This is a genomic window from Rossellomorea sp. FS2, assembly GCF_047915635.1.
Lineage (GTDB): Bacteria > Bacillota > Bacilli > Bacillales > Bacillaceae_B > Rossellomorea > Rossellomorea marisflavi_A.
Genome location: NZ_JBLRVS010000001.1, coordinates 384963 through 441453, shown reverse-complemented (window position 1 = coordinate 441453; position 56491 = coordinate 384963). Strand labels below are relative to the sequence as shown.

The window sequence follows — 56491 nt, the reverse complement described above, 5'->3', positions numbered from 1 at the left end:
CGACTTCCTGAAGTGCGTCTTTCTTCTCACGGATCAGGTCAAGATCGTTCTTCTCGATCGCTTCCTTCAGTTCCGCTTTCGCATCTTCCGCTTTTTTCACTTCTTCTTCGTCCACTTTGCCTTCAAGGTCTTTAAGCGTTTTTTCCGTTTGGAAGACGAGTTGGTCTGCTTCATTGCGAAGTTCGACTTCCTCTTTACGCTTCTTATCCGCATCGGCGTTTTCTTCTGCTTCCTTCACCATGCGTTCAACCTCTTCATCTGAAAGGCCAGTTGACGACTTGATTGTGATGTTTTGCTCTTTACCTGTGCCGAGGTCTTTCGCACTTACGTTGACGATCCCGTTCTTATCAATGTCGAATTTAACTTCGATTTGAGGAACACCGCGTGGAGCCGGCGGGATATCAGCAAGTTGGAAACGGCCAAGCGTTTTGTTATCCGCAGCCATCGGGCGTTCACCTTGAAGCACATGGATATCAACGGCTGTCTGATTGTCAGCGGCTGTTGAGAACACTTGTGATTTTGATGTAGGGATCGTTGTGTTACGATCGATGAGCTTTGTTGATACGCCACCCATTGTTTCGATACCGAGTGAAAGTGGAGTTACGTCGAGAAGGACAACGTCTTTGACGTCACCAGTAAGGACTCCACCTTGGATTGCAGCACCCATTGCCACAACTTCATCCGGGTTAACGCCTTTTGAAGGCTCTTTTCCGGTTTCTTTGCGGATCGCTTCTTGAACGGCAGGAATACGGGTTGATCCGCCAACAAGGATGATCTTGTCGATCTCGCTTGCAGATAGACCGGCATCTTTCATCGCTTGGCGAGTAGGTCCCATAGTACGCTCTACAAGGTCAGAAGAAATTTCTTCGAATTTCGCACGGGATAGAGTGACTTCAAGGTGAAGCGGTCCAGCTTCTCCGGCCGTGATGAACGGAAGGGAGATTTGGGTGGACGTGACACCAGAAAGGTCTTTTTTCGCTTTTTCAGCTGCATCTTTCAAGCGTTGAAGAGCCATTTTGTCTTTTGAAAGATCAATGCCGTTTTCTTTTTTGAATTCAGCTACAAGATAATCGATGATGACTTGGTCGAAGTCATCCCCACCAAGACGGTTGTCACCCGCAGTTGAACGGACTTCAAATACACCGTCACCGAGTTCAAGGATGGATACGTCGAACGTACCGCCACCAAGGTCATATACAAGGATCGTTTGATCTTCGTCCATTTTATCGAGTCCGTAAGCAAGAGCTGCTGCCGTCGGCTCGTTGATGATGCGTTCTACTTCAAGACCGGCGATCTTACCCGCATCCTTCGTTGCTTGACGCTCGGCATCGTTGAAGTAAGCAGGTACAGTGATGACTGCTTTATCAACGGTTTCGCCAAGATAGTCTTCAGCGTATGATTTCAAGTGTTGAAGGATCATGGCTGAGATTTCTTGAGGCGTGTAGTCTTTTCCTTCCGCTTCCACTTTGTGGGCGGTACCCATGTGGCGTTTAACGGAAATGATGGTGTTAGGGTTTGTGATCGCTTGACGCTTCGCTACTTCCCCAACTTGTTTTTCTCCATTTTTGAATGCGACAACAGAAGGTGTCGTACGGTTACCTTCAGCGTTGGCGATGACTTTCGGTTCTCCGCCTTCAAGTACGGATACGCAAGAGTTTGTTGTACCTAAGTCGATTCCGATAATTTTACTCATCGTAGAAAAACCTCCCTGTATTCATATGTAGTGTATTATTGATTGACTTTCACCATGGATGGACGGATGACGCGGTCCTTTAGCTTGTAGCCTTTTTGGAACTCTTCGACAACCACGTTGCTTCCGTATGCTTCGTCTTCAGTCTGCATGACGGCTTGATGCATATGCGGATCAAACTCTTGTCCTACAGCCTCGATCGCTTCTACACCTTCTTTTTTGAGGGCTTCGATCAGGCTTCTGTGGACCATTTCCATCCCTTGAAGGAGGGTTTTTGTTTGATCATTATCCGCTTCTATATTCAAAGCGCGTTCAAAGTTATCGAGGGCCGGCAATAATTCAGTGATCAATGCCTGCGAGCGATACTTTTCCTTCGCTTCATTCTCAGCATTTATACGGCGACGGAAGTTATCGAAATCCGCTCTGAGGCGAAGATAGCGATTCTCGGATTCGTCAAGCTTCGCCTGGAGCTCGGACAGTTCATCAGTTGTTTGCTCTTCCTGAGGTTCTTCTTCAGCGAAAACCTCTTCAACTGTTTCTTCATTGTCCACTTTCGGCTGTTCTTCATTCAATTCTTGATCATTCTTCGTTTCTTCAGACAATTCGTTCACCTCCTTAAAATAAGTGTGACTTCTACAATATAGCCACTAGCTTTTGCTTTGATACAGCTTGGTCAGCACCTTGGACATATCCGTCGAAAAGAAGTCGAGGAGGCTGATCACCCTGGAATAATCCATCCGTGTCGGACCGATGATGGCGATCGACCCCAGCTGCTCCCTCCCGATTGAGTAGGTCGCGGTGATGAGGCTGCAGTTTTCCATGGCAAGATTGTTATTCTCTTTACCGATCTTGATGCTGAGCCCGGACCCAGAAGGACGGATCAGATCGTAGATGCTTTCTTCTTGATCAATCATCTCAAGAAGGAGCCTGACTTTCTGGATATCGTTGAACTCAGGCTGATTCAGCATATTTGTCTTCCCGCCGAAGAACAGTTTATCCGTTCCCGACAGATGGAAGTCATCGAGCATCGAATGCAGGATGCTGTCATAGCTTTCGATATGCCGTTTCAGTAGGATGGCAACTTCCTTGAAGATGCGGTCGTTCAGCTCACTGAGGGGAACGCCCGTGAGGCGGTCATTCAGGATATTGACGAGCTTTTCAAGGTCACTTGCATCCATGCCCGGCGGCAGGGCCACCGTTTTATTCTCCACATGACCATTTTCGGTCACAATGATGGCGATCGCAGTTTCGCGGTTAAGCGGAATGAGCTCGATTTTACGGAGTTTGTTCTCCTTCACATCCGGCCCGAGGACGATCGTAGTATAATTGGTTAAATCGGAAAGGATCTTGGCTGATTTCTGAACCACTTTCTCCAGCTCATAAATCCTCTCGGAAAAGATCGAACGCAGTGCATTCACTTCATTCTTCTCCAGCTTTTGTGGAGATAGAAGATGATCGACATAGTACCGGTACCCTTTCTCGGAAGGGACGCGGCCTGAAGAAGTGTGGGTCTTTTCGATGAACCCGAGTTCTTCAAGGTCGGCCATTTCGTTCCGGATCGTTGCCGAACTGAAGGAGATTTCATCCTTCTTGGACAGGCTCCGGGAGCCGACCGGCTGAGCCGACATGATAAAGTCGTCGATAATGACTTGTAGAATAAGAAGTTGTCGATCTGTTAACAACATTCATCACCCCTGTTAGCACTCTTAGATACTGAGTGCTAAATCTAATAATAAATTATCAAATCATGATAGGGATGTCAATATTTTAGATCACACCAAGGAAAGATTGAAATACTTCATTCCCCAGGAAACGTCCCTGCTTCGTGAGACGGATCCGATCGCCTGCAACCTCGAGGAGTCCCTTACCCGTCATCTCCTCCAGCGCATCGGGGAAGATGCTTTCGACGGACGCACCGAATTTCTCTTCGAATCTCTTCCTGCTGACCCCTGCTGTCTTCCTTAAACCAAGGAACATCTCTTCTTCCATCATCTCGCCTTTGGTCACATCATGGGACTGGATCGTAGGTACCTCACCCATGCTCACAGGTTCCATGTATTTCTTCAATGGACCGTGGTTGGAATAGCGCACTCCGTTTATATAACCGTGTGCACCGGCTCCTAAACCAACATATTCTTCATTATCCCAATAAACAAGGTTATGAAGGCTCTCAAAGCCTTCCTTGGCAAAGTTGCTGATTTCATATTGATGGATGCCATACCGTTCCATCGTCTGGATGAGCACATCGTACATGGCGGCCTCCTGCTCCTGTGACGGCAGGGACAGCTTTCCTTTTCTCATCAGGTTGTAAAACACCGTCTTCGGTTCCACGATCAGGGAGTATGCCGAGTAATGAGGCAATCCAAGATCGAGGGCCTTCGTCAGGGTGTCCTTAAAATCTTCTTCCGTCTGCTTCGGCAGGCTGTAGATCAGATCGATGCTGATATTTTCAAAGCCGACCTTCTCAGCGGCTTTGACGGAAGTGTACACGTCTTCACTCTTATGCGTCCGCCCGATCGACTTCAGCAGGTCATCATTGAACGACTGTACACCGAAGCTCAATCGGTTTACACCATGGTCCTTCAGCACCTTCAGCTTCTCTTCCCCCAGATCTCCGGGGTTCGCTTCGAACGTGAACTCCCCTCCTGAGAACGGGAGATGTTCATTGATCTTTTCGCATAGATATGCAAGCTGGCGTGCATCCAGGGATGTCGGGGTACCCCCGCCGACGAAGATCGTATCGAGCTGTCCTTCCTGCCTGCGCAGTTTCATTTCTTCTCCGAGCCGCATCAAATACTCATCGACCGGCTGGCCTTCAAGGAACACCTTATTAAAATCACAGTAGTGACAGATATGTTCGCAGAAAGGGATGTGGATATAGGCTGATTTGGCCATTGATATCCCTCCTATTTCAACTCATAGAGAAAGGGGGCAAGCGCCGAATCATCCGACGCTTTCCCCCTTCCCCCTGTATGTGTGCGCCCCCATCCGTTGGGGGTGGTCATTATTTTGAATCCGTGTCGTCCATTTTAAGGACGGCCATGAATGCTTCCTGAGGCACCTCGACGGAACCGACGGACTTCATTCGCTTTTTACCTTCTTTTTGTTTCTCGAGAAGCTTACGCTTACGGGAGATGTCCCCGCCGTAACATTTAGCCAGTACGTTCTTGCGGATGGCCTTGATGGTTGAACGGGCAACGATTTTTTGTCCGATCGCCGCTTGGATCGGCACTTCGAACTGCTGTCTCGGGATCAGCTGCTTGAGCTTTTCCACGATGAGCTTCCCGCGTTCGTAGGCGAAATCCCTGTGGACGATGAAACTGAGGGCATCGACGTTCTCTCCATTCAGGAGGATGTCCATCTTCACAAGCTTCGATTCTTTGTAGCCGATAAGCTCATAATCGAAGGAAGCATACCCTTTCGTATTGGACTTCAATTGATCGAAGAAGTCATAGACGATTTCCGCCAGGGGAATTTCGTAGACGATGTTCACGCGCGTATCGTCCATGTACTGCATGTCGATGAAGTTTCCGCGCTTATTCTGGCATAGCTCCATGACGGCGCCCACGTAATCATTCGGCACCATGATGGTTGCCTTAACATATGGCTCCTGTACATGATCGACCTTCTGAGGGTCCGGCATCATGGATGGATTATCGACGCTGAGGGTCTCTCCGTCGGTCAGCTCTACGTGATAGATAACGCTCGGTGCCGTCGTGATCAGGTCGATCTTGAATTCCCTCTCGATCCGTTCCTGGATGATCTCCATATGAAGGAGTCCAAGGAAACCACAACGGAAACCGAAACCGAGTGCCTGGGAGGTTTCAGGTTCATACTGAAGGGCCGAGTCGTTCAATTCAAGCTTTTCAAGGGCTTCACGAAGATCATTGTATCGATTGGAATCGATCGGGTACAGACCGCAGTAAACCATCGGATTCATGCGGCGGTAACCTGGAAGTGCTTCTTCAGCCGGGTTGTTTGCAAGGGTGATGGTGTCCCCTACACGGGTATCCCCTACATTCTTGATGGAAGCTGTCAGGAAACCAACATCCCCGACGGTAAGCTCCTTGAGTCCAGTCGGTTTCGGTGTGAAAACGCCGACCTCGGTGACTTCGAATTCTTTCCCGGTCGCCATCATACGGACTTTGTCTCCGACTTTGACGGTCCCTTCCATCACACGGATGTATGCGACAACGCCTCTGTATGCATCATAGAGGGAATCGAAGATCAGTGCTTTCAGTGGCGCATCGGGATCACCCTGTGGAGCAGGTACTTTCTCCACGATCTGCTCGAGGATATCCTCGATTCCGATTCCCGCCTTGGCAGAAGCAAGGACCGCATCCGATGCATCCAAACCGATGACATCTTCCACTTCCTGTCTGACCCTTTCAGGATCTGCCGCAGGAAGGTCGATCTTATTGATGACCGGCAGGATTTCAAGATCATTGTCCAAAGCAAGGTACACGTTGGCAAGGGTCTGTGCTTCGATCCCCTGTGCTGCGTCCACTACGAGTACGGCCCCTTCGCACGCTGCAAGGCTTCGGGATACTTCATATGTAAAATCGACGTGTCCCGGAGTATCGATCAAATGGAAGATATACTCCTCGCCGTCTTTCGCCGCATATTTCAACTGAACTGAATTCAGTTTGATTGTAATACCGCGCTCTCTCTCAAGGTCCATGGAATCGAGCAGCTGCTCTTTCATTTCACGGGCGGTCAGCGCTTTTGTCTTTTCAAGGATTCGGTCAGCCAGGGTCGATTTCCCATGATCGATATGCGCGATGATGGAAAAGTTCCTGATCCTGGACTGTCTGTTCAATTTTTCTTCACGATTCATTCTATGTTCAACTCCTGTAAATTCCACACATATACACTAGTTTGAATTATAGCAGTACCATCTGCAATATTCAATGTAAACTGAAGCCGCCAGGTTATATGAGTGAACTGAGGAAGTCGAGGAGCTTATTGGTGATGCCCTCCACCAGACCCGCGATGGTTTTGCCGATGGATGAAAAGAAATTATAGGCTTTCATTTCCTCCAGCTTTTCTTTCTTTTCTTTAAGCGTCTTCCCTTCGACATCTTCTCCCAAAATGGTTGCTTCAATATTCCCTTCAGGATCCTCCGAAACCTTTACCGGTGCGGAGAAGGCATCGTCATGCTGGGCGCCTTTCGTTTCCACGATCCCATCATTGGCATATTGCATTCCGATCAGCACGCCGAGGAATAAGGCCACCGCCAAAACAAGACATTTCAGTGTGAACATCTTCATGAACATCCTTCTCCTTTCATCTCTTCGTCCCACCGTTCAGGTAATCAGCGTACGCTTTTGAAAAAGCGCGGGCAGACCGTTCGATCTCATCGGTCGAATTATCCACCCCTCCGAACTCCAGGAGGAGGGAATGACCCGACAGGTCCTGGTTGAAGCGCCCGTCCGTATCCGCACCGCCTTTGAGGATGATCCCACGGGTGATACCGGGAGAAGCGGACTCTAGTTTTGATACCATTTCCCGGGCAAATTCAAGATTCTTCTCATACCCCGGCTGATCCCGGCCGATGACAAAAGCGATCCTCGCATATCGTTTGTCATGGATGGTCGCCGTCGAAACGGAAGGATCCACCGCGTCACGGTGGATATCCAGGAGCGTGACCGGCTGCCGATGACTGAGGATCACAGGGATCAGAAGCTCCCTCGACTTTTCATACGCCCTTCCATAGTGCAGATCCTGCTCAAGCAGCTGCCGGATCACATCGGTCCGGTCAAGCTCAGCATGGATGCCCTCATTTTCCAGCTCTTTTTTGATCATAACCCCGGCGTCCATGACCGTACTCCCGTCCCCATACGCTTCTTCTGAATGGGTGAAATACAAGAATACCTCCCCTTCCGTAGGATGACTGTATAGATGACCGGCCGGGATGAGCGTAAGGGTAAACAAGAGAAGGGCAGGGTTTTTTAAAAACCGTGTCAGAGAACGTCTATGATTACTTTCTACCATCATCAGGCACCTTCTTTCATGCCTCTCACTAGTATTTCTATTCATCTGATAGAGATGATAGAACGGCAATTAGTAGCATTATCGGGAAATCCCCCCGGATTTAAACCCAAATGCAAAAACCCCCTCAACGCAGGGGGCAGACGATCATCTCGTTTTGAATCCGGTATCGTCCTGGTCGACGGCCTCATGAAGTGCAGCATTCAGCCCGTTGGCGATCAGGTTGGACATGTCTTCGATGAACACATCCACTTCCTTCGGTGTAACCATGAGATTATGGCCGATCGGGGCAAGGACCTCATGAATCAGCTTCCTTTTTTCATCATCGGCGAGGGTTCCGACCACTCCCAAAAATGTCTGGCGGTGAGCTTCCTCAGGCAGATCATCTTCGGTTAGCTTGCGCCGTTCCCCAAAGCTCAGTCCGGCCGGGGCAAGGGACCGGGACGGGCGGTCTCCTTCTTTCAGCTCTTTGCCGAAATGCTTCAATAGAAAATCCACTGTATCGCTGACGATCGTCACCGCATCGAGTACGGTCGGGACACCGATGGCAAAAACGGGTACCCCGAGCGTCTCTTCATCCAACCCTTTCCTTTTGTTCCCCACGCCTGAACCTGGATGTATTCCCGTATCCGAAATCTGTATGGTGGCATTCACCCTTTCAATGGAACGTGAGGCAAGGGCATCGATGGCGATGATGAAGTCCGGTTTTGACTTTTCCACCACACCGAAGATGATATCGCTCGTCTCGATCCCTGTCAGCCCCATGACCCCGGGAACAATGGCACTCACGGAGCGATACCCTTCCTCTACGGATTCAGGCTGCAGCCTGAACAGATGCCTGGTCACGATCACATCCTCGCATACCCTTGGTCCGAGAGAGTCCGGCGTCACATTCCAGTTCCCCAGTCCTACGATCAAACAGCTGGCGTCTTTCGCGATGTTCTTATTCTCGATGAACCGCGAAAATTCCCTCGCAAAAATCTTCTCCACCCTTTGTTGGAGCTCTGTATCCTCTTCCCGGATACCATAGGCTTCAATGGTCAGATAGTTTCCCGCTTTCTTTCCGATCTTGTCTTCGCCTTCCTTTGAGATCGACACGAGGGACACTTTCACATCATCCTCTTCCTTTTCTTTGATGATGACTCCGGGAATGTCGGATTGATCCTCCCCTTGGTCGGCGAGTGCCATCTCACGTGCCTCAACGGCGAGATCAGTTCGGACTTCATAAACACTTAAATCGAGGTTTTCTTCCTTTTTCATGCGCGCATACCCCCACGTCTGGATTCTTGCTATTATATTTTCCTTAAGCACCCGGCTTCATTCACCCGTTTAAATTCATCCTGAGTATTGCATTCTGCCGGTGCGTTTGATAAAATATCACTTGTTCTTATTAGTTAGGAATATACACGAGTCAAATAGAATCTCGAACCTTTTGTAGGAGGTGACAGAAATGCCAAACATTAAATCAGCTATCAAACGCGTGAGAACAAACAACGAACGCAACGTTAAAAATGCAGCTGTGAAATCTTCAATGCGTACTGCAATCAAGAAAGCAGAAGCGGCAGCTACTAATAACGAAGATAACGCTCAAGAACTAGTGAAAGTAGCCGTGAGCCAGCTTGACAAAGCAGCTCAAAAAGGTTTGATCCACAAAAACACTGCGGATCGCCAAAAAGCTCGCCTAATGAAAAAAGCGAACTAATGAAAAAACCATTCCGTTTGATGATCGGAATGGTTTTTTTGTGTTTATATGTTCTTTTATTTTGTGAAGATGGGGATTGAGGTGGAACGTTGACCGTTCCTTTCCGCTCCAGGCGCTTGCTTTCCGCGGGGAGGAAGTCGAGCCTCCTCGGCTGCGCCTCCGGGGTCTCGAGCTTTCCTCACTTCCCGCCGGAGTCAAGCGCCTTCCGCTTCAATCCACTCTGTTATTCTCGACGGGGTTTCCCATGAAGAAAACATCCTGCTATCAATTCTTGAACGTTCATTTTCATTTTTACTGGGTCTTGATAAAGGATCGTCTAATTATTCATACTGTGCATGTCATGCATTTTCCCCTTCACAGTGCATGCAGCTTTAAGAGGAAGAGCTCGATCATGAGTTCTTTTTTGATTTTTCCGGATTTGATTTCGTAATCTCCCTGTGAGAGGAGGTCGATGATGCGGGACAGCTGTGCGTCGTCGAAGTGTTTTGCCTGTCCTGCGGCGAGCTTCACCCTGAAGGGGTGGACCTTTAGGTTGGTGGCGATTTTTTGCTGGCCGTAGCCCCTTCGTGACAGCTCCTTCACTCCATAGATCAAGCGGAACTGGCCGGCAAGGATGGCCAGGATCTTAAGGGGCTCTTCGTTCTGCTTCAGGAGGTCGTAATAGATCCTGAGTGCCTCGTCGGTACGCCTTTGGACAACCTTGTCCACGAGGGCGAAGATATTCTGCTCAAGAGAACGGGACGTAAGCTTTTCCACGACGGCGGCGTCGACGAGGTTCGTGTCGCTCGCATAGAGGGACAGCTTGTCCAGTTCCTGGGTGAGCATCATCAGATTGGTCCCGGCAAGATTGATGAGAAGCTCCACTGCTTCTTCATCGATCTGAACCCCATGCGTCGTGGCGCGTTCGCGGATCCACGATTTCAGTTCCTGTTCCGACAGCTTCTTGGCCTCTACCACTTCTCCGGCTTTTTTCAAGGCTTTCATGATCTTTTTCCGCTCATCCAGCTTTTCATAGTGAGCTGTGATGACAAGGATCGTATAGGGGGCCGGTGACTGTATGTAATCTTCCAGGCGCTTCACGTTATGCTCCACTTTCCCCTTTGATTTCTCCGAGGTGAGGAAGATGGGGTTCTGAAGGATCACGACTCTCCTCTCTCCCATGAATGGAAAGGTTTCGGCATCTTCAATCGCCACTTCCACCGGTGTTTCTTCCAGATCATAGGTCGAAAAGTTGAAGTCCATCTCTTCTTCCGTGATGGCATGGGATATGATCCTTTGCCGGGTTTCATTAATAATAAATGATTCATTTCCGTAAACTAAGTAAATCGGGGAGAATCGGGCATTCTCTATTTTCTTCCAGATATCGATAACCAAGACAGCACTCTCCAATATTTCTTTCTATCCCTCTATGGTAGAAAAGCTTTACCCATTTGGCAAGTGGAAAAGGGGACGCCCACCGTAAAGGACACCCCCTATATCTATATTAACGCGACAGCAAAAGACCTAGGAACCTTGAGCTGCAGCGGTATTTCCCTCTTGTGGATTAGTTTCACCCCATGCCTCGGTCTTATGGGTGACAACTCTTGTCAGTAAAGGAAAATGTAAAGTGAAAGTATAGATTTTTACCGGGTGATGCTCTATACTAAAATAGAAATAGGAGGGGTAAAAGTTGAATCAATTCGAAAAGAACGTACAATCGAAACGTAATGATGCAGTAGATTCAGGCGTCGGCTTTGTTGTCTCTTTTGGCTTCTTCGCTGTCATGTTCGTAATTGCAACCGTTATCAAACTTATCGGTTCATAAAAGAACAGGAAGGAGGCAGACCAAAAAGGGTCACGGTTCTTCAATTCCCGTATGTGGTACTCACCGAAGTATCCTACACATGACTTGAAGCTCCATGACGCTTTTACCGGTCTGCCTTTTTTTCATACTCCCATCCTATGGCCGGTGGGCAGAAAACGTTCCGCTTCCCCTCCAAAAATGATAGGTCACCGCCCCATCGTCCGCCGTGTTGTAGATTTTTACGCCCCTGTTCCCCAGGCGCTCCACCACATCGGGGTGCGGGTGACCGAATCGATTGTCCTTTCCGGCTGAAATGATGGCCACTTGGGCATCCACCTTTTCCAAAAATTCCTCCGACGTACTCGATGCACTGCCGTGGTGCCCCACCTTCAGGACGTCCGCTTCAACGTTGTACCGCCGGATCATCTTCCTTTCCCCGCTTTCTTCCAGATCACCGGTGAAAAGCCATTTCATCCCGCCGATATGGGCATAGATCACAAGGGAATCATCATTCCCCTCATACACCTGGTCATCGGGGGAAAGGATGGAAAAGGAGCTGTCCCCCGCCTGCCACGCGTCCCCCAACTTCGCTTCCCGTACGACACTCCCCCCTGCAGCAATCATGACATTCGCCATCACTTCCTTTTGCCCGCTCCCAGGTGAGATCCATACTTCTTTTACATCCAGTCCTTCCAGCACATCCACCGCTCCACCTACATGATCAAGATCGCCGTGGGTAAGGATCAGTTTGTCTACCGACCGGATGCCCTTGCTTTTCAAATAGGGCACTACGATATCTTTCCCCGTCGAGAATGCTTTTTTCCTCTCCTCCCACTCTTCCTGCGGGAAAATCAGATTCCCCCCTGTATCGATCAGATACGTTCCCTGATTGAAAGGAAGATCGATTAGAATCGCATCCCCTTGCCCGACATCGATGAACGTGATCTCTCCGTATGGACGGTACGTATTCCATATAAGATGCAGACTGATGAAAGAAACAAGGATCACCGTGGATTTCATCCACCTCCCTTTTTCCACGAGCAAAAAACCCGCCCATATGATGACGAAGTAACCGGCTATCAAGATCGCGTGCGGCTTGCCCAGAATGAGCGTACTGAACGGGAAGGAAGCAAGGAACACGGAGAAACGATCCGTCCACCAAAGCAGGGATTGGAATATATCCATGGCAAAGGGAAGATGGATGCCCATGACCGTTGCAGCATACAGAAGGAAAGCCATGGGGAGGATGACGAGGGAATAGAGTGGAACGTAGAGGAGATTCGTCACAAATCCAATCAAGGAAAACTCAAAGAAGTGATGGAGGATGAAAGGCAAGGATGCCACCTGGGAAACGAAGGTCACCTTAAAGGCCTGCAGAAGGGTTGAAGAGCTCGAGAGGATCCGGTTGGAAGAGAGGACGAGAGAAAAACTGACAAAGAAGGACAGCTGGAACCCGGCATGAAACAAGAGGAAGGGGTCATAAAAGACCATTATACTGAAGATGAGGCTGAGACTATCGAGAGTCTTGATCCCAAGGAAGGCTTTTTGCCCCAGGAGAATGACGATGAGCATGGACGAAGCCCTCACGACAGATGGTGCGGCACCCGTCATGACCATATAGCACAGAAGGAATACAATCACGACCCACCCTGCCCGTTCTTTCCGAAGTCCCGCCCTGAGAAGAAAGAAGAAGACTCCAGCCGAGATGAGGCCTACATGAAGACCCGAGATTGCAAGCAGATGAACGACACCGAGTGCTCTGTAGGCCTCCATTGTCTCTTCTGCTATCTCTCCCGTTTCCCCGAATAGCAAGGCCTGGGTGATGCCGACCGCTTCAGGTGGAAAGGACGAAGCGATCAACTTCAACCCCTCCGCCCGGACCTGTACAAGCTTATCGCGCCAACTGTTTGATGGGACGCACGTGCTGAAAGAATCGACTTTTAGGGTCCAATACGTCTTCTGCTGATACAGATATTCCTTGTAATCGAATAAATTTGGGTTCCCACTCCCGTTTGGTGCCTGGAGTTCCCCTGTTACGGTACAGGCCGTTCCGGGGGATATCGATGAGAAACGCTCTTTTTCTGATGGGGATGACAAGTAATAGGTGAGGGCTGCCGATTCCCCTCCGGTGTCAATGGAAGAAGAGAAGCGGTTTCCATCAATGGATGGGATGTTCGTTATGGTGATCATGAAGGTGGTTTGATCTGGAGAAAGGAGGCTGAAGCGGCTGTTCTGTTGGTAGAGGCCGTTCAAGTATGAGAGGAAGATAAGGAAGGAGCAAAGGAAGATCCGCGGGGATTTCCGTAAGATCAGGGAGAGAAACAGAAGGGAAAGAACGAAAGCACCCCAAACCCATTGAAGTGCCAGAAGCGTCCCTGCCAACACGGAGATCCCTCCGTACAGAAAGAACTCCCTATCGACCCTATTCATTGAACAGTTTCATATATTCCTGTTCATAGTGGCTGACTTTTTCTTCATCCGCCCCGCATGCCCTGAGGTCTTCAATCATCCCGGTGATCATGGCTGCTTTTTCCCGATGATGGACATCGATGCTGTTCTCATCGAATTGAACCTTTTCCACTTTGACTCCCGCCTGTTCAAACAGCTGGATTGCATAAGGATGATTCTTATAATCTTTTGCGTAATAAACCGTTGTGATGCCCGCCTGGATTATGGCTTTGCAGCATTGCAGGCAAGGAAAATGTGTCACATATATATCGGACTGTCCCGAACCGACGCCAAATTTGGCACATTGGAGAAGGGCATTCATCTCTGCGTGGATCGTACGCACACAATGATTATCAATCACATAGCAGCCTTCGTCGATACAGTGGTCTCCGCCTGCGATGGAGCCGTTATATCCTCCTGCAATGATCCTTTTATCCCTTACAATCGTCGCACCGACGGCAAGCCTTGTACAGGTGCTCCTAAGTGCCAGCAAATGACTTTGAGCCATGAAATATTGATGCCACGCAATTCGTTCCATTAATACTCCCCTTTTCTACTGAAATTCGTCTATCGCCGGCTCACCCGGCCTTGTACTAGTGTAGTCATAGAAGCGTCCAACGTCAATTCATTGAACGGTAATCAATTCTTTCAATCGCTCAAACGTCTTCTCTCCGATACCCGATATGTTCTTGATATCGTCCACAGACCTATAGGGCCCATTCTCCTCACGGTATTGAATGAAAGCAGCTGCCTTTGAAGGGCCGATTCCAGGGAGGGTCTGAATCTCTTCTGAGGTGGCAGAGTTGATGTTTACAAGTGCGGCTTCTCCTCCGCTCGTGCCCGAAGGAGAGCCCGGTGGAAGGGGACTCTCCACTTCACCTTTCTTCGGGACATAGACCATCATTTCGTCACTCACCTTCAAAGCTAGATTGACGGCATTCCGGTCGGCATCCTTCGTGAATCCGCCGGCCATCTCCACGACCCCATCGACTCTCTCATGGGGAGACAGTTCATAGAGACCGGGGCGCTCCACCTGCCCTTTGATGTCAACGAAGATCCTGTCATAAGTGGAGACCGTTTCAGCGGGTTGAGGAGCGTCGGTTTCAGGTTCTTTTGCTTCGATGGCGATGGGGGGTTCCTGTTGGGGTGGTGAAGGCTTGAAGAGAAGGAAGAGTGACAGGGCAACGGCACCTGCCAGGATGAAAAGGAGAGTCCGATATTTCTCAAAAACGTGTAGCAAGGGATCACCTCTTGTAGGGGGTATGGGTAGTTGTCTTACAGAGGGGAGATTGGAAGAATTGCTGTGGTACATGATTCATTCGACACCATCTGAGAAAATCCTTCTTTTTTCTTGGAATAAAAAAACCTGATGATGCGATGATCATCAGGCTTCCGTATTCTTTACGCACGTAAAGAAAATGCGTTCGCTTTCTTCTACAGGTGACTCATCCTTGTAATCTGCCGTGATTTCCTTCACGGTGAATCCCGCTTCTTCGAGCCACGCTTGATAGCGCTGAACCGGATACGTTCTTTGTTTATGAAGCTCTTCCACCCTCTCATAGAGGCCTGTCGCTTCCTCACGCACGAAGAATGTCAGTTCATGCTCGACGCTATGGGGATACTCACCTTTGAAGCTTTCCCAAATATACGAAACCTCTTCATCGGTCAACGTAAAGCTGGAATCCATGAAGATCTCATCCATCTTGAATAGAGAGTGGACATCAAACAGGAAAACACCATCCTGCTCAAGATGAGCATGGACGCTCTTGAAGGTATTCTTCACGCTCTCTTCGGTCTCCAGGTAGTTCAGGGAGTCACAAAAGATGGTCACTACATCATAGGACCCAAGTCCGTCAAGAGCGGCCATGTCCTGATTGAAGAGCGGAAGGGCGACGCCCCTGCGATCCGCCTTCTCCCGGGCGACCATGAGCATGTCTGAAGATAAGTCCACACCGGTGACTTCATAACCGGATTCAATGAGCTTCAAAGAAATTTCACCCGTTCCACAGGCAATATCAAGGACCCGTTTGCCACCGTTTCCATATCGTTCACCATGTGCCTGCACAAAATCCACCCATCCATCATATGGAACATCTTCCATCAGGTGATCATATATGTAGGCAAATCCTTCATAGCTCATGGGTCAGCTTTGTTCTACTTCCACCAATGAAGCATCTCCCCACAGGCGCTCAAGGTTGTAGTAGCCCCTCTCATCTTTGTGGAACACGTGGGCAACGACATCCCCAAGGTCGACAAGGATCCAGCGGGCCTGGTCGAATCCTTCCAGACGGCGTACCGTGTGGCCGTTTTCTTCAGCTGTATCCTTCAGTTCCCGGGCAATGGCCTGTACCTGTTTATCAGAGTTCCCGTGGCAGATAAGGAAGTAGTCCGCAATGAGGGAAACACCCTTCATATCAAGGACCACGATGTCTTCTGCACGTTTATCATCTGCGGCTTTGTAAGCCAATTCTACTAATGTCTGTTCCATATTAACTCCTCCTATCGAAGATCAATCCGTTATAAAATCTGAATGTATCCGGATGGATCGCCTGGTTCTTCTTCATTAAAAATGTCATGGTATTGCGCAGCGAAGCAATCAATGCTTCGTCAAGGGAGGTTTCTGCCATCTCCCTGACTTCCTCTACACCAGGGAACTGCCGGTTCGGCTCAATGTAATCGGCAAGGTAAACGACCTTATCAAGGACGGTCATCTCCCTCTTACCGGATGTATGATTCCGTATCGCCTCCAGCACTTCCTCATCATCGATGCCTACTTCTTTTTCAACAAGATAGGCGCCGACGGGTGCATGCCACAGCTCCGCGTTATAGTCCAGAAGCTCATCACCGAGGTGATGCGAGAGGATGATTTCCTTCATCTCGTCTTTATCCCTGAACTTGGCATAGTCGTGGAATATGGCGGCAATCTCTGCCTTTTTTACATCGGCCCCGTACTTTGCTGCGAGGTGGATGGCGGTTTCCATCACACCGCATGTGTGAATGTACCGATGTTCCGTTAAATGCTCTTTCACGATTAAAAGGGCTTCTTCCCTATTCATACAGTTTCTCCCCCTTTATCAATCGATAGACGTCATCGGGAACAAGATAGCGGAAGGACCGCTTCTCTTTCGCAAGGTTTCTGATCCTTGATGAAGAAATGTCGATGGCGGGAATCTCCAATGAAGTAATCTCATACGGACTGTCAGTGGAATACAGCGGACGGTTGACACCGATGAACGTGATGGTTGACAGTAGTTCATCAATCTCCTTCCACTTGGGAAGGTATTCGACCATATCCCCGCCTATGATGAAGGAAAATTCATGGTGAGGATGCTTTTCCCTCAGTAGCCGCATCGTTTCATACGTGTAGGAAGGACCCTCCCTCTCAAGCTCGATCGACTCGAGCCTGAAATGGGTATGCTCCTTGATTGCTTCCTTGATCATGGCCACGCGCTGGGCGGCCGTCACATGGCTTTCCATCACCTTATGGGGAGGGACCGCGTTCGGCATGAACCAGATTTCATCCAAACCAGATTGGTCCCTTACCTGTTCGGCCACGATGAGATGACCTATATGGGGCGGATTGAATGTGCCGCCCAGAATCCCGATCTTCATGTTCATCACGACCTTATCTTGGAAGGATTAACGTCTTGTTTTCTTTTGATTCTTTATAAAGGACGACCGTATGACCGATCAGCTGTACAAGCTCTGCCCTGGCTCCTTTTGAAAGGGCCTCGGCCACGTCGTGCTTGTCCATTTCACAGTTTTGAAGGATGCTTACTTTCAGCAGTTCCCTGGCTTCAAGTGCCTCTTCGATTTGGTTGATCATATTTTCATTCACTCCGCCCTTGCCGACCTGGAAGATCGGGTTCAAATGATGGGCTTGTGAGCGTAGATATCTTTTCTGTTTACCTGTTAACATGTTGACCTCCTAGTTGCTTTAAAACGATTTTTTTCATAGTTTCTGTGTCGGGGATGACCCCCGTCCACTTCTCAAACGCCAGTGCTCCCTGGTGAACGAACATTTCGAGTCCATTCTGCGTTTGAGCCCCAAGCTCCCGTGCCCGTTTCATGATGGCCGTTTCTAAGGGATTATAGATGATGTCACTGAACAAGGAGCCATCCTTCACCGAATCGAAGGCGAGCGGGGAGTGACCGACCTCCGGGCTCATCCCGATCGAAGTCGTCTGGATGATGATGTCATACCTGTTGACCGCTTCCCCCGCTTCATCCATGGGGATGTATGAGGAAGAGATGGCAAACGGGCAGGCTGCAATCATGTCAGCTGCCCTTGCTTCGGTCCGATTGGCGATGTCGATATGCGTCACGCCAATGGATGCGAGGCTGTAGAAGATGGCCTTGGCGGCACCTCCTGCTCCGAGCATCAAGACGGACTTGTTTGTCACATCGCCGACCAGTGCCTTCTGCAATCCTTCGACATATCCCGGTCCATCCGTATTATACCCTGTCAGCACCCCGTCATCGTTCACGATCGTGTTGACCGCACCGATGGCTTCCGCAAGGGGATCGATTCGATCAAGGAGCTCCATTACAGCTACTTTATGGGGCACGGTGATATTCACGCCGCGGATCCCGAGCGCCCTTATGCCTCCGATGGCCTGCGGAAGGGCATCCGGGGTGACGTGGAATTTCATATACGTGCCTTCGAGCCCAGCGTCATCCAGCGCTGCTTGATGCATGACCGGGGACATGGAATGGGCGATGGGGTCACCGATGACCCCGTATAAGTGATTCATGATTACCCCCCTAGATCAATGATTTTCTCAGGAAGACGCTGACCCCTTTCGGTACATGGGCCGCGATGGAAGCTCCCGGTTCGTTCACGGTGATCCAACCAAGTCCGGAAAACACGATATCGGTCTTCCCTTCCTTGATCTTGAATTCATGCTTCACAAGCTCTGGGAACGTATCCATATCCTCGATGCGGGGCGGCTGAAGCAGCTCACCTGCGTGATTTTTATAGAGTTCGTCCGCTTTTTCCACCTTCGTCCGGTGGATATTCAGCTCATTGGAGAAATAGCAGGTGAATGCCTGACGGTCTCCCTTCAGGAAATCGAAACGGGAAAGGCCGCCAAAGAATAACGTCTGCTCCGGATTCAACTGGAACGTCCTCGGCTTGATTTCCTTCTTCGGTGTGATGATCTTCAAATCACCTTTGTTCACATAGTGGGCCATCTGATGATGATTGATGATTCCCGGTGTATCGATCAGGTACTCATCATCCCCGAGTGGAATTTGGATCATATCCAAGGTTGTGCCCGGGAAATGCGATGTGGTGATGACGTCCTGTTCCCCTGAAACCTGCTTGATGATGCGGTTGATGAACGTGGATTTCCCTACGTTGGTACATCCGACCACATACACATCACGGCCTTCACGGTACTCTTCAACGGCCTGGATCGTTTCTTCGATTCCCTGGCCGCGTGAAGCACTCACCAATTTGACATCGACGGGCTTCAGACCGAGCTGTTTCGCTTCATGCTTCATCCACTGGGTCAGCTTTGAATGCTTGACCGATTTAGGAAGAAGATCCGCTTTATTCCCCACAAGGAGGATCGGATTCGAGCCGACAAAGCGGTGGAGCCCGGGAAGCCAGCTGCCGTTGAAATCAAAAATATCAACGACTTTGACGATCAATCCTTCTGAATCGCCTATTTCATTGAGGATCTTCAGGAAGTCGTCATCCGTAAGGGGAACGTCCTGCACCTCATTATAATGCTTCAGCTTGAAACAGCGCTGACAGATGACTTCATCCTTCTTCAAGGACGATGGGGGTGCATACCCCAATCCTTCCTTGTTTTCCGTCTGAATCTCGACTCCGCAGCCTATACATACAACTTGACTCACTTTTTATCCTCCCAACCGATCATGCCTTTTCGTTTGAAAAAGTTCATGATCCTTCTTTCGACCTTGCGATTGAACTTCGTCATAAATCCATCCGACTGGGCCACCGGGACCACGAGGATGGTGTGGAAACCACTCCGGTTCCCCCCCAGCACGTCCGTCAGGAGCTGATCGCCGATCACGACCGTCTCCTCTTTCCTTACGTCCATCTGCCTGATCGCCCGTTTGAATGCTCGTCCCATGGGCTTCCGTGCCTGGAAAATGAACGGGACACCGAGCGGATCGGCAAAAGAACCGACACGCATCCTGTTATTGTTGGAAACGATCGTCACAAGGATCCCGTGTTCCTGCATCTCCTTGAACCATTGAATGAGCTTAGGGGTGGCATTCGGGCGATCCCATTCGACCAGCGTATTGTCAAGGTCCGTGATGATTGCCTTGATTCCTTTTTCTTTCAGATCCTCCGGCCGGATCGCAAATATATCCTGTACCTGTTCATCAGGCAAAAATTGTTTTAACAAAGCAAACACCTCATATTTATAATCATTTGACATCTCGGGTCTTCCGCACACTTACTGTATAACAGATTAATGATAACCAATTTCCCCATGACTTTCAAAGTAAACCCGCATGTATTCGATGGAAAGGGAAAATATGTGAGGAAAATCAAATATTTTTCGACAAAATTCAACTTTGCTCTCGACTGTGGATAACGTTATACACATTATTCACTTACGAATCACCCAATATTTTACCAGTTGTATACAGGTTAACCACAAGATATCCACGGAGACATGTGGATAAAGGAACAGTTGTTCTGTCTTTTTAATTTTGGTAAAGTTTAGTTACAGCAAGAGCACGGTAGTAAAAGTATGGGAGGTGGAGTCATGAGGAAATTATCCGATGAATTGTTGATCGATTCCTATTATAAGGCCAGAGAATTAAATCTCAGCAAAGAATTCATTCGCCTCATCGAAATGGAAATTCACCGACGTTCCCTTACGAATAAAATCAAGGCTTCATCTTAATACGGATAAACGGGACGGATGCTCATCCGTCCCGTTTATTTTGACATGAAGCTACCCAAATGCTCCCCGACCCTTACTTCACGAGGGGCGGTATCCCCGTCGAAGGAGAAGCGCCCTTTTTCAAACAGAAGGATCACGGTGGACCCGAAGCTGAAGTAGGCGACTTCCTCGCCCTGGATCCATTCGTTCCGATCCACGACGTAATCGACACTGTTAACGAACATGGCCCCGACTTTGACAACGGCCATCCTTCCTCCGGGATGACGCAGCTCCGTGATGGACCGATAGTTCTTTGATAAGGTTTCCTTTCCGTACCGGAGGCCGAGTTCGTTGACGGGATAGGAGTGCTTTCCAAGCTCCCACCTGCCGATGACCTCTCCGTTTGCCGGACTGTGGATGCGATGGTAATTCGCAGGGCTCAGGTAAAATACGGCGAAGGATCCCCCCATATACGGTGCTGCTTTCTCATCAGAACCCAACATATCCAGGATGGAGTAAGGCTTGCCTTTCACCGTTACTTCGAGCTGATCCGTGATCACACCCGTTTCTGCCATGACACCATCCACGGGACTGACCACAGCGGCCTCCCCTGCCTGGATCGTCCGTGCGCCCGGTTTCAGCCTGCGGATGAAGAATTCATGAAGACTCGGATAGAGTTCGATGGACTGCTCCATTTCTTCCGTATTGATCCCGTAGGTTTTGGCAAACGAAGGAATCAGCTTCCTGCTTGCTTTTGATCGAACAAACCGACGGAGCAAAAAAGAGGACCACTTTTTATTCGTCAGTTCGATGCACAACCGGTAAAGAGATTGCTTCAACAACTTCCAACTCCTTTATCGTCAACAGGGATGGGCACAGCCCGAAAGTCCCAGACATTTGAAAAAAAGTACGATTTTTGAAAAACCCTTAACGTTCACAGTTTAATAAGTATATAATAAAACAATGTCATATACTATATCTTATATTATCTTTTTCTTTGAATAAGGAGTGAGGTTCATTGTTTCTCTCCGAAGCACTTGATCAAACCGTAAAAAAACTGAAAGCCCATGCAGCCAATTTCGTGACGCTGCTCAACCTGTCACTTGGCGGATTCGCCATCGTCTCCGTCCTGCATAACCAGCCTCACCAGGCCTTATTATTCATCTTCATCGCAGCCCTCACCGACCGTTTCGACGGGATGGTCGCCAGGAAGCTGAACGTCGAGTCAGACCTCGGGAAGCAGCTCGACTCCATGAGCGACATCGTTTCATTCGGAGTAGCCCCCGCTGTACTCATGTACTACGCAGCACTCCAGTCATTGGGCGTGGTCGGGGCTTTCTTCATGATTTTCTACATCGGATGCGGTGCCTACAGACTCGCCCGTTTCAACATCACAGAGAATGCCGGTTACTTCACGGGGCTTCCCATCACGGCCGCAGGCTGCCTTGTGACCTTGTCGTACCTGGCCATCCCCCATGTACCGGCAGGAATCATCCTGACGACGATGATCCTCATGTCACTCTTGATGGTCAGCCCTTTCACCATTAAAAAAGTGTAACACACATCATAAGAACGAAAGGATCCCCGGTTCACGTATGTATGAACCGGGGATCCTTTTTTATACGTATCATACCAGGGTGCATCCCCGCCTAAGGAGCACCGCGGCAGCCCCTATTGATCAACAGCAGCAGGTCGTATAGTACCACCAGCCTCCGAAAAGGAAAAGCAAGATCAACAGGATGACACCGAGGGCGAACAGATAGCCGCCTCCACCGTAGTAACCTGGATAGCCCGGTCCATAGCATGGATATCCGTACATGGGTTTCCCCCCTCCCGTTCTTCCTATAGGTAGTATATGTAGGTTGGGACGCATAGGTATAGGCGTTTGAAGAATTCCCTCACGCGATTTGGACACCCTTTCTTAACAAAAACACATCCATTGGCTGGCGAGCATATGGAATTCACCGGCACCCGATGAACGGGCAGGAGAACAGTATTTCTTTCTGGACCCGCTCTCCACGATAAGTAAGGTAGAGCGATAACCCTCCTCGCTCTACCCATCCATTATATAAATTCACTCAACAATAACCAGTAACAAGGATTCAGCGGAAGATTAGGCGGGACGGGGATAACGGCTGCATGATAACCGACGGTCACATCGGTTGGGTCAGTCGTTGCAGATGCCCATCCGGCAGCGAAGGTTTGATTGGTGATGGTATTACCCGTTGCGAAAATGTCCGTACTGCCCAGGTAGTAGACATCGATGCCGACAAGCCCTTTTCCTGCTGAATTTTGAACAGTGTTGCCATAGATAGCGATGAATTTAAAAACATTCAGATTCGGACCATTCAGCAAGACCGGGACGTTCCCTTCGCTAAAGGTTCTATTATTTATAATATACAAACCGAAATTATTTCCTATCGTTTCTTCCATATTGAGAAGATGTCTTAATTGGAAGGCCACCACTTGTTCATTATTTCTTACCACTAAGTCCCCTTTTAGTGTACCGGAACTGACTGCTATATTTGTGATAATAATAAAACTGCAATTGGAGTTTCCCGAACCGGATACGAACGTATTGCTATCAATAATACTCTGACCTGAAGTAGACGCAATACTGATATACCGATAGTTATTATTAAGGGCAGCAGCCGGGGCATAGGTGAAATCGCAATTTGTAATCTGGAACTCGGTAGCAATCAGGGTAATTCCGAACTCACATACAGAGAGTTCACAGTTATCGACATAAATTCCTGTAGCGAAGTTCCCCACCCGTATGATGGTTTCTGTAGACGCGATGGATGGGAAGTTTTGAACGATGGTCATTTCTCGGAAGATCACATTCGAAACCGTGACATTAAACATGGTTGTTACAGCGTTACTCGTCGTAATGACGGTCGTTAAACCTTTTCCCTGTCCCTCTATGGTTACCGACTTGTTTACAGGCAAGGTGGCCGTAATCGTAAAGGTTTCAGCGTCAAGTAGCAATCGATCCCCATTGACCGCTGCGGTTAAAGCCGCTTGTATCGTCGTATACAGCCGGGTCGACCCTACATTGAGGGTGTTCCCTGTAAAAGAAGGGACCGGCCTGTTTGCTGGAGGAACAGGCTCCTGCTCTTTATAATACAAATTCCCCGTAGAGATATCGATATAAAGGTCACCATCATTACCAATCGCACAGCTTGGTGCGCCAACACCTGTCAATACCGGAGTGCCGGCCGGCCCTTGTGGTCCCTGGGGTCCTGTCAGGCCTTGTGGACCCTGTAATCCCTGAAATCCCTGCGGTCCCTGTGGTCCATCCGATCCTTGTGTTCCTTGTGGTCCTGCAGGCCCTTGTGGACCCTGTGTCCCTGCAGGCCCTTGTGGACCCTGTGTCCCTGCAGGCCCTTGTGGACCCACTGCCCCTTGTGGACCCTCCGATCCTTGCGATCCCTGTGGTCCCTGTGGTCCCGGAGGTCCTGGTGGTCCCGGAGGTCCAGGAGGAGGAGGGTAAAAGTCACATCCCTGTGGCGGAAGTACTTTGTTCAAATCACACTGGTTTCGTTTGTTATTAAACACTCCATCACCTCTAAATACAATCTTTATGGTCATTGTATGTTGAGGATAATGGAATGCATGGACGAATGGACCAAGAGTTGTCTGATGACTGTCTTGTTCTATTTTTCTATCGTTGTGATTGGAGACATTGATGAGAATTATGCCTTCGGAAGGATGGCGATAGACAGTCGATCAAAATCTGTCACACCCCTGCATCACCTTCCTTATCCATCATAATAATCATACTAATTTTATCACGATCGTCCTATTACAATCTTTCCTTATATAAATCGCTCTCTTTAACTTCCTCTTTACAGGGCTAAGCGGCCTCACACTAAACCTTTCATATAAACCGTATGCTGTGGACCTTCTCATTCCTTATATCACCTTGTTCTCCCTTCCTTTCTTGCATGCCAGCATCATGCTGCTCATGATCAAATGGAATCCAAAACTTGTGTAAAGACTCCCCTTACTTCCAGAGGACATGCAAGAGACCCCGATCGCTAACATAGGTATGGGTATAGGCAAAAGTCCTTTTGGAGGTGGAACCATGTCTGGAGTTCTGACAGCGCTCGGCTATTTCGTGAAAGAATTGTTCTTCCTTGTTTCCTACGTAAAGAATAACGCCTTTCCACAACCGCTATCGGCAGCAGAGGAACGGAAATACTTACGGCTCATGGCAGAAGGGGATGAGCACGCGAGGAATATGCTGATCGAGCATAATCTTAGGCTCGTGGCACATATCGTGAAGAAGTTCGAAAACACCGGAGAAGACCCCGAAGACCTCATCTCCATCGGCACGATCGGGCTGATCAAGGCGATCGAGAGCTATTCCGAGGGTAAGGGAACGAAGCTTGCCACCTATGCGGCACGCTGTATCGAGAATGAGATCCTCATGCATCTCAGGGCCCTCAAGAAGACGAAAAAGGATATCTCCCTTCACGATCCGATCGGCCAGGATAAAGAAGGGAATGAAATCAGCCTCATCGATATCCTCAAATCGGAGGCCGACGATGTGATCGATACGATCCAGCTCAGCATGGAACTGGAGAAGGTCCGGAAATACATCTGCGTCCTGGATGATCGGGAGAAAGAGGTCATCGTCGGCCGTTTCGGACTCGACTTGAAAGAAGAGAAGACCCAGCGGGAGATCGCAAAAGAATTGAACATATCGAGGAGCTATGTGTCCCGGATCGAAAAGCGGGCGTTGATGAAGATGTTCCATGAGTTTTACCGGGAGGAGAAAGAGAAACGGGGAAAATGATCAATCTATAAGAAAAAGCCCGCCGGGATCGTCTGAATGACGGTCCCGGCGGGCTTTTCACTATTGTTGATTCAGAACTGGATTTTCGACCCCTTCTCCAGTCGCTGGATTTGCTCTTCCCCCGTTGCGGCGAGCTCTTTGAACTGGTTGATTGTTTCCCGCATCTGTGGAAGGGCTTCGCGCTTGTAGGTGGAGATCGAGTCCATTGCTTCAATGACATCGCTGAAGGCAGTCTTGAGGGTGTCGACGGAGATATTCGCTTCCATCGCCTGCTTCTGGATGGCGGTTCCCTGATCCTTCAGCATCTTGGAAGTCCCGGCGATGATCGTATTCGTCGTCGCGTTCAGTGCCTCGATCTTCTTGAGGACAATCTTTTGATTGTACAGGGCACTTGCAACAGTCACACCGATCCGGAGGGCGGAGATGGTGACCGTTTTCGCCCTGTCGACACCGCGGATGAGTTCCCGATTGTTCCTCACGACCATTTCATAGGCGATGATTCCCTGCTGATTGACGACGAGCATCGTGTTCAGGTCCATGACCCGCTGCCGGAGGGGGAACAGGATTTCCTCTTCGATGAACCTGACCCGATCTGGATCCTCCCCCTTTTCACGTGCCACCTCGACCTGTGCAGCGATGGAGGCATCCATGAGGGAGCCGAGTTCGATTTCCTTCTGAAGCACCTTGGTCAGATCCCTGAGGGCGTGCTGTTCGATTTCAAGGGTCGTATTGTCATTTTTCAGGACGTTCCTGCCCTTTTCCAGTGACTCGACGATATCGGATATGACGGTGTCGGCTTTCTGATACTTGGCGAAATAAGCGCGCATGGGATTGAACAGCTTCCCGAGGAGTCCCGCCTTGGCAAAATCGATCATGCTCGGATCGAGATCCTTGATTTCGATTTGAAGGTCGCTCAGCCCTTTGGCCACCTGTCCGCCTTCATCACCCGTCTTCGATAGATTGCCCACTGATACCTGCAGGAGGGCATTTTTGCTCGAAGACGATCGCAGGGTGTCCATCCCGAAAGAATCGATGGAAGCAAGGATTTCTTTTTTCTTCTCAAGGGAATCAAGATCGAGGTTCAGGACCGCCTGGACGTTCGCTTCCGCCGCTTCTTGAAGCTTCCTTACCTCCTCAGGCACGGGTTTGACCTCTTGTTCGATCACCTTTTTCACTTCTTCTTGTGTGGTCACACTCATGGAAAAGCTCATACAATCCCTCCTATAATTGGACGTTGAACAGATTTCGGATCTTATAGACGACGTCGTCGGTGTCGGCATTGATGCTGGCAGCCTCATTGATGGACGAAATGGTTTCGAGCGCCTTGAGGTCCGCATTATACCCGATTGTATACACCGGAATTTTGTACGCTTCGATCAGGGGGCGGACGGCTTTCAATGAATTCCCCTGATTCGTATCCCCGTCACTCAACACGAAGATGAGGGGGCGTGTATCCGGATTCTTTTCGAGCTCATCCTGGAGCATCTTCATGGCCACCACAATTCCGTCATAGGTGGCCGTACCGCCATTGGCCTGCAGGCTTTCCACAGCCCCGACGAATTCAGATTGCTGGTTCACATCGAATTTTTTGATCGGCATATTGATGGCTACATCATCCGAATAACTGACCAGACCGATCGAATTGTCTTTCCCAAGATACTTTTGTCCTTTAAGGAGGGACTCTTTCAGCTTGTTAAGGGATTCTCCGTCCATGCTCCCAGATACGTCCGCTACGAAAACGGCGGCAATCGACTGGGTGCCGTTCTTTTTTTCCTTCCAGATCTTCTGGGCGGAGGTGATCGTGCTTCCGTCCAGGGGCTTCATTTCGGACTGATACTCTTCCAAACCGTTGAAGCCGTCTTTTTTGGCAAGCTCCTTGTAACGGTCCTGCTTGGCGAATTGAGCGAACTCTTCCAGCACCTTGACCTTTTCTGCCGGGAGCTCCCCAAGGGCATATAACGGGTTGTCGTGCCGGACACCGAATGGCACGAATTCATAGGAATCCTTGAGGTCGGAGGCGTTTGTATAGGTCTGATATTCAAGAACGAATCCGTCCAGCATCCCTGACTTGGCCGCCTCCCTCATTTGCAGGGTCGTGGAGGCTGTGAACGGAACATTGGCCTGGAACGATTCAAATCCCTTCACGGCATCGTCACTCAGCACATTTTTATTATCGAAGGCATTAAGTCCGGTGATGAGGAAGTTCAATCCTGTGGAGCTTGCGAACGGATCGGTATACCCCATGGCGAATTCATCCTCGGTCATGGCTTCCAATATGGTCTTCGCATTCACGGCCCCGTACTTCTCTATGAGCTGATCATGTTTTTTCTTTGAGATCACGATGCCCGGCACATTCCCGACGAGGCGCTTTTCAATCAGGTTGGACTCCACTCCGGAGGCTTTGACCATTTCCCCCCACAGTTCATTGGAAGGAGCGAATGCGTCAGGAATGCTTTTCCCCGATGTGATGTACTCTGTCGCCGTTCCGGATGCAATACTGCGGATGGTGACCTGGCCCGAGGCGCCGGAGGCATTGAAGTCTTCAGCTACTTTATTCAGCCATCCTTCCTTCCCTTTCCCGGATTTTTCTGTAGAAGAGAAGATTTCGACCGTCGTATTCCCCTGCCCTTCTACGGTAAGGGGAAATTTTGAGATATCCGGAAGCTCCGAAGCTGCATCCGCCGGGTCGAGATCGATCTGGCCCTTGATCGGTTTTTCTTTCGTCACGTCGATTTTGCCGTACAGTTCATCCAGCTGTTTATCTGCACTTTCTGCTGTGATCTGCTTATCGGTTTTCCCTAGGTTGGAGGTGAGTTTGATCCCGAAGAAGACACCACCGAAGACCAACAGGACGATTAGACCGGAAACGAGCAGGAATTTTCCTTTTTTCATCATGCGTTTCCCCTTTTCTTTATGTTTTATAGAGCTTTGTCTGATTGATGAGGGAATGGATTTCCTTCATGCAGGCCATGTTGTCGATATCTTCGATGGTGACAGTATTGAGACGGGTGATTTCAAGCAGCAGCTTATCGAGATCGAGAATGATTTCTTCATTGATCTCGATCGCCTGTTTGATGAAGAACAAATACTCCCTGTACAGGGATGTCTTCTCGGCTAGGAGGGTTTGACTGAGGCGCGGATCTTTGGACCGGACGGATTTGTATTCCCGCTCATCAAAGGCACCTGCTTTGTTCAAGAGATTCCTTACGTTTTGGAAAAAGAGCTGTTCCACCTCAAGGACCGTTTGGCTGAATTTCCGGTGGCTCATTTCGCCTTGCTGGAACCGGTCATTGATTGCCTGCTGAAGGGAGGCTTTTTTCTGTTCCAGGCGGTCCACCTGCTCGATGGCATAGTGAAGATCTTCACGAAGCGACTTTTTCCCGAAGAATCTGGAGAGGGCTTCCTTGTATTCTTCATCTGAGGTAAGAGAGAGGATCTGGAGCGGTTCTTTTTCCTTGAAACGGAGAGCATACACTCCGTAAAGGACACCTATGGCGCTTGCCGTGAGGATCGATGCACCCAGCGCTGCTTCAAGGGCACCCCCCGTCAGGGCCAAGCCGATAAAGCCGGGGGAAAATACCACGATGTTTGTGACCATCACTCCTAGAATGAGGCCGGCGAGCTGAATCGATTTCTTCATCTTTGTCCCCTCCTTCGTTTCACTATTCGGAAAAATGAAAAAATAGCCCCTACTTACTATACTACTATTGGAAAATCCTTTCAATCACTTCATGCAAGTCCCTTCACAAAGTGAAGACGGGATGGAGGACACTGGAAGGATACCCCTTATCTGTCATACGGATGGTGGAGGTCTAAGGTTTCAAAATCATGAGGAGGATGATCGCGATGTTAAGTGCCTGCGTGAACCACACTTTTGGAAGGAATGATTCCATGCGGTTCCGGTATTCCTCCATAAAATAAGCTCCGGCTTCGTCGTGGAGCATATTCCATAAAGAAATAGCCGCCTTCCTAGACAGGACAGAAGATGAAAAGCGCATGGTGAAGAACAGGATCAGGGAAGCGATGACCCAGGACTCGAATGGATAACCGAGGCAAAGCATGCCCACACCGCTTCCCAAGAGGATCAGATCACTGTATTTCGCGAGTTTCCCCATCCGCCCAAGGAGCATGAGCACAGTCTTTGCCTCCGCCTCCGATCGGGGGTACCGGAGCAGGAACGGGAATAGGAACGTCTGTCCGAAACCAATGACAGCCGTGGCTACGTGGACGATCATGACGATTGAATACAAGCTTGCCATCCCTCCCCTTATGAACATAGACCTACTATATGCAGACCCCTCTGTCCTTTTCACCACATAAAAAAGGCGGCCCTTTCCCAAGGGGGCCGCATGCCATGTTTCATCTCTCATTTGTGTTATCTGCCACTTTTACCCCATAAAAAAAGAGGGCATCCGCCCCCTTACTCTGCACCGACTTCTGCCGTGATGATCAACCCGATCGCCACGGTCACCACCAGACCCATGATCATGGAAAACATGACGCAAAACTCCTTCCATTGCTACGTCCTTACGGTCAGTATATCACCGCATTTGCCACTGCGACCCTTCCATTCATGAACACCCTGTTGCGATTCGTTGACAGATATGTGTCCTTTCCGCCAGTCATAATCAATAGCTCCTGACAATATAGTGAGAGTGAAGAGAGGTGACGGTATGTTCAAGAAGCGACGACCGAAACGATCTCCCCTGCCTGCACGTCATGTCTTCATCATATCGTTCATCGTGTTTGTACTGATGACGGTACAGAGTCTGTACATGATCAATAGGGGCATCGAGCCCGCACTCATGGAAATCGCTGAAACAACGACCCGGCAGTTCGCCGCCCAGGCCATCAACGATTCCATTTCCAAAAACATCTCTGAAGAGGTGGATATCAATCAGTTGATCGTGAAGCATGAAACCGGCGGGGAACCGAGCTATAGCTTTGACCCGGGTATATACAACAAGCTGATCGCAGAATCGACCGAAAGGGTCCAGCAGTACCTGGATTATGTGGAAAAAGGCGACCTGGAAAAGCTCGAGGCCTTTACCTCTGAGACGGAAATCGATTTTGAGAAAAGCAAAGATGCAAAAGGCATTGTGTATTATGTACCCCTCGGCCTTGCAGCAAATAATACCCTCCTGGCCAATATGGGCCCTCAGATCCCGATCCAGTTCATGATCATCGGGGACGTGCAATCCAATGTAGAGACGCAAACGAATGTGGTCGGGATCAATAACACCTATCTCGAAGTGTACATCAACATTTCGGTTGAAATGAATGTGATCATTCCGAGGCGGACCAAAACGATCAAGGTGGCCAATAAAGTCAAAATCGGCGATCTGTTCATACCAGGGAAAGTCCCGGACTTTTATAGCGGGAACGGCAGCGGAAGCTCCCCTGCCATCCAGCTTCCGAAAAAAAGCGAATAGAAAAAGCGGGTCCGGTCCCGGACCCGCTTTCTTCATTATTCCGGCATCCGCTTCTTCTTGAAGAATCTGCCGATCATCACTGTCCAAATCGAGATGTTCAAAAACATCCTGTCACCAACCCTTCACGTTCGTTAGGCTGTGTCCTTCTCCACCCAGAGCGCATTCAGCCGTTTCACTTGTATAAAAATCATGTTCATTCTCCTCCCTATAGTTTGATCGTACAGGCATTACAGCGTATGTGATGTGAAGTGGTGCAGTTTTGTCTTGGTTTCTTCGAAATGCTTCGAGACCGATTCATTATGTGCAGCTTCTTCGAATGACGTACGCTTCTTTTTCAACGTAAGCGTCACGAATAATAAGTTCAGAGTCATGGCGATCCCCCCTTTCAGTGGTTGTTTTTTTGCATGAAAAAACCGCAGGGACTCCCTTCCCGGCGGCACACAAAAAAGCCGCAGGAAGATGCATTCTCCCCGCGGCATTCATTCACATATTGGTCAGAATGAAAGATATCCCACTGTCGGTCGAATGGTAGTATGAAGTTGTACGGCGTTAATTCCTTTGATCATCATCATGTTACTCGACCTCCGTTTCCGTGTGATATTTTTCTTACATTGGTTAGTATATCCAATTTCAATGGAAAAGTAAACCACTTTTTCAAAAATATTTTTATCCAATTAAAGAGGTTGTGATAAAACCCAAAAAACACTATCAGCGTAGGTTCTTTATTCCGCTTATGATTTCCGTGCAAGACTTCGCTTTCCGCGGGTAGCCAGTGAGCCTCCTCGTCGATTGTGCGGGGTCTCACATCAGCTACTCTTCCCGCAGGAGTCTTCGTCCTGCACTCCTATCAACCGCTGGAAGCAATGAATATTTATCTAAACAAATTAAAAACCCAAATTCATTTGCCTGACTCTTGGCAAATGAATTCGGGTTTACTATGACTAGAACACTTTGGTCCCAGCCTTATTCGTCTTCCATAATTCGTTTTTGATACGTGATCGCCTTTTTAAAGAAGGTAAAAGAAGCGATCAGCAGGATCATGGTCATGCCCATGAGGCTGTACAACTTCACCGCGGTATCTGAAATGCCGGGGATCAATACGCCCAGATATAAGAATACGCTCAAATATAAAAGAGTGAATCCAAACCGTCTATAATCGGATTTCTTTTGTTCGAAAATGTTCTTATTCAACGTCGACACCTACTTTCGGACTAGTTGACTCACAATCTATGGTAACATATCCGAAGGTGTCAACCCTCATGTAATTGATGCCATCCCTGCCAGCTTATTTAGAGAGCGCTTGATCGATATCCTCAATCAGATCTTCCACATCCTCAAGGCCGACGGAGATCCTGACGAGGCCATCCGTGATGCCAAGTTCGTCACGGCGATCCTTCGGAATGGAGGCATGCGTCATGCGGGCAGGCACGGAAATCAAGCTTTCCACGGCACCGAGGCTTTCTGCCAGGGTGAAGTATTTCGTATTGGTGAGAAGACGGTCGGCATTCGCCTCGCTTCCCACATCGAACGAAACCATACCGCCGAAGCCAGAAGCCTGTGCTTTTGCAATCTCGTGATTCGGATGCGATTCAAGTCCAGGGTAATAGACCTTGGACACTTTTGGATGTTGAAGGAGGAAGTCGACGATCTTCTTCGTATTGACTTCGTGCTCTTCCATCCGGAGGCCGAGCGTCTTGATCCCGCGGATGAGCAGCCATGAATCCTGTGGACCGAGGACACCGCCGGTAGAGTTCTGAACGAAGAAGAGTTCTTCCGCGAGCTGATCGGAATTCACGACCACGAGTCCTGCCACGACATCACTGTGTCCTCCAAGGTATTTGGTGGCACTGTGAAGGACGATGTCTGCACCTAGGGCAAGGGGATTCTGCCAGTATGGCGTACTGAACGTATTATCAACTACGGTGAGCAGGCCATGCTTCTTTGCAAGGGCTGCTGCTGCTTTGATATCCGTGATCTTCAGGAGCGGATTGGTCGGTGTCTCGATATAGACCGCTTTCGTATTCTCACGGATCGCTTCTTCGATGGACGATGGATTGCTGGAATCGACGAATGTCGATTCGATGCCGAGCCTGTTCAATACTTTTGTCATCACACGGTAGGTACCGCCGTAGACATCATCCGTCAGGACGACATGATCACCGCTATTGAACATCATCATCACCGCTGTGATGGCGGCCATACCGGAACCGAATGCAAACCCTCGTTCTCCGCCTTCAAGATCTTTGATCAATTCCTCAAGGGCATGCCTGGTCGGATTTCCTGACCGGGAATATTCAAACCCCTTATGCTTACCGACTTCATCCTGCTTATATGTGCTTACCTGATAGATCGGTGTGGACACCGCACCCGTCTGGGGGTCGGTCGGAATGCCGCCGTGGATCAGTTTCGTTTTCTTTTTCATTCTGAACTTCCTCCTTCATAGATATCCTGACTTAAGTATCGTTCGCTGGAATCCGGGAAGATCGTCAAGAGATGTGCCCCGGGTTCAGCCTGCTCTGCTTCGAGGAGTGCCGCATACATGGCCGCACCCGAAGAACTTCCGACGAGAAGGCCTTCTTTTACGGCCAGTTCCTTTACCATGGTGAAAGCATCTTTATCACTCACCGTATGGATCCCCTCGAAATAAGATGGATCCATATAATCCGGCAGGAACTCCATGCCGATCCCTTCTGTGCGGTGGGGACCGGACGGACCTCCGTTCAGGATGGACCCTTCAGGCTCGACGATGACGGTCCTGAGCGACGCCTTCTGTTCTTTCAGGAAGCGCGCCGTCCCCATGAACGTACCGCCTGTGCCGGCGCCCGCTATAAACGTATCGATCCGTCCATCCATCTGTTTCCAGACTTCCGGACCGAGGGACTTGTAGTAGGTCATGGGGTTCGCTGCATTCGAGAACTGTGCAGGTGAATATGAACCGGGGATCTCCTTCAGCAGCTGTTCGGCCTTGGCGATGGCCCCCTTCATCCCGTCGGCTGTCGGGGTGTTCACCACCGTGGCACCGAGGGCCCTCATGAGGGTCTGCTTTTCGACCGAGAACTTTTCAGGGACGCAGAACATCACCTTGTAACCTGAACTCACCGCCGCCAGGGCAAGTCCGATACCTGTATTGCCTGCCGTGGGCTCTATGAGCGTACCGCCCTTTTGAATCTTGCCAGTCCGGATCGCATCTTCCAGTAGTTCTTTTCCAAGGCGGTCCTTGACACTGCCACCCGGATTCATGAATTCCAGCTTCGCGAAAAGCCGGACCCCTTTCTTCAGCGGGAAGTTCGTCAGTTCCACGATGGGTGTGTTCCCGATGAGTTCCTGTACACTGCTATATACTTCCAAAGGTTGCTCCCCCTTACAGAGCTGCCACCGGGACAGCTTCTCTCTTTATACGGACTCTACAATATTCATGACCATATTGGCTGAATGCAGGGCCGCTTTTTCCAGGTATTGATCGAATGACAGATCGGATTCCTTCCCGGCAATATCAGAAAGGGAACGGATGATGACGAACGGGGTGCCGAATTGATGGGCAACCTGTGCGATCGCAGCCGCCTCCATCTCCACTGCCTGCAAGGAATCGAACTTGTCACGGATCGCTTCGACCCGCGCAGGATCGCTCATGAATGAATCCCCTGTTGCGATCAAGCCGGAAACGACTTGTACGTCGCCCATTTTCTTCACCGACTGGACGGCGATTTGTTTCAATTTTTCATCTGCTGTGAAGGCAGCCGGAAGCTGAGGCACCTGACCGTATTCATAACCGAATGCCGTCACATCCACATCATGATGACGTACCTCTGTGGAAATGACCACATCCCCGACGTTCAGTGCAGGGTCGAATCCGCCTGCTGATCCGGTGTTGATGATGCAATCCGGTTTGAAATGTTGAAGTAGGACCGCTGTCGACATGGCGGCATTTACCTTTCCAATTCCGGAACGTAGAAGGACGACTTCCTTCCCTTTCATTGTCCCGCTTGTATATTCACACCCTGCGATGGTTTCGACCACAGGATTCGAAATGTTTTCCCTCAATAGAGTGACTTCTTCTTCCATTGCTCCGATGATGGCGATTTTCATAGTGTAAACCTCTTTCTACTGTTTAGTCGCCTCCATGATCCATACAAATGCGTTCACCTGATCGAATGTGACAGTGAATCCTTTTGGTTCAAGAAGGGCTCTGAACACATCCAATGTGGTGTAGTATTCGCGTTTCAGGTCATCTGCAAGATTGTGATATCCCTTTTCGATGGCTGCGGATATGGCGGCTTGATAGTGCCGGTCACTTTCGAACATGGTGTCGGCCCATACTATTTTACCACCACGGGGCAGGTACTTGCCATAAATCTCAAAGGCTTTTCCTTTTTCCTCGTCGGTGAGGTGGTGAAACGCGTATGAACTGACGAAAGAGTCCACCGCCCCATCAAGATTGAAGTCAAGGAAGTCACCATCTTTGAATGTCACCAGATCCCCGAGTTTCTGCATGCCGATCTCCCTCATCTCAGGGGAAGGCTCGAACGGCAGAACCTCCAGCTTGTTCTCCAAGAGCTTCTTCGTCAAATTGCCCGTTCCGGGACCGAATTCGACGACCCTTCCTTTTGCACGGGCAGCCACTGCATCAAGTATGGCATCATAGTGTTCAAACACCGCCTGATATTCAACATCATGACCCGTTACCGTATCGTCATATGAATTCGCCCAATCCTGGAATAAATCCAAAAACTCTCTACCCATCGATCCCACTCCTGTTGGAAAGTTTATAATTCCTATCCATATACTATGATTTAATTTTAAAACTGTTATTAAATTATCATATCCATCCTCATTATTCAACTGTTATCCATTGCTAAAGGGACAGACAAGCCCTAAAATAAGGAGGCGAACCGATAAGAGGGGGATAAACATGAGTATCTCATTTGAATTGATCAAGGATAAGGTGGAGTTCTTCGAAGCCGCAGATCTTTCCACTCTGGAGAAGAACATTTCCGAACAGATCGAATTGAACCAGTCGATCATGCTCAGGGTCCATCACGTCCAGCACCATGTGACGGTAGACGAACACGGACGCCGCCTTTATACGGCCGTCGTCCATTTCAAGCTGAATCAATGAATGCATCAACAGAAAAATCCGCCCGGGTCCATGACCCGGGCGGATTTCTTTAGTTCTTATCGTTTTCAATCAGTTCCTGAACCTTGGTAGGCTGCCAGCCTTCTCCATCGATCCACTGCAGATAGACCCTGTAAGCTTGGGAATCATTCTTGGCGGATACCGTACCGATGGATTTCTGAGGACTTCCATTTCCTTCAATATACCACACCGTCATATTGTTTTCCGGTATTCCGGTAGCGTAGGATAGAGCTTTCACCTTTTCATTCCAGTCGGGGGTCCCCAGATCATAGGAAGACACATGCTCCCCTGATTGTGAAGTGCCGACCGGCTTCCAGTCTGGATGCACAACGGTTTTATCCACATTCGGTTCGTCGCCATCCTGGACTTTGAGCTTGCTGTCATCTTCCGACTTCAGATCTTTTTCGTTGTCATCATCGGATTTTTTTTCATCTTTGTCTTCTTTTTTGTCCTTGTCCTCTTCATCGTCAGCAGCTTTTTTATCGTTTGAATCCTGGTCATCTGATTTGTCAGTATCACTTTTATTTTCTTCGGCAGAGGCTTTTTTGTCCCCTCCGTTACCAGTAGAGGAAGAAGCCGTATCGGAGCTTTTGTCGTTCCCGCCTCCAATAAGGATCGAGCCGCCCACTACAAGGATCAATAGGACGACGACTGCAATCATGATATTCAGGATTTTATTGGTGTTCTTTTTTGATCGTTTATCTAATCGAGATTGGTACTTCGCCATGTCTTTCCCTCCCTATTATCCTCAATAGTTTAACAGACAGGGGAAAAAGAAGAAAGCGAAACATTATCCATTTCCTTCGACTCATTCCTGATCAAGACGGTAGAGCGCATCGACACTGTCCTTGAAGATCGGATAGATGCCACCTTCATCCACAAGAACATCCATATTCACCGCCACGAGGGCATATTTCGGGTCGCGGAAAGGGAAGTAGCCTGCGAACCACTTATTATAAAGCTCATTTGCCTTGATGGTTTCTCCCCGGTAGCTTCCCGTCTGGGCTGTGCCGGTCTTACCGGCCACTTCGTATGCTGCTTCCTGCAGATAAGGGGCCGTCCCAAGGGGAGAATTCACGACTCCGCGCAAATATTGCTGCATTTTCATCGCTGTGAACGGGCTGATTCCTTCTCCGCCTTCCCGCTTCGGGAAATTCACCATATCCGCCCCGTTCTGATATTCAACCGTCGAAACCGCACTCACCTCGTACGCCTTCCCTCCCCTTGCAATCGTCGCCATCATATTGGCCATGCCGATGGGGGTCACCCTCACTTCGTTCTGTCCGATCCCGGTCATGGCGATCTCGTTGCGATCTCCCTTTGCTGCATCTGACGCAAAGATCCTGGATTGTTCCAGCTTCAACTGGGAGAAATCCTCATAGTGGAATACGTCCCCTTTCCAGGAGACATCTCCCGTGAGGCCGAGTTTATCTGCGTACGTCTCGATCAGATCTGGATCTTTTTCTGTCAGTTCATTCGCGAGGTCTGCAAATGTACGATTGCAGCTCGCTGCCAGACTATCTTTGATATTGATCGAGCCGTGGGGCTTCTGCGCTTCCCCGCCCCTGATATCCCGGTCACAGTCGAACATCCTTGATTCATCCACCAGCCCTTCCTCAAGGCTCGCCGCTGCGATGACCGTCTTGAAGACGGACCCTGGGATAAGGGCCTTTCTCATATAATCCGTCGCCCCTTCACCGAATGGCTCCCCCTCTTTCATCTTCGGTCGTGAGACGCTGGCCACGATCTCGTTGCTCTCGATATCAAGGAGAAGAAGACCGCCTTTTTTCATCTCGTACGTATCAGCGACTTCTTCAAGGGCTTGCTGCGCTCTTGAATCAATTGTCGTCTTCACGTTTAATGGATAGAATGGATTGGCCGAGGCGATATATTTCACGTCGGCTCCGAACAGAGGCCCTCCCGTTGCATCCACATGATACACGAGCTTCGCCTGCTCCTCGGCTATGAGCCATTCGTCAAATATGCCCTGAAGCCCCGAGACACCAACAGGCTGATTGGCCCCCTTGACCCTATCGGGATACCGCTCATGGAACAGGGTCGTGTTTTCACCCGTCACCCCGATCAGCTGCGCGGCAGGGATCACAGACTTTTTCACTTTTTTCTTCACGGCGAAGACCCCCTGCACCTCCAGAGCGTTCACGCGGTCCATTTGAGACTGCGTAAGATCCTGGCTCCCTTTCAAAACGACGGGTTCCTTTGCCCCGAGGAGATCCCGCTTGATGTCTGCTTCGTTCATCCCCAGGATGGATGCTACTGTGGCGCTCGGCCACTCAATCTTATTCAGGAACGGGAAGAGCACCACGACATTTTCTTCATCGAAGGTCAGGGGATTGCCTGCACGATCAAGGAAAGCCCCCCTCCCTTCGTCTATGACGATCTGCTGCGTCCGCTGTTCCACGCTGCTCTCAATCAGATTGATCTTATGCTTGGAAAATGACTCGGTTTGGACCAATTGCACCTGCATCAGCCTTCCGATCAGACCAAACAGGATGGATAATAGGATGATACTTAAGAATAAGACCCGCTTCTTCTTCATGCTTTCACCTCTCCCATCAGTGTTGACGGTTCCGAGATGAATTAGTCCTTTGATTTTCCCCATAAAAAAAGAGGCCCGCAGGCCCCCTTCTTTTTATCAGCTTACTTCTACGATCTTGACGCTCATTTCCCCGCCTGGAGTCTGAACCGTCACTTGTTCGCCTACTTTGTGTCCGAGAAGGCTTTTGGCGATCGGTGAGTCATTGGAGATTTTCCCTTCAAATGGATCGGCTTCAGCGCTTCCCACAATGGAATATGTTTCTTTATCGCCATCAGGAAGTTCGATGAAGGTCACCTTCTTACCAAGCTGGACCGTATCGGAATTATGATCATCTTCCTGGATGATCTTGGCGTTACGGATCATATTTTCAAGCGTCGAGATGCGTCCTTCTACGAATGCCTGCTCATCTTTGGCTGCATCGTACTCAGAGTTCTCGGATAGATCCCCGAAGCTCCTTGCGACTTTGATGCGCTCGACGACTTCTTTACGTTTAACCGTTTTCAGGTTCTCCAGTTCTTTTTCTAATTTTTCTTTCCCTTCGATCGTCATCGGGTATACTTTTTCTGTACTCATGACCCTCTTCACTCCTTCTCTATTTAGAGCATCCCCGTGCTCTTTATGTACCTTATTGCTTCAGCATGTAAAGCGAGGGAATGGAGAAGATGAAACCCTTCTCCATTCCCTGATGATGTTCAATTGTGGGGATTTGTAAATTTTGGACTTTATTTATCTATGCTATCGTATTACAAAAATGACTTTTGTTCAAGAATTGTTTGAATTTTTGTGACCATGAGATCGATGGCCACATGATTATGGCCGCCTTCCGGAATGATCACATCGGCATACCGCTTCGTCGGCTCGATGAATTGATTGTGCATCGGGCGGACGACCGTGATGTACTGATCAATGACGGAATCAATGGAGCGCCCGCGCTCCTTGATATCGCGAAGCATCCTTCTGATGATGCGGAGATCAGCATCGGTATCCACATATAGTTTAATATCCATTAAGTTGCGCAATCTTTCATCTTCTAATACAAGGATTCCTTCCAGGATGATCACATCTTTCGGCTCAACAGGAATCGTTTCATCCGAACGCGTATGCATCTTATAATCATAAACCGGTTTTTCCACGGGCTGATGGTCCAATAGTCCATGGAGATGTTCAATCAAAAGGTCATTATCGAACGCCAGTGGATGGTCATAGTTCGTCTTCAGACGCTCCTCGAATGGTAGGTGGGATTGATCTTTATAATAATAATCCTGCTGCAGCATGAGGATGGAATGGCCCTGGAATTGTTCGTAGATCGCTTTCGTTACGCTTGTCTTCCCTGACCCTGAACCTCCTGCTACACCAATGACGACGGGTTTCTGCTTCATAAGGTTACGATGTTCTCCTTTCGAATCATGCAGTGCTCCTGCTCTGCATGATCTTTCACAATTTATAATGGGTGGCGGACAACATCCTGCTCATTCCCTTTTTCATCCCACTTGGGTGTATGATGGGCTGAATGACCGGATCTGAACGATCCCTCTTTGGCCACTCAGCATTCCCCTCCACCCCCGCTCGTTTTTCATGCATGCATGATGAACGGTCAGCTTCACCGGAGTTCTAGGCTTCTTCACGGGTACCCCGTTTTTTGCTGATCGCGACCCCGTCCCCGACAGGAAGGATCGACGTATCATATTCCGGATGGTCCATCAGCCATTTATTATAGTCCTGCAGCTTCTTCACCATGTTACGGATCCGCTTCTGCTCAACCACTTCCTCTGCAACAAGCCCCTTGAACAGAACGTTGTCAGAGTATACGACACCTTCTTCGGTCAGCATCTCGGAATAACTGTCGAAGAATTTGCGATACTGACCTTTGGCAGCATCGATGAAGACCGCATCATACGGCCCATGACGCTTTACATCTTCCTGCAGCTCGAGGGCATCACCGAACAGGGTGGTGACCCTGTCACGTGCAGATGAACGGCCAAGGAACTCCTGCGCCTTCTCATACCTTTCCCCGTCCCTTTCAAGTGTGACGATGGTGGTATCGGGAAGCGCTTCGGCCATCCTCAGTGCAGAGTATCCGATTGCCGTCCCCACTTCAAGGATCCGCTTCGGCTGTTGGATCCTGAGCATCCCAAGGAGTGCCTCGATTCCGACAAGCTCCATGATGGGCACATCGTTCGCTTCAGCATATGCTTCCATTTCCTGAAGCAGATCGGAACGGTCCAGAACAATGGATTCTATATAATCGATTACTTTTTCGTCCACGGAATCAACCTTCTATCGTTTATTTTCCGGCCCTGAGAGCGCAATGAACATGAAAAGAAGAAAGCTACCTTGAGCTTTCTACTTACAACGCCGGGCATCGGTATATGAAAATAACTTGTATCATTTTATCATATGAAGAGGAGGAAAGCGAATATTTCTTTCCTCCTCCATGGATCAGTCCTTCTTATTCGTGATGTACTTTTCTTTCTTTTCATTATGTTCATCCAGGGTTTCCGAATAGTAGACGGTCCCGTTGGATGAAGCAAGGAAGTAGTAGAAATCTGTGTCTTCCGGCTCCAATGCCGCTTCGATGGACGATACCCCTGCATTTGAAATCGGCCCTGGTGGCAGTCCTTTATTCTTGTACGTATTGTAAGGAGAATCCACTTCCAGATCCTTGTAGGTGGTCCTTGCCTTATGTTTACCAAGTGAATACAGCACGGTTGGATCCGTTTGAAGAGGCATGTCCTCTTCAATGCGGTTATAGAAGACACTTGAGATCTTTCCTCTGTCCGCTTTCTCCGTTGCTTCCTTCTCCACCAGTGAGGCAAAGGTCAAGAGTTCATGCGGGGACATTTTCTTCTCTTTCATGGCCGGCTCGTATTGGGCCAGCACCTCGTTCGTCTGGTTGATCATTTCCTTCAGCATGCTTTCAAGCGACGGCTTCTTTTCGTAGAACGAATAGGTTGCCGGATATAGATACCCTTCAAGCGGCCGTTTGATGTTTTTGTTTGAGACATCTTTCGTAATGAGATTCGGATATTCCTTCTTTAATTGCTCGATCCATTTCTTATCTTCCAGCTTCTTTTCCACTTCCTGCTTTGAATACGGTGACTTTTCACCGATCAGCGCGGCGATCTCATCAAGCTGCAGGCCTTCTGGGACGGTGATGGTGAACTCCGCATCACGGATCACCCTGCCGGTCTTCAGGCTTTTGATGATCTCATCCATCGTCATGGATGGAGTGAGACCGTAGCTCCCTGCCTGGAACCCTGATTCATTGTTGAACTTCACATAATACTTAAATACCGTTGCGTTCTTCACGATCCCCTTGTCTGCAAGAAGATCTGCGATGGTGGAGACTCCGGAGCCGATCGGCACCTCTACATTGACGGGCTTGGAATCATCGGGGTCCACGGGCTTCAGGGCGGACTTGACGTAGAAATAACCGCCTACAGCCGTTCCCCCAATGAGGATGACCACACATAGAAGAATGAGGCCGACGATCTTCCTGATGGACCTTGCTTCGGATTGTCGTTCGAGTAATTTTTTCATCAGCGTTTCCTTTATCTCTTTTTTATCTGTCATAACCATTCCCCCCTTTCGAGCAAAAAGCGGGATATCCGACATTGATTTCGACATCATCTCCACCATTATACAATATTTTGCACAAAGAAAAACAGGGGCCGGTAAAAAGGAGAGAGTTTTCTCCCTTCACCGGCCCCTGCGTGTGATGAATCCTTATTCCATTTCTTCATCTTCGAGGAATGTGTTGAGCATTTCCTCGATCATGTCCCACTCATCTTCTGTTTCGATCGGTTGCAATTCGCCTTCTTCGCCTTCGTTTCCAGGCAGGAATGCAGAAGCGTGGATTTCGATTTCTTCTTCATCATCCTCATCTGCTCCAAGTGGATAATACAGAACGTATGATTTGTTGAATTTATCTGATTCGAATGTGAAGAGGACTTCACAAAGCTGTTCGTTTCCTTGTTCGTCTACTACTGTGATCTGTTTTTCGCCATGTTCCATTTTAAATACACCTCATTATTTTTGACTGTCCAAAAATCCCTGAAGGATCATGGAGGCAGCCATTTTATCGATTACTTTCTTACGCTTCTTCCTGCTCACATCTGCCTCAAGGAGAACCCTTTCGGCAGCCATCGTACTGAGCCGCTCATCCCAAAAGACGACGGGCACACCGAGCTCGGTGCGGACAAGCTCTCCATATGCCTGGGAAGCTTCCCCGCGGGGACCGATGGTATTGTTCATATTCTTCGGCAGGCCGACGACGACCTTGCTCACTTCATATTCTTCTGCGAGCTCCTTGATCCTGTCGAGCCGGAACGTATTCTTCTCTTCGTCTATCTTGATGGTTTCGATTCCCTGGGCCGTCCAGCCGAAGGCATCGCTGATGGCGACACCCACGGTCTTCGAGCCGACATCCAATCCCATAGTGCGCATGTGTTATCCCTCTTTATGCTGTTTCAAATACGATTTGACTAATTCTTCGATGATTTCATCGCGCTCAAGGCGTCGGATGATATTCCTGGCATCTTGATGCCTTGGAATGTACGCGGGATCTCCGGAAAGTAAATACCCTACGATTTGATTGATCGGGTTGTACCCTTTTTCCTGAAGTGCATTATGGACTTGAAGGAGGACTTCCTTCACATCATGTTCAAACGGCTCCTCGGAAAAATCAAATCGCATCGTTTTGTCAAAAGAACTCATCATTGGCACCTCTCTTCAGGCTTGTCTTTTTGACAACCGAATTGTTAATCGTTACAACCATTGTACACCACTTTGACAGGGAGTTAAACGGATTTAACCCATTCTTCTACAAATTGAAGGGCATCATCCAGTTTTGATGCATCTTTTCCGCCTGCCTGGGCCATATCCGGACGTCCGCCGCCGCCTCCACCGCAGCGTGTAGCGACTTCCTTCACAAGCTTGCCTGCGTGATAGCCTTCTTTGACGAGATCATTCGTCACACCTGCGATGATGTTGACTTTGTCGCCATTGGCAGAAGCAAGGACGATCACACCGGAGGACAGCTTTTGCTTCAGGTCATCCATCATGTTGCGCAGGTCGCCGCCTCCGACTTTTGCCGTCAGGACATTGACTCCATCCACGACTTTGACTTGGTCGGTCAAGTTTCCTGCTTCTATGTTGGACAATTTTGCCGCCAATGATTCATTTGCTTTCTGAAGTTCCTTCATTTCCTGCAGAAGGGATTCGACGCGGACCGTCACTTCTTTCGGATTGGTCTTCAGCTTGGAAGCCGCTTCCTTCAAAAGGGAAACCTGGTCATTCAGGACACGGTATGCCCCTTCGCCTGTCACAGCTTCGATCCTTCTCGTGCCTGCTCCGATACCACCTTCTGACTGGATCTTGAAGAGGCCGATCTCAGAGGTATTGCCTACGTGACAGCCACCGCATAGTTCGAGGGAGTAGTCGCCGATGGAAACCACACGCACTTCATCCCCGTATTTCTCGCCGAAGAGTGCCATGGCCCCCATCGCTTTTGCTTCCTGAAGGGTCTTCTGTTCAATGTTGACTTGAAGGGCCTGCCATACTTTTTCATTGACGATTTGTTCGATCTGTTCCATCTCTGCTTCCGTGATGGCACCGAAATGTGAGAAGTCGAAGCGGAGCCTGTCCGGTTCAACGAGGGACCCTGCCTGATTGACATGCTCCCCTAGTACATCCTTCAGTGCTTGATGGAGAAGATGGGTAGCTGTGTGATTCTTCTCGACTTTCTTGCGGGATTCCCTTGAAACGACGGCCTTCACTTCTGCATCCTTGTGCAGGGATCCTTCTTCTACGATACCCGAGTGGAGGTTCTGGCCGTTCGGAGCCTTTTTGACGTCTCTTACAAACACCTTTACCCCATCGGCAAAGAGATAACCCTTATCTCCGATCTGCCCGCCGCTTTCAGCATAAAACGGGGTTTCATCAAGAATGAACTGCACCTCTTGCCCCTGTTCGGCTTTTGGCTGGCGCTCATCTCCCACGATGACTTCTAGGACGGTAGCCGTTGTTTCAAGACTCGAATAGCCCACAAATGCGCTTTTCACTGTCACATCGCTGAGGATGCCGCCTTGGACCTGCATGCTTCCCACGTCCTGGCGGGCGGAGCGTGCACGTTCGCGCTGTGCTTCCATCTCGGACTCGAAGCCGAATTGATCGAGAGTCAGCCCCTCTTCCTCTGCATATTCCTCAGTGAGCTCTACAGGGAATCCATACGTATCATACAATCTGAATACATCCTTACCCGGAATGACGGTGCTTCCTGCTGCCTTTTGTTCTTTGATGACGCTTGAGAGGATCTGCAGTCCTTCATTCAGCGTTTCATGGAAACGATCTTCTTCGTTCTTCACCACTTTTTGAATGAACTCGATCTTTTCCTTCACTTCCGGATAGAAGTCGACCATCACTTCCGCTACGACCGGAACGAGTTCGAACATGAACGGACGGTTGATGCCGATCTGCTTCGCGAAGCGCACAGCCCTTCTGAGCAAACGTCTCAGTACATAACCGCGTCCTTCATTGGAAGGAAGGGCCCCGTCCCCGATGGCAAATGCCACGGTCCGGATATGATCGGCAATGACTTTGAATGCTTTGTCGTCTTCTTTGCGCACGCCGTATTTACTGTCCGACATACCTTCTGTAGCCGAAATGATCGGCATGAAGAGGTCGGTATCGAAGGTCGTCGGCACGCCTTGGACCACGCACGCCATACGCTCTAGGCCCATACCGGTATCGATGTTTTTCTTCGGAAGCGGGGTGTACGTCCCGTCAGGATTATGGTTGAACTGCGAGAACACAAGATTCCATACCTCAAGATAACGGTCATTCTCCCCGCCTGGATACAGTTCAGGATCATTTGGGTCCTCCCCATATTCCGGACCTCGGTCATAGAAGATCTCCGTGTTCGGTCCGCTTGGTCCTTCCCCGATATCCCAGAAGTTCCCCTCGATTCGGATGATGCGTTCTGCCGGTACTCCGACTTTGGTATGCCAGATATCGAATGCTTCATGATCTTCAGGATGAATCGTTACGGAAAGCTTTTCAGGATCAAATCCGATCCATTCCTCTTTCGTCAGGAATTCCCATGCCCATTCGATGGCTTCCACCTTGAAGTAATCGCCGATGGAGAAGTTCCCGAGCATTTCAAAGAATGTGTGGTGACGGGCAGTCTCACCCACGTTTTCGATATCATTCGTCCTGATCGATTTTTGTGCATTCACGATCCTTGGATTTTCAGGGATCACACGTCCATCAAAATATTTTTTGAGCGTTGCGACTCCACTATTGATCCATAGAAGTGATGGATCCTCATGCGGGACCAGCGAAGCACTCGGCTCCACACCATGGTTCTTTTCCTGGAAGAAATCCAGGAATTTTTGCCGGATTTCGGCTCCTGTCAATGTTTTCATCATTAGTTCCTCCTTTGAATATGTAAATAAAAAAGAATACAAAAAAGCCCTCATCCCTGATCAGGGACGAGAGCTAGCTCGCGGTACCACCCTGGTTATGGATAAACGTTCTTATCCATCCCTCAATACGCCTTAACGCGGCCATACGGCAGGGTTCTCCTGCACTCCGGATCAGCCTTCCGTCATCCTTCATCCGGGTATCCTTTCAGCCTGGGGGATGCCCTCTCTTCTCAATGGACTATGACGTACTCGTTCCTTCATCATTTTTGCATGTATATGTTGGATTATAAAAATAATCGAAGGGTTTGTCAATGTCCCGCCTTTTCTTTTTGACGGGAGTGAATGAAATGCGTCCGGCCGTGCAATATGGCGACCTTGATGATGGCAAGGGCCGGTACTGCCACGATCATGCCGATCACACCTTGGACCTCACCGCCTATGATCAATGCACCCATGATGAAGAGGGGGTGCATATGCAGCGTCTTCCCGACAATCAGGGGAGACAGGATATTCCCTTCGAGGAACTGCAGGACCAGGACGATGATCACCACGTAGATCACCATGTGAAGGGATATCGTGCTCGCTACAAGCACCGCCGGAATGGCCCCGATGATCGGTCCGAAATATGGAATCACATTCGTCACCCCGATGATCAGGCCGAGGATGAGGGGATATTTCATTCCGACGAGCCAGAGGGCGGATGTCGACACACCGAAGATGATCAGACAGACGAGCAGCTGCCCTCGGATGTATCCGCCTAATGATGCATCCACATCCTTGAGGAAGCTCGCACTGCTTTCCCTCCACTTGCGGGGAGTGAGTCGGATGAAGAACCGCTTGACCTTCACCGCATCTTTCAGCAGATAAAAGGATACAAACGGGATGATGGCAATGATCAGAAGTGAATTCATGAACTTCATCAGAATGGCAAGGACGACGGCGGCAAGGCCCGTCACCCATGCTTCCAGCCCATTGATCCGCTTATCGAGCATGGATTGGATGCCTTCCGGCCACGTGGCGGTCTTGTACTGGATGTAGGTGAGCCCTCTGTTGTATTGATCGGTCAATACCGGGGCGTTTTGAGACAGGTCGTCGATCTGGTGGATGATGGCCGGTGTCCCCTTATAGATCCCCCACCCGATGCTGCCAAAGAAGAGAAGGTAGATGAGGAGGATGGCGATCCCACGGTGAATCCCGAGTTCATGAAGCTTCTCGACCACGGGATGGAGCAGGTACGCGATGAACGCACCGATGACAAAGGGCAAGGCCGCGAAGAAGAGCACGTCAAGGACGGGTTGCCATACCGGCTTCAACAGAAAAAGGACATATAATAGCAATGAGGCAACAAAGGTAATGGTTAATCGATAAAGCCATTTCGCATAATTGGTAGCCATGAACGTCCCTCCCTTCTATGTAGTGTGCCGAAGAAGAGAGGTTTTAGTCATGAGAAAAGGCCCGGCGGCAGCCGGACCTTCGAGGTATTTTTAGAAGAGCTTCTTCACTTGTTTGCGGAATCTCTTCATTTGCTTGCGATTCATTATGTTGGACCTTTGGGAATAGATGGAGGCGGCAATGCCTGCACCGAACCCAACGATCGATGAAAACGTCCTGTTCATGAAAAACACCTCTCCCTAGCTTAGTTGGCGTTCTTCTTCGTCAAACAGATCATCAAGCGAACTCAGCGAGCCATCTTCCTCCACCTGATGGGTGTGGATGACTCCCTTGGACAGGGATAATTCGATATAGCATCCCCAGCAATAAAACTGATTGATGCCGATTTTCCCTATATCTTTGCTTTGGCAGTTCGGACATTTCATGGCAGGATTCACCTCGTTCTACGGTTTTATCCTTACCATCATGGCCCTGCGAGCAAAAAGATATACTTGAAAGGCGAAGATTGTTCGAACGCTCCTTCCTAGTTTGGGCAGAATGGAACTATTCATGAGCTGAAACGATTTCCAGTCTCACGTCATGAAGTCATACGGCGTGATGCCCTCCATCCCGATCATGGGGTCCACGTTCATGAGATCGAAGGGAGCCTCATCTGCTGGAACGATGTCTTCCATGGATTGAAGCCTTTCCTTCAGTGTCGTTTTCCTTATGATATCCTCTTCCCGCTCGACCCCCATGCGGAACGCATCCTCTTCCCCGCACAGGATAAGGAACTGTTTGCTTCTGGTGATGGCCGTATATAGAAGATTTCTCCTGAGCATACGGTAATAGCTCTTCACCACGGGAAGGATGACGATGGGAAACTCACTTCCCTGGGATTTATGGATGGAGCAGCAGTAGGCATGGGTGATCTGTCCGAGATCCTGACGCGTATAGGTGACTTCCGTGCCTTCATAGGAAACGATGACCATATCCTGCTTCTCTGTGTTTTCCTTTGCATAGAAGATCGAAACCACTTCACCGATATCCCCGTTGAAGACATTGTTCTCGGGCTGATTGACAAGCTGCAGCACTTTATCCCCGATCCGGTATTTCACATCCCCGAAGGCGATTTCCTTCCTGGTTCCATCATTCTTGTTGAAGATTTCCTGGAGGAGGACATTCAACCGGTCGATACCGGCAGGGCCTCTGTACATCGGGGCCAGCACCTGAATATCCTTGGGTGTGAAACCCTTCTTCTTCGCGTTTTCCACGACTTTCTGAACCACTTCGGCGATCTGATTGGTACGGCAAGGGAAGAAAGAGCGATCCTTTTGCTGTTTCACAAGGTCATGAGGCAGACGTCCGTCCTTCATTTGATGGGCAAGGTCGATGATGGAAGAGCCTTCTTCCTGACGATAGATATCCGTCAATCGCACCGTCGGCACCCTGCCCGATTCCAATAGATCCTTCAGCACCTGTCCAGGTCCGACGGAAGGGAGCTGGTCCTCATCGCCAACGAAGATCACCTGGATGTTTTCAGGAAGGGCCTTCAGAAGCTGATGGGCAAGCCATGTATCCACCATCGATACTTCATCGACGATCAGCAATTTCCCTTCAATGGCCCGCTCTTCATCCGTCTGAAACCCTTCTTTCCCATTCCAGCCCAGCAACCGGTGGATGGTCATGGCAGGCAGCCCCGTCGATTCCGTCATCCGTTTGGCGGCCCTTCCCGTCGGTGCAGCAAGAAGCACCGGGAACGGTTCGTCTTTATACTCCTTCGGATCGAGCGAGCACCCGTGAAGATCGGCATACAGCTCGACGATCCCGTTGATGACGGTGGTTTTCCCCGTTCCGGGTCCTCCCGTCAAAAGGAGCATCGGGCTCATGAGTGCCGTTTGGATGGCTTCGCGCTGCGAGGGGGCATATTGCACGCCCAGACGGTCTTCCAACGATCCCAGGGAAAGGAGGAATTCCGATTGGGGGAACTGGTCCTCATAGTCGGTCTGGGCAAGGATCCTTTCGATATTCGAGACGATGCCCTTTTCAGAGAAATAAAGGGAAGGGGTGTAAATCTTCGTTCCCTCTCCAGCCACTTTCCCTTCCTCCTCCAGCGCCACGACCTGGGCAGAGATCTCCTCGAATTCGATACGCGCGGACTGACTCTTTTCCAGCAGTTCCTTCACGCTTACAATAAGTTCTTCCGCCTCGAGGTACACATGACCCTGCTTCACACACATCTGCTCCAACGTATACAAGCAGCCCGCCTTGATCCTGTCAGGATGACTGCCGGTGATGCCGATCTTTGAACCCAGTTCATCGGCACGATTGAAGCCGATCCCTTCGATATCCTCCACCAGCTTATATGGATTGTTGTGGATGATCTCAAGTGCCTGCTCTTTGTAGGCCTGATAGATCTTCATGGAGATCTGGGGACCGAATCCGAAATCGTTCAGCATGATCATGACCCGCTCAAGACCCTGATGCTCGGATAAAGTATCAAAGATGGTCTTGGCCTTTTCCTTCGGAAGCTTCGGCACCTCATCGAGGACCGATGGATTCTCGAGGATTTTGGTGATGGCATTCTCCCCGACGTGTTCTACAATCTTTTCAGCCGTCTTCGTCCCGATTCCACTGAACAGATCACTTGATAGATAGTGGACGATCCCCTGCTTCGATTGGGGGATCTCCTTCTTGAAGTGGTCGGCATGAAACTGCGTGCCGAACTTCGGGTGATCCTGGAATCGACCGAAAAACGAATAGGTCTCATCTTCATGAAGCTTCGGGAAATGGCCCGTGACCACGGCTTCTTTATCAATGTAGTCCTCATCATTGGTCTCTTCCACCCTGATGCGCACGACGCTGTACATATTATCTTCATTGTGGAAAATCGTGACAAGATGGCGTCCTTTGACATACAGTTCTTCGTCTCCAAATAATTGTAAAGAGTCTTGCTGGCTCAATTCAGCGAACCCCCCGGTTATTCACTCTCTTCTTTCTTGATCATGTCCACCGTCGCAACGCCCATCTGGGCAAGTTCATGGTCAGGCTGAAGCTCGATGGCCTTATGGAAGAAGGCAAGCGCTTGATCTGTATTGCTCTCATGGACCAGATTGGCGACACCGAGATTGTAATAGGCATCCGCATGCTCCGGATCAAGTGATAGCACATTGTTGAAGGCTGCAATCGCCTCCGTATAGGCTTCCACTTTTGCAAGGGAAAGGCCCAATTGGAAGAAGGCTTCTACGTCCTGATCATTCAGCTCGACACTGCGCTGGAAATAAGGCAGGGCAAGCTTCGGCTGATCGAGCTGCGAGAGGCTCATACCCAGCATGAAGTGGACGTCCGCATTCTCCATCCCTTTTGTGATCGCACGTTCGAACTGGTCCTTCGCATGATCATAGTCCCCTTGATTGAAGTGAAGCGTACCAAGTGAATAGTAAGCTGCACCCGCTTCCGGGTCGACCTCCATCGCACGTTCGAAGAAGCGCTTCGCCTTTTCCGGGTCTCCAACCGACATGAGGACATTCCCGAAGTTGATGTAGCCTACCGGGTCCGTCGGATTCTCCTCGATGGCTTCTGTGAAGATCTGAACGGCTTCCTCCACTTTCCCTTGTTGCAGCAGTTCAATACCTTTTGCATTTTTATCCATATGAAAACACCTCTTAAAATTCGTCTAGTATGTAACCGATGATGGTAGTAGTATACCACATCGTCCCATCCATTCTCTTCCCAAACAAAAAATGGACTGATAGAAGAATGGCCTCCTGTTCAGTCCATTATGAGGGATGGGGGTCATCCAGCTGATGCCGGGTCGGCCCCATCCATTTTTCTCGATTCAGCTTTAAAGGCTTTTAGGTCTGGGTACTGATGCCCCAGGGCAAGCCCCCTCCGCTTTTCTTTATTGTCCAGCTCCGGAGGCTTGGGGCTCGAGGTCATAAGCTGTGAAAGCCATAAAGGCACAGAACGCCTTTTTGGCTTTCCCCTCTTATGCTTGTCGCCCCAGACCCAGCCCCCTCCGCTTTTCTTTATCCCACGTATGTGAGTTTTTCCTGGTTGCGGTAGATCGTGTCGATGGTTCCGCCTCCGAGGCATTCATCTCCGTTGTAGAAAACGACGGCCTGTCCCGGTGTGACGGCGCGGATCGGTTCGTCGAACACGACGGATACGGTGCCGTCTTCCTGAGGGATGACCGTCACCGCGTTGTCATCCTGACGGTAGCGGAATTTCGCTGTGCATGTGAAGGATTCCCGTTTAGGGTCATTCGATGTCCAGTGAACGTCCGTTGCCAGGATCGAATCGGAGTACAGTGCCGGATGCTCGAAGCTTTGTCCCACATAGAGGACATTGCGCTCAAGGTCTTTACCGATGGCAAACCAAGGGTCGCCGGCGCCGCCGATTCCCAGGCCATGCCGCTGTCCGATGGTGTAGTACATGAGTCCATCATGTTTACCCATGACTTTTCCGTCCAGGGTTTCCATATTACCTGGCTGTGCAGGAAGATAGTTTCCGAGGAAGTCCTTGAAGTTCCGTTCGCCGATGAAGCAGATGCCCGTGCTGTCTTTCTTTGTTGCCGTGGCAAGTCCAGCTTCCTTCGCAATTTCACGAACCTTCTTCTTGTCGATGCCGCCCAGGGGGAACATGACTTTCTCCAGCTGATCCTGCCCGAGCTGATTGAGGAAGTAGGTTTGATCCTTGTTGTTATCGACCCCACGGAGCATTTTGTATTCTCCGTCGCGATACTCCACCTGTGCGTAGTGCCCTGTGGCAAGATAGTCTGCACCAAGCTTCAGTGCGTGATCAAGGAAAGCTTTGAACTTGATTTCCTTATTGCACATGACATCCGGGTTCGGTGTACGTCCCGCTTTGTATTCATCAAGGAAATAGGTGAAGACCTTATCCCAGTATTGCTTCTCGAAATTGACCGCATAATACGGAATGCCGATCTGATTGCAGACGCGGATGACGTCATCATAATCTTCCGTTGCGGTGCAGACGCCGTTTTCATCGGTATCATCCCAGTTTTTCATGAACACGCCGATGACTTCATAGCCCTGCTCTTTCAGTAGGAGCGCCGCGACAGATGAGTCCACCCCACCTGACATCCCGACGACCACCCGTGTGTCTTTCGGTTCTTTTTTCATCTATGCCACCTCCCTTTATCTTTCCTTCTTCATGTCGTGAGACGATGGATGATCTTCACCGCTTCATCTGCGGCCCGCACGATGTCTTCTTCCGTGTTCCCGAATCCGAAGCTGAAGCGGATGGAGTTGCGGATCTTCTCCGAGTCCCCTCCAAACATCGCCACCAGTACATGAGATGGTTCTATTGATCCAGCCGTACAAGCAGATCCGCTTGATACGGCGATTCCTGACATATCAAAATTCACCAGCATGGATTCAACATCTGTGCCGGCAAAGCTCAAGTTTAGCACATGGGGAAGCCCATGCTCAAGCGATCCGTTTTCCTCATAGGAAATACCGGATCCGGCTAGCTTTTCCTTGAGGATCTCTTTGAATCCTGCGTATCGATTGCGCTTCTCTTCCATGGATGAAGAGGCTATTTCAATGGCCTTGGCAAGTCCGGCTATTCCAGGGACATTTTCCGTTCCTGCGCGACGCTTCCTCTCTTGTTCGCCGCCGTGTGCGAGGGGAAGGATATCCACATCCTTCCTGCAATAGAGGAAGCCAACCCCTTTGGGTCCATTGATCTTATGCCCTGAAACGGAAAGAAGATCGACACCCAATTCGCCGACATGCAGCTCTTGAAGTCCATAGGCCTGCACGGCATCCGTATGGAAAAGTGCCTGGTGGTCCTTCAGGAGATGTCCAATTTCGGAGATGGGCTGGATCGTCCCCACTTCGTTATTCCCGAACATGATGGTGACTAGGATCGTGTCTTCACGCAGGACGGCCTTCACGGCATCCACACTGATTCTGCCTGTCTCATCTACGGGCAGATAGGTCACCTCGAACCCCTGTTTCTCTAGGTTCTGACATGTGTGGAGGACGGCATGATGCTCGATTTCGGTAGTGATGATATGATTCCCGCGCTCCCGATTCTTCATGGCAGCCCCGATGATCGCCATGTTATCAGCCTCTGTACCGCCACTTGTAAAGATGATTTCATTATGGTCTGCGTGAATCGATGCTGCAGCAATGGAACGGGAATGGTCCACGATAGAGCGTGCTTCCCTGCCGAACGAATGGATGCTCGACGGATTACCGAACGTTCCCTGCATGACCGTCATCATCTCATCGATCACCGCAGGGTGAACGGGAGACGTTGCCGCATGATCCAAGTAGATTCTGTTCATTCACTTACCTCCTAGATGTAAAACATATAAGCATCGGATTCTCCGTCATCTGTATGACTGGCGAGATCCTCGATCGTTGTATTATCGAGCACGTCCTTCACGGCATCACGGATGCGGATCCAGAGCTCACGCTTGGCAGGCTCCTCGTCCTCGATCCCTTCAACAGGGCTGATCGGCCCCTCGAGGATCCGGATAATGTCACCTGCGGTAATATCCTTAGGTTCATGGCCGAGGACATACCCTCCATAAGCACCCCTGATGCTCCTGACTAACCCGCCGTTCCGAAGCGGAGCAACCAGTTGTTCAAGATAGTGTTCTGATAAATCATGCTGTTGCGCAATCGTCTTGAGGGATGTCGGTCCCTCACCGTGGCGTTTGGCCAGTTCGATCATGATCGTCAAGCCGTACCGGCCCTTCGTGGATATCTTCATTTCAAGCACCTCTGCTATATAGGGTAATTACATTAACTGTATGGTTTCATTCGCTCCTGCCATTATAGCATATTCCTTGTCCCACTGCGAAAGGTGGCACATGCGCAGGTTATTTCCATAAAGGGTACCCGTGTGATAAAGTAAAAGGTATCAGAACGCCAGTTTGGAGAGATATACCATGTCGATAAAACCACTCGCTTTCAAAATGAGGCCGCGGACCATCGATGAGATCCTCGGTCAGCAACATCTTGTAGGGGAAGGCAAGATCATCGATCGGATGGTCAAGGCGAAACAACTGTCATCCATGATTCTGTATGGACCACCGGGAATCGGGAAGACGTCGATCGCCAGTGCCATTGCCGGGAGCACCCAGTACCGGTTCAAGACATTGAATGCGGTCACCAATAATAAGAAGGACATTCAGATCGTAGCAGAGGAAGCCAAGATGTCGGGCAAGGTCATCCTCCTCCTGGACGAGGTACACCGCCTAGATAAAGGAAAGCAGGACTACCTCCTTCCTTATCTTGAAAATGGCATGATCACCCTGATCGGTGCGACCACGAGCAACCCTTATCATGCCATCAACCCTGCCATCAGGAGCCGGTGCCAGATATTCGAGCTGAAGCCACTGTCCCCGGATGAAATGAAACAGGCCATCCACCGGGCCATCGAAGATGAAGAGCGTGGACTCGGAACGTACAAGCTCGATGTCAGCAAAGAAGCGATCGAGCATTTTGCCAGCAGCAGTTTCGGTGATGTCAGGAGCTCCCTGAACGCATTGGAGCTCGCCGTGCTCTCCACCTCTCCTGATGCAGATGGAGTCATTCATATCACCCTCTCCATCGCAGAGGAGTGCCTGCAGAAGAAAAGTTTCTCCCACGATAAGGACGGCGATGCCCATTATGATGTGATCAGCGCCTTTCAGAAATCGATCCGGGGAAGCGATGCAAATGCCGCCCTCCACTATCTCGGAAGACTGGTGGAAGCAGGAGACCTGCCGAGCATCGCCAGAAGATTGTTGGTCATCGCCTACGAAGATATCGGGCTTGCCAGTCCCCAGGCAGGGCCCCGCACCCTTGCCGCCGTGGAAACGGCTGAGAAGATCGGGTTCCCTGAGGCAAGGATCCCGCTCGCCAATGCCGTCATCGAACTTTGCTTGTCACCCAAATCCAACTCCGCGATCTCTGCCATCGATTCAGCCCTTTCCGATATCCGGAAAGGAAAAAGCGGCGAAGTGCCCGCCCATCTCAAGGACGCCCACTACCAAGGGGCGGCCGAGCTTGGCAGAGGGGTTGAATATAAATACCCGCACGATCATGAATCGGGCTGGGTCAAACAGGACTACCTGCCGGACCGGATCAAAAACGCCAGATACTACCAACCAAAGAAAACAGGAAAGTTCGAGCAGGCCATCGGCCAGGTTTATGAAAATATCAATAAGCACAGGTAGTAACATTTAAAGCCCGGGGCGCTGCGCCCCGGGCTTTTTCATGCAGACTCCTTCCTTTCCGCTCTCACCCATGACCGGGATTTACATACCCTGATACTAACCAGGAGGTGAGCTACTTTGATACATTTGATTGAAGGAAATCCCATGGACCCGAAAAGCCTCCCCGACGAACAGCGTGCCATCTACGAAGCATTGAACAACTCCCCCATGGATTATGAATTCCCGTCAAAAGCCCAACTGAAATTTGAAATCGACCTGAGATCCCATATACTCCACAATGCCAGAAAGATCAATGAAGGAGACTCGGAATTCTCCGCTTTCGCCGACTCCCGATTCAATCCGGCTTTCTGGATCAAGACCCCGTATGGATACGAGCTCAGGCGCGGCCGTCTTCCGTCAGATGCCATCCGTGACGTCTTCATCAACAGCGCCCTGTACAGCTTCGAATGCGTAACCACGATCGTCCTGATCTACTATAAAAGCATCCTTGATTCCATTGAACCATCAATATTCAATGACCTTTATTCCCATCTGTTCATCTGGGGATCCAATTATAATGAAAACCTGTGGATGGAAACGTACCGCGGCGTCGATCGCATCCCCGGCGACGTGTATTACTTCTATAATCCCGACTACGCAGACCCCATCTGGATGGGAGAAAACTCCGTTTATATGGCCGATGACCTTTACTTCGGCCACGGAATCGGCATGGTTACACACAAAGGGATGATTGAAGCCTTGGACACCCTGAGAGTCGAAGGCGCAAAAAAATCCGCCTACCTTCTCAACCAGGTGACCCGGTTGAACTCAGCAAGATTCTACCCCTACCGGCGATAAAAAGGGCCGGAGAGTAACGCAACACTTCAGCAAACACCCAACAGCAGTCACAGACCGTTCATTGCACTGCCAACCCACAACCCATTGCAGCCACCGTACGATCGCCTACTAAACCTCCAATTCGAACGTACACAATTACAAAAAGCACCCAATCCACGGCCACTCACCAATACACAAGCATAGAGTGGATTGGAGCGGAGGGCGGTTGACTCCAGCGGAATAGGAGGTCGGGCAAGACCCCGCAGGCACGAGGAG

62 protein-coding genes (1 of these 62 running past the window's edge) are annotated in these 56491 nt (G+C 49.8%); 10 read left to right on the top strand and 52 right to left on the bottom strand.

Annotation, left to right across the window (positions count from 1 at the left end; genetic code table 11):
- From dnaK to gpr, 8 genes are all read right to left on the bottom strand, one after another.
- A protein-coding gene (gene dnaK / locus ACNA6I_RS02360; RefSeq protein WP_048006147.1) for a molecular chaperone DnaK crosses the window boundary here: on the bottom strand, nt 1–1693 show its 5' portion. It extends 137 nt beyond the left edge of the window; 1693 of the gene's 1830 nt are visible here — the first part of the coding sequence; the start codon lies at nt 1691–1693; its stop codon lies off the left edge, out of view.
- Between the two features lie 35 nt (nt 1694–1728).
- Nucleotides 1729–2292 carry a nucleotide exchange factor GrpE gene (gene grpE / locus ACNA6I_RS02355; RefSeq protein ID WP_048006148.1) on the bottom strand — a complete coding sequence of 188 codons (564 nt, stop codon included), beginning with the start codon at nt 2290–2292 and terminating at the stop codon, nt 1729–1731.
- A 45-nt stretch (nt 2293–2337) separates the two neighbouring features.
- Nucleotides 2338–3372 carry a heat-inducible transcriptional repressor HrcA gene (hrcA, locus tag ACNA6I_RS02350; protein WP_048016289.1) on the bottom strand — a complete coding sequence of 345 codons (1035 nt, stop codon included), beginning with the start codon at nt 3370–3372 and terminating at the stop codon, nt 2338–2340.
- A gap of 85 nt (nt 3373–3457) precedes the next feature.
- Nucleotides 3458–4585, bottom strand: coding sequence for a radical SAM family heme chaperone HemW (gene hemW, locus ACNA6I_RS02345; protein WP_048012614.1), 1128 nt, complete (start codon nt 4583–4585; stop codon nt 3458–3460).
- A 109-nt stretch (nt 4586–4694) separates the two neighbouring features.
- Entirely contained in the window at nt 4695–6527 is a 1833-nt protein-coding gene (lepA, locus tag ACNA6I_RS02340; RefSeq protein ID WP_048006150.1) for a translation elongation factor 4, read from the bottom strand.
- 94 nt (nt 6528–6621) lie between these two features.
- The gene (locus tag ACNA6I_RS02335) at nt 6622–6960 is read right to left on the bottom strand and encodes a DUF3679 domain-containing protein (protein ID WP_048006151.1); all 339 of its coding nucleotides are present in this window, start codon (nt 6958–6960) and stop codon (nt 6622–6624) included.
- A 16-nt stretch (nt 6961–6976) separates the two neighbouring features.
- A complete protein-coding gene (spoIIP, locus tag ACNA6I_RS02330) occupies nt 6977–7687 on the bottom strand; it encodes a stage II sporulation protein P (RefSeq protein ID WP_053072225.1) in 711 nt (236 codons plus the stop codon).
- Between the two features lie 141 nt (nt 7688–7828).
- Nucleotides 7829–8941 carry a GPR endopeptidase gene (gene gpr / locus ACNA6I_RS02325; RefSeq protein ID WP_048006152.1) on the bottom strand — a complete coding sequence of 371 codons (1113 nt, stop codon included), beginning with the start codon at nt 8939–8941 and terminating at the stop codon, nt 7829–7831.
- A gap of 190 nt (nt 8942–9131) precedes the next feature.
- Here gpr and rpsT point away from each other — a divergent pair, with 190 nt between their 5' ends.
- Complete coding sequence (gene rpsT, locus ACNA6I_RS02320) at nt 9132–9383, top strand: 30S ribosomal protein S20 (protein WP_048006153.1); 252 nt, start codon at nt 9132–9134, stop codon at nt 9381–9383.
- Between the two features lie 354 nt (nt 9384–9737).
- On the opposite strand, the gene holA is transcribed toward rpsT, so the two are convergent.
- A complete protein-coding gene (gene holA, locus ACNA6I_RS02315) occupies nt 9738–10757 on the bottom strand; it encodes a DNA polymerase III subunit delta (RefSeq protein WP_416312909.1) in 1020 nt (339 codons plus the stop codon).
- Between the two features lie 295 nt (nt 10758–11052).
- On the opposite strand from holA, the gene ACNA6I_RS02310 reads away from it, so the two are divergent.
- Complete coding sequence (locus ACNA6I_RS02310) at nt 11053–11187, top strand: YqzM family protein (RefSeq protein ID WP_048006155.1); 135 nt, start codon at nt 11053–11055, stop codon at nt 11185–11187.
- A gap of 135 nt (nt 11188–11322) precedes the next feature.
- On the opposite strand, the gene ACNA6I_RS02305 is transcribed toward ACNA6I_RS02310, so the two are convergent.
- The 11 genes from ACNA6I_RS02305 to ACNA6I_RS02255 all read right to left on the bottom strand — a co-directional run bounded on the left by ACNA6I_RS02305 (nt 11323) and on the right by ACNA6I_RS02255 (nt 20030).
- On the bottom strand, nt 11323–13596 hold the full coding sequence (locus tag ACNA6I_RS02305) for a DNA internalization-related competence protein ComEC/Rec2 (RefSeq protein WP_252264897.1): 2274 nt from the start codon (nt 13594–13596) through the stop codon (nt 11323–11325).
- Nucleotides 13589–14152, bottom strand: a complete 564-nt coding sequence (locus ACNA6I_RS02300) for a ComE operon protein 2 (RefSeq protein ID WP_048006157.1) — start codon at nt 14150–14152, stop codon at nt 13589–13591. Before ACNA6I_RS02300 ends, ACNA6I_RS02305 begins: the two co-directional genes overlap by 8 nt.
- A gap of 87 nt (nt 14153–14239) precedes the next feature.
- On the bottom strand, nt 14240–14854 hold the full coding sequence (locus tag ACNA6I_RS02295) for a helix-hairpin-helix domain-containing protein (RefSeq protein WP_048016275.1): 615 nt from the start codon (nt 14852–14854) through the stop codon (nt 14240–14242).
- A 144-nt stretch (nt 14855–14998) separates the two neighbouring features.
- Nucleotides 14999–15754 (bottom strand): class I SAM-dependent DNA methyltransferase, encoded by a 756-nt coding sequence (locus ACNA6I_RS02290; RefSeq protein ID WP_048006158.1) that lies wholly within the window; start codon nt 15752–15754, stop codon nt 14999–15001.
- 3 nt (nt 15755–15757) lie between these two features.
- Nucleotides 15758–16102: a ribosome silencing factor gene (gene rsfS, locus ACNA6I_RS02285; protein ID WP_048006159.1), complete on the bottom strand. Its 345-nt coding sequence runs from the start codon at nt 16100–16102 to the stop codon at nt 15758–15760.
- A 1-nt stretch (nt 16103) separates the two neighbouring features.
- Nucleotides 16104–16670 carry a bis(5'-nucleosyl)-tetraphosphatase (symmetrical) YqeK gene (gene yqeK, locus ACNA6I_RS02280; protein ID WP_048006160.1) on the bottom strand — a complete coding sequence of 189 codons (567 nt, stop codon included), beginning with the start codon at nt 16668–16670 and terminating at the stop codon, nt 16104–16106.
- Nucleotides 16663–17232 carry a nicotinate-nucleotide adenylyltransferase gene (locus ACNA6I_RS02275; protein WP_416312908.1) on the bottom strand — a complete coding sequence of 190 codons (570 nt, stop codon included), beginning with the start codon at nt 17230–17232 and terminating at the stop codon, nt 16663–16665. The genes yqeK and ACNA6I_RS02275 overlap by 8 nt, the downstream gene beginning before the upstream one ends.
- A gap of 7 nt (nt 17233–17239) precedes the next feature.
- Nucleotides 17240–17533 (bottom strand): ribosome assembly RNA-binding protein YhbY, encoded by a 294-nt coding sequence (gene yhbY, locus ACNA6I_RS02270; RefSeq protein ID WP_048006161.1) that lies wholly within the window; start codon nt 17531–17533, stop codon nt 17240–17242.
- The gene (aroE, locus tag ACNA6I_RS02265; RefSeq protein ID WP_416312907.1) at nt 17520–18368 is read right to left on the bottom strand and encodes a shikimate dehydrogenase; all 849 of its coding nucleotides are present in this window, start codon (nt 18366–18368) and stop codon (nt 17520–17522) included. Before aroE ends, yhbY begins: the two co-directional genes overlap by 14 nt.
- A gap of 10 nt (nt 18369–18378) precedes the next feature.
- Nucleotides 18379–19479: a ribosome biogenesis GTPase YqeH gene (gene yqeH, locus ACNA6I_RS02260; protein WP_416312906.1), complete on the bottom strand. Its 1101-nt coding sequence runs from the start codon at nt 19477–19479 to the stop codon at nt 18379–18381.
- Nucleotides 19476–20030, bottom strand: a complete 555-nt coding sequence (locus tag ACNA6I_RS02255) for a YqeG family HAD IIIA-type phosphatase (protein WP_048006164.1) — start codon at nt 20028–20030, stop codon at nt 19476–19478. The genes yqeH and ACNA6I_RS02255 overlap by 4 nt, the downstream gene beginning before the upstream one ends.
- Nucleotides 20031–20363: 333 nt before the next feature.
- Here ACNA6I_RS02255 and ACNA6I_RS02250 point away from each other — a divergent pair, with 333 nt between their 5' ends.
- The gene (locus tag ACNA6I_RS02250) at nt 20364–20504 is read left to right on the top strand and encodes a sporulation histidine kinase inhibitor Sda (RefSeq protein ID WP_048006165.1); all 141 of its coding nucleotides are present in this window, start codon (nt 20364–20366) and stop codon (nt 20502–20504) included.
- A 35-nt stretch (nt 20505–20539) separates the two neighbouring features.
- On the opposite strand, the gene ACNA6I_RS02245 is transcribed toward ACNA6I_RS02250, so the two are convergent.
- On the bottom strand, nt 20540–21322 hold the full coding sequence (locus tag ACNA6I_RS02245; protein WP_048016291.1) for a phosphatidylserine decarboxylase: 783 nt from the start codon (nt 21320–21322) through the stop codon (nt 20540–20542).
- Nucleotides 21323–21501: 179 nt separating this feature from the next.
- Between ACNA6I_RS02245 and pssA the strand changes: the two genes are divergently transcribed.
- Nucleotides 21502–22041, top strand: coding sequence for a CDP-diacylglycerol--serine O-phosphatidyltransferase (gene pssA, locus ACNA6I_RS02240; protein WP_048006166.1), 540 nt, complete (start codon nt 21502–21504; stop codon nt 22039–22041).
- A gap of 120 nt (nt 22042–22161) precedes the next feature.
- Here the strand turns inward: pssA and ACNA6I_RS02235 are convergent, their stop codons facing one another.
- Both ACNA6I_RS02235 and ACNA6I_RS02230 read right to left on the bottom strand, forming a co-directional pair.
- Entirely contained in the window at nt 22162–22302 is a 141-nt protein-coding gene (locus ACNA6I_RS02235; protein WP_162838944.1) for a hypothetical protein, read from the bottom strand.
- Nucleotides 22303–22547: 245 nt separating this feature from the next.
- Nucleotides 22548–23687 carry a cell surface glycoprotein gene (locus tag ACNA6I_RS02230; protein WP_249931617.1) on the bottom strand — a complete coding sequence of 380 codons (1140 nt, stop codon included), beginning with the start codon at nt 23685–23687 and terminating at the stop codon, nt 22548–22550.
- Here ACNA6I_RS02230 and ACNA6I_RS02225 point away from each other — a divergent pair.
- Together ACNA6I_RS02225 and sigK are read left to right on the top strand one after the other, a co-directional pair.
- Nucleotides 23669–24037, top strand: a complete 369-nt coding sequence (locus ACNA6I_RS02225; RefSeq protein ID WP_416312905.1) for a hypothetical protein — start codon at nt 23669–23671, stop codon at nt 24035–24037. The two genes, ACNA6I_RS02230 and ACNA6I_RS02225, sit on opposite strands and share 19 nt — an antisense overlap.
- A 533-nt stretch (nt 24038–24570) precedes the next feature.
- The gene (gene sigK, locus ACNA6I_RS02220; protein WP_048016280.1) at nt 24571–25284 is read left to right on the top strand and encodes an RNA polymerase sporulation sigma factor SigK; all 714 of its coding nucleotides are present in this window, start codon (nt 24571–24573) and stop codon (nt 25282–25284) included.
- Between the two features lie 71 nt (nt 25285–25355).
- On the opposite strand, the gene ACNA6I_RS02215 is transcribed toward sigK, so the two are convergent.
- From ACNA6I_RS02215 to ACNA6I_RS02200, 4 genes are all read right to left on the bottom strand, one after another.
- Nucleotides 25356–26495 (bottom strand): toxic anion resistance protein, encoded by a 1140-nt coding sequence (locus tag ACNA6I_RS02215; protein ID WP_416312904.1) that lies wholly within the window; start codon nt 26493–26495, stop codon nt 25356–25358.
- 10 nt (nt 26496–26505) lie between these two features.
- Nucleotides 26506–28179, bottom strand: a complete 1674-nt coding sequence (locus tag ACNA6I_RS02210) for a vWA domain-containing protein (RefSeq protein ID WP_048006171.1) — start codon at nt 28177–28179, stop codon at nt 26506–26508.
- A 16-nt stretch (nt 28180–28195) separates the two neighbouring features.
- Nucleotides 28196–28924 (bottom strand): hypothetical protein, encoded by a 729-nt coding sequence (locus ACNA6I_RS02205; RefSeq protein WP_048016283.1) that lies wholly within the window; start codon nt 28922–28924, stop codon nt 28196–28198.
- A 172-nt stretch (nt 28925–29096) separates the two neighbouring features.
- On the bottom strand, nt 29097–29543 hold the full coding sequence (locus tag ACNA6I_RS02200) for a DUF2269 family protein (protein ID WP_231579103.1): 447 nt from the start codon (nt 29541–29543) through the stop codon (nt 29097–29099).
- Between the two features lie 414 nt (nt 29544–29957).
- Here ACNA6I_RS02200 and yunB point away from each other — a divergent pair, with 414 nt between their 5' ends.
- Nucleotides 29958–30716 (top strand): sporulation protein YunB, encoded by a 759-nt coding sequence (yunB, locus tag ACNA6I_RS02195; RefSeq protein WP_048006174.1) that lies wholly within the window; start codon nt 29958–29960, stop codon nt 30714–30716.
- 227 nt (nt 30717–30943) lie between these two features.
- On the opposite strand, the gene ACNA6I_RS02190 is transcribed toward yunB, so the two are convergent.
- The 6 genes from ACNA6I_RS02190 to ACNA6I_RS02165 all read right to left on the bottom strand — a co-directional run bounded on the left by ACNA6I_RS02190 (nt 30944) and on the right by ACNA6I_RS02165 (nt 35456).
- Entirely contained in the window at nt 30944–31087 is a 144-nt protein-coding gene (locus ACNA6I_RS02190) for a YrzI family small protein (protein WP_159129885.1), read from the bottom strand.
- Nucleotides 31088–31679: 592 nt separating this feature from the next.
- Complete coding sequence (locus ACNA6I_RS02185) at nt 31680–31907, bottom strand: YrhC family protein (protein WP_048006176.1); 228 nt, start codon at nt 31905–31907, stop codon at nt 31680–31682.
- A 94-nt stretch (nt 31908–32001) separates the two neighbouring features.
- The gene (locus ACNA6I_RS02180) at nt 32002–33138 is read right to left on the bottom strand and encodes a bifunctional cystathionine gamma-lyase/homocysteine desulfhydrase (RefSeq protein WP_048006177.1); all 1137 of its coding nucleotides are present in this window, start codon (nt 33136–33138) and stop codon (nt 32002–32004) included.
- Nucleotides 33135–34064, bottom strand: coding sequence for a PLP-dependent cysteine synthase family protein (locus tag ACNA6I_RS02175; RefSeq protein WP_048012618.1), 930 nt, complete (start codon nt 34062–34064; stop codon nt 33135–33137). The genes ACNA6I_RS02180 and ACNA6I_RS02175 overlap by 4 nt, the downstream gene beginning before the upstream one ends.
- Before the next feature lie 45 nt (nt 34065–34109).
- The gene (gene mtnN / locus ACNA6I_RS02170; protein WP_048006179.1) at nt 34110–34802 is read right to left on the bottom strand and encodes a 5'-methylthioadenosine/S-adenosylhomocysteine nucleosidase; all 693 of its coding nucleotides are present in this window, start codon (nt 34800–34802) and stop codon (nt 34110–34112) included.
- A 15-nt stretch (nt 34803–34817) separates the two neighbouring features.
- Nucleotides 34818–35456 (bottom strand): class I SAM-dependent methyltransferase, encoded by a 639-nt coding sequence (locus ACNA6I_RS02165; protein ID WP_048006180.1) that lies wholly within the window; start codon nt 35454–35456, stop codon nt 34818–34820.
- Nucleotides 35457–35625: 169 nt separating this feature from the next.
- On the opposite strand from ACNA6I_RS02165, the gene ACNA6I_RS02160 reads away from it, so the two are divergent.
- Complete coding sequence (locus ACNA6I_RS02160) at nt 35626–35832, top strand: DUF2536 family protein (protein WP_048006181.1); 207 nt, start codon at nt 35626–35628, stop codon at nt 35830–35832.
- A 49-nt stretch (nt 35833–35881) separates the two neighbouring features.
- Here the strand turns inward: ACNA6I_RS02160 and ACNA6I_RS02155 are convergent, their stop codons facing one another.
- The 19 genes from ACNA6I_RS02155 to cymR all read right to left on the bottom strand — a co-directional run bounded on the left by ACNA6I_RS02155 (nt 35882) and on the right by cymR (nt 53949).
- Nucleotides 35882–36577 carry a YrrS family protein gene (locus tag ACNA6I_RS02155; protein WP_048006182.1) on the bottom strand — a complete coding sequence of 232 codons (696 nt, stop codon included), beginning with the start codon at nt 36575–36577 and terminating at the stop codon, nt 35882–35884.
- Nucleotides 36578–36658: 81 nt separating this feature from the next.
- Nucleotides 36659–38407 carry a peptidoglycan D,D-transpeptidase FtsI family protein gene (locus ACNA6I_RS02150; RefSeq protein WP_416312903.1) on the bottom strand — a complete coding sequence of 583 codons (1749 nt, stop codon included), beginning with the start codon at nt 38405–38407 and terminating at the stop codon, nt 36659–36661.
- A 96-nt stretch (nt 38408–38503) separates the two neighbouring features.
- The gene (gene greA / locus ACNA6I_RS02145; RefSeq protein ID WP_048006184.1) at nt 38504–38980 is read right to left on the bottom strand and encodes a transcription elongation factor GreA; all 477 of its coding nucleotides are present in this window, start codon (nt 38978–38980) and stop codon (nt 38504–38506) included.
- Nucleotides 38981–39150: 170 nt separating this feature from the next.
- On the bottom strand, nt 39151–39786 hold the full coding sequence (gene udk / locus ACNA6I_RS02140; protein ID WP_048006185.1) for a uridine kinase: 636 nt from the start codon (nt 39784–39786) through the stop codon (nt 39151–39153).
- A 232-nt stretch (nt 39787–40018) separates the two neighbouring features.
- The gene (locus ACNA6I_RS02135; protein ID WP_416312902.1) at nt 40019–40672 is read right to left on the bottom strand and encodes an O-methyltransferase; all 654 of its coding nucleotides are present in this window, start codon (nt 40670–40672) and stop codon (nt 40019–40021) included.
- 174 nt (nt 40673–40846) lie between these two features.
- Nucleotides 40847–41986, bottom strand: a complete 1140-nt coding sequence (mltG, locus tag ACNA6I_RS02130; protein WP_416312901.1) for an endolytic transglycosylase MltG — start codon at nt 41984–41986, stop codon at nt 40847–40849.
- Between the two features lie 147 nt (nt 41987–42133).
- Entirely contained in the window at nt 42134–42421 is a 288-nt protein-coding gene (locus ACNA6I_RS02125) for a DUF1292 domain-containing protein (protein WP_048006187.1), read from the bottom strand.
- A 15-nt stretch (nt 42422–42436) separates the two neighbouring features.
- Nucleotides 42437–42853 carry a Holliday junction resolvase RuvX gene (ruvX, locus tag ACNA6I_RS02120; RefSeq protein ID WP_179125841.1) on the bottom strand — a complete coding sequence of 139 codons (417 nt, stop codon included), beginning with the start codon at nt 42851–42853 and terminating at the stop codon, nt 42437–42439.
- A gap of 3 nt (nt 42854–42856) precedes the next feature.
- Entirely contained in the window at nt 42857–43123 is a 267-nt protein-coding gene (locus tag ACNA6I_RS02115; protein WP_048006427.1) for an IreB family regulatory phosphoprotein, read from the bottom strand.
- Between the two features lie 83 nt (nt 43124–43206).
- Nucleotides 43207–45831 carry an alanine--tRNA ligase gene (alaS, locus tag ACNA6I_RS02110; protein WP_416313207.1) on the bottom strand — a complete coding sequence of 875 codons (2625 nt, stop codon included), beginning with the start codon at nt 45829–45831 and terminating at the stop codon, nt 43207–43209.
- A gap of 308 nt (nt 45832–46139) precedes the next feature.
- Nucleotides 46140–47225, bottom strand: coding sequence for an AI-2E family transporter (locus ACNA6I_RS02105; protein ID WP_048006189.1), 1086 nt, complete (start codon nt 47223–47225; stop codon nt 46140–46142).
- Nucleotides 47226–47315: 90 nt separating this feature from the next.
- On the bottom strand, nt 47316–47447 hold the full coding sequence (locus tag ACNA6I_RS02100) for a YrzQ family protein (RefSeq protein WP_082139339.1): 132 nt from the start codon (nt 47445–47447) through the stop codon (nt 47316–47318).
- A gap of 15 nt (nt 47448–47462) precedes the next feature.
- Entirely contained in the window at nt 47463–47648 is a 186-nt protein-coding gene (locus ACNA6I_RS02095) for a hypothetical protein (protein ID WP_048006190.1), read from the bottom strand.
- Between the two features lie 147 nt (nt 47649–47795).
- Complete coding sequence (locus ACNA6I_RS02090; protein WP_416312900.1) at nt 47796–50165, bottom strand: ATP-dependent RecD-like DNA helicase; 2370 nt, start codon at nt 50163–50165, stop codon at nt 47796–47798.
- Between the two features lie 17 nt (nt 50166–50182).
- Nucleotides 50183–50854, bottom strand: a complete 672-nt coding sequence (locus ACNA6I_RS02085; protein ID WP_048006192.1) for a tetratricopeptide repeat protein — start codon at nt 50852–50854, stop codon at nt 50183–50185.
- Between the two features lie 143 nt (nt 50855–50997).
- A complete protein-coding gene (locus ACNA6I_RS02080; RefSeq protein ID WP_416312899.1) occupies nt 50998–51165 on the bottom strand; it encodes a hypothetical protein in 168 nt (55 codons plus the stop codon).
- Nucleotides 51166–51230: 65 nt separating this feature from the next.
- The gene (gene mnmA / locus ACNA6I_RS02075) at nt 51231–52346 is read right to left on the bottom strand and encodes a tRNA 2-thiouridine(34) synthase MnmA (RefSeq protein WP_048012625.1); all 1116 of its coding nucleotides are present in this window, start codon (nt 52344–52346) and stop codon (nt 51231–51233) included.
- A gap of 29 nt (nt 52347–52375) precedes the next feature.
- Nucleotides 52376–53518 (bottom strand): cysteine desulfurase family protein, encoded by a 1143-nt coding sequence (locus ACNA6I_RS02070; protein WP_063191998.1) that lies wholly within the window; start codon nt 53516–53518, stop codon nt 52376–52378.
- 11 nt (nt 53519–53529) lie between these two features.
- Nucleotides 53530–53949, bottom strand: a complete 420-nt coding sequence (gene cymR / locus ACNA6I_RS02065; RefSeq protein ID WP_048006195.1) for a cysteine metabolism transcriptional regulator CymR — start codon at nt 53947–53949, stop codon at nt 53530–53532.
- A 178-nt stretch (nt 53950–54127) separates the two neighbouring features.
- Between cymR and ACNA6I_RS02060 the strand changes: the two genes are divergently transcribed.
- Together ACNA6I_RS02060 and ACNA6I_RS02055 are read left to right on the top strand one after the other, a co-directional pair.
- Nucleotides 54128–55399 carry a replication-associated recombination protein A gene (locus ACNA6I_RS02060; protein ID WP_048006196.1) on the top strand — a complete coding sequence of 424 codons (1272 nt, stop codon included), beginning with the start codon at nt 54128–54130 and terminating at the stop codon, nt 55397–55399.
- 117 nt (nt 55400–55516) lie between these two features.
- Nucleotides 55517–56236, top strand: coding sequence for a protein-glutamine gamma-glutamyltransferase (locus ACNA6I_RS02055; protein WP_231579104.1), 720 nt, complete (start codon nt 55517–55519; stop codon nt 56234–56236).
- Nucleotides 56237–56491 lie beyond the last annotated feature (255 nt).

Excerpts from the sequence above, each read along its gene's own strand:
- hemW (WP_048012614.1), bottom strand. The coding sequence starts at position 4,585 with ATGGCCAAATCAGCCTATATCCACATCCCTTTCTGCGAACATATCTGT.
- lepA (WP_048006150.1), bottom strand. The coding sequence starts at position 6,527 with ATGAATCGTGAAGAAAAATTGAACAGACAGTCCAGGATCAGGAACTTT.
- ACNA6I_RS02335 (WP_048006151.1), bottom strand. The coding sequence starts at position 6,960 with ATGAAGATGTTCACACTGAAATGTCTTGTTTTGGCGGTGGCCTTATTC.
- spoIIP (WP_053072225.1), bottom strand. The coding sequence starts at position 7,687 with ATGATGGTAGAAAGTAATCATAGACGTTCTCTGACACGGTTTTTAAAA.
- gpr (WP_048006152.1), bottom strand. The coding sequence starts at position 8,941 with ATGAAAAAGGAAGAAAACCTCGATTTAAGTGTTTATGAAGTCCGAACT.
- rpsT (WP_048006153.1), top strand. The coding sequence starts at position 9,132 with ATGCCAAACATTAAATCAGCTATCAAACGCGTGAGAACAAACAACGAA.
- ACNA6I_RS02305 (WP_252264897.1), bottom strand. The coding sequence starts at position 13,596 with ATGAATAGGGTCGATAGGGAGTTCTTTCTGTACGGAGGGATCTCCGTG.
- ACNA6I_RS02300 (WP_048006157.1), bottom strand. The coding sequence starts at position 14,152 with ATGGAACGAATTGCGTGGCATCAATATTTCATGGCTCAAAGTCATTTG.
- ACNA6I_RS02290 (WP_048006158.1), bottom strand. The coding sequence starts at position 15,754 with ATGAGCTATGAAGGATTTGCCTACATATATGATCACCTGATGGAAGAT.
- rsfS (WP_048006159.1), bottom strand. The coding sequence starts at position 16,102 with ATGGAACAGACATTAGTAGAATTGGCTTACAAAGCCGCAGATGATAAA.
- yqeK (WP_048006160.1), bottom strand. The coding sequence starts at position 16,670 with ATGAATAGGGAAGAAGCCCTTTTAATCGTGAAAGAGCATTTAACGGAA.
- ACNA6I_RS02275 (WP_416312908.1), bottom strand. The coding sequence starts at position 17,232 with ATGAACATGAAGATCGGGATTCTGGGCGGCACATTCAATCCGCCCCAT.
- yhbY (WP_048006161.1), bottom strand. The coding sequence starts at position 17,533 with ATGTTAACAGGTAAACAGAAAAGATATCTACGCTCACAAGCCCATCAT.
- aroE (WP_416312907.1), bottom strand. The coding sequence starts at position 18,368 with ATGAATCACTTATACGGGGTCATCGGTGACCCCATCGCCCATTCCATG.
- ACNA6I_RS02255 (WP_048006164.1), bottom strand. The coding sequence starts at position 20,030 with ATGTCAAATGATTATAAATATGAGGTGTTTGCTTTGTTAAAACAATTT.
- ACNA6I_RS02250 (WP_048006165.1), top strand. The coding sequence starts at position 20,364 with ATGAGGAAATTATCCGATGAATTGTTGATCGATTCCTATTATAAGGCC.
- ACNA6I_RS02235 (WP_162838944.1), bottom strand. The coding sequence starts at position 22,302 with ATGTACGGATATCCATGCTATGGACCGGGCTATCCAGGTTACTACGGT.
- sigK (WP_048016280.1), top strand. The coding sequence starts at position 24,571 with ATGTCTGGAGTTCTGACAGCGCTCGGCTATTTCGTGAAAGAATTGTTC.
- ACNA6I_RS02215 (WP_416312904.1), bottom strand. The coding sequence starts at position 26,495 with ATGAGCTTTTCCATGAGTGTGACCACACAAGAAGAAGTGAAAAAGGTG.
- ACNA6I_RS02210 (WP_048006171.1), bottom strand. The coding sequence starts at position 28,179 with ATGATGAAAAAAGGAAAATTCCTGCTCGTTTCCGGTCTAATCGTCCTG.
- ACNA6I_RS02205 (WP_048016283.1), bottom strand. The coding sequence starts at position 28,924 with ATGAAGAAATCGATTCAGCTCGCCGGCCTCATTCTAGGAGTGATGGTC.
- ACNA6I_RS02200 (WP_231579103.1), bottom strand. The coding sequence starts at position 29,543 with ATGGCAAGCTTGTATTCAATCGTCATGATCGTCCACGTAGCCACGGCT.
- yunB (WP_048006174.1), top strand. The coding sequence starts at position 29,958 with ATGTTCAAGAAGCGACGACCGAAACGATCTCCCCTGCCTGCACGTCAT.
- ACNA6I_RS02190 (WP_159129885.1), bottom strand. The coding sequence starts at position 31,087 with ATGACTCTGAACTTATTATTCGTGACGCTTACGTTGAAAAAGAAGCGT.
- ACNA6I_RS02180 (WP_048006177.1), bottom strand. The coding sequence starts at position 33,138 with ATGAAAAAGAAAACGAAACTGATCCACGGCGGCATTCCGACCGACCCC.
- mtnN (WP_048006179.1), bottom strand. The coding sequence starts at position 34,802 with ATGAAAATCGCCATCATCGGAGCAATGGAAGAAGAAGTCACTCTATTG.
- ACNA6I_RS02165 (WP_048006180.1), bottom strand. The coding sequence starts at position 35,456 with ATGGGTAGAGAGTTTTTGGATTTATTCCAGGATTGGGCGAATTCATAT.
- ACNA6I_RS02160 (WP_048006181.1), top strand. The coding sequence starts at position 35,626 with ATGAGTATCTCATTTGAATTGATCAAGGATAAGGTGGAGTTCTTCGAA.
- ACNA6I_RS02155 (WP_048006182.1), bottom strand. The coding sequence starts at position 36,577 with ATGGCGAAGTACCAATCTCGATTAGATAAACGATCAAAAAAGAACACC.
- ACNA6I_RS02150 (WP_416312903.1), bottom strand. The coding sequence starts at position 38,407 with ATGAAGAAGAAGCGGGTCTTATTCTTAAGTATCATCCTATTATCCATC.
- greA (WP_048006184.1), bottom strand. The coding sequence starts at position 38,980 with ATGAGTACAGAAAAAGTATACCCGATGACGATCGAAGGGAAAGAAAAA.
- udk (WP_048006185.1), bottom strand. The coding sequence starts at position 39,786 with ATGAAGCAGAAACCCGTCGTCATTGGTGTAGCAGGAGGTTCAGGGTCA.
- mltG (WP_416312901.1), bottom strand. The coding sequence starts at position 41,986 with ATGGTTATGACAGATAAAAAAGAGATAAAGGAAACGCTGATGAAAAAA.
- ACNA6I_RS02125 (WP_048006187.1), bottom strand. The coding sequence starts at position 42,421 with ATGGAACATGGCGAAAAACAGATCACAGTAGTAGACGAACAAGGAAAC.
- ruvX (WP_179125841.1), bottom strand. The coding sequence starts at position 42,853 with ATGCGCACTATGGGATTGGATGTCGGCTCGAAGACCGTGGGTGTCGCC.
- ACNA6I_RS02115 (WP_048006427.1), bottom strand. The coding sequence starts at position 43,123 with ATGAGTTCTTTTGACAAAACGATGCGATTTGATTTTTCCGAGGAGCCG.
- alaS (WP_416313207.1), bottom strand. The coding sequence starts at position 45,831 with ATGAAAACATTGACAGGAGCCGAAATCCGGCAAAAATTCCTGGATTTC.
- ACNA6I_RS02105 (WP_048006189.1), bottom strand. The coding sequence starts at position 47,225 with ATGGCTACCAATTATGCGAAATGGCTTTATCGATTAACCATTACCTTT.
- ACNA6I_RS02100 (WP_082139339.1), bottom strand. The coding sequence starts at position 47,447 with ATGAACAGGACGTTTTCATCGATCGTTGGGTTCGGTGCAGGCATTGCC.
- ACNA6I_RS02095 (WP_048006190.1), bottom strand. The coding sequence starts at position 47,648 with ATGAAATGTCCGAACTGCCAAAGCAAAGATATAGGGAAAATCGGCATC.
- ACNA6I_RS02085 (WP_048006192.1), bottom strand. The coding sequence starts at position 50,854 with ATGGATAAAAATGCAAAAGGTATTGAACTGCTGCAACAAGGGAAAGTG.
- mnmA (WP_048012625.1), bottom strand. The coding sequence starts at position 52,346 with ATGAAAAAAGAACCGAAAGACACACGGGTGGTCGTCGGGATGTCAGGT.
- ACNA6I_RS02070 (WP_063191998.1), bottom strand. The coding sequence starts at position 53,518 with ATGAACAGAATCTACTTGGATCATGCGGCAACGTCTCCCGTTCACCCT.
- cymR (WP_048006195.1), bottom strand. The coding sequence starts at position 53,949 with ATGAAGATATCCACGAAGGGCCGGTACGGCTTGACGATCATGATCGAA.
- ACNA6I_RS02060 (WP_048006196.1), top strand. The coding sequence starts at position 54,128 with ATGTCGATAAAACCACTCGCTTTCAAAATGAGGCCGCGGACCATCGAT.